We start from the raw sequence: 52,871 nt of genomic DNA, 5'->3' as shown, positions 1-52,871 counted from the left end.
ACGCAAAATGCGGGAGAACCGTTTTCGTGGAGTGATGATCAGCTTGCGATGGGTCGGTCAGCCTCTCGTTCTCGTGGCGCATGGGCGAGCGGTAACCGAGGGCGGAGTGGCGCCGAACCGGATTGGAGAAGCCGATGATGGTGAAGACGGCCATTCGGGCCTGAGCTTGTGTGGCGAAGCGCCGACGGTCGAGCCGTTCGCAGCCCAGGGTCGCGCAGAAACCCTTGGCCATGGCATTGTCGGAGGCAGCGCCACCTGAGCTCATCGAGGGCCGGACACCGGCCTCCCGGCAGCGGCGTGTGACAGGATATCCCGCTTCAGCCGCAGGTGGCGCACCTCGCGGCGCAGACGGGTAAGCTCTTCACGCTCGGCGGCCGTGAGGATCTCGGCCCTTGCCTCGCGGCGGCCCTCCGTCCGGTCCGCCTGAACAACCCGGTTCCGGATGGCCTGAGCCGCAGGCTCGAACTCACGGGCAAGATCCGTTGGATCGCGTCCGGCGCGGACCCGTTCGCCGATCTGACGACGGACCTCAGCCGGATAGGGCGGAGGGGTGTGGGGCATCGAAGGCACCTCGTGGCAAAGCCGGAGCGGCTCCACGAGACCGGGTCACCATCATGAAGTCGTCAGAGCCGGTGCTGTGAGCAAATCCGAATGGCCGGCTTCCATCCCAAACGGAACCTCGCGCCTGGGGACCAAGCGACAGACCTGATCCGCGGGTTCACCCGTGCTCGCCTCAGCGCCCGTCCGTCAGCCTCGCGTAGAAGGCGGCCGGGTCGCGGATTTGGCGCAGGGCCGCCACCAGCCCGGGGTCGCGCAGGCGGCGTGCCACGCAGGCGAGGGCGTTGAGCGGTTCGCTCGGCGTCTCCGCCGGGATCAGCAGGAGGAACACCAGGTCGACCGGCTTCTCGTCGATCGCCTCGTACGCGATCCCGGGCCGCAGCCGCAGCATCAGGCCGCTCGGCCGCCGGACCTGTGCCAGGCGGGCGTGCGGCAGCGCGATCCCCCCGCCGACCCCGGTCGAGCCCAGGGCCTCGCGGGCCTCCAGCGCGCCCCGGACGAGGCCGGCATCGAGGGCGAGCGTCGCGGCGGCGCGGCGCGCGAGGTCCTCCAGCAGGCGACGCTTGTCCGGGAGCCGCACGTCGAGGACGACGTGCTGCGGGGCGAGGAAATCCGTGATGGTCATGGCGCTTCGGGGGTCATGGCGCTTCGGGGGTCATGGCGCTGCGATGGTCACGGCGCGTCCGGCTCGGCGTCCGGGACGGGTCTGCGGGAGCGCTGCGCTGCCGCAGGGCGGGTCAGTCGGGCGCGCGCAGGCGGTAGCCGATCCCGGTCTCGGTCAGGATGTAGTGCGGCCGCTCCGGATCCGGCTCGATCTTCTGGCGCAGCTGGCGCACGTAGACGCGCAGGTACTGCGTGTCCGCCACCGCCCCCCAGATCTCGCGCAGCAGGTGCGCATGCGTGAGCACCTTGCCGGCGTGATGCACGAGCAGGCGCAGGAACTCGTACTCCTTGGGCGAGAGCTTCACCTCGCGCTCGCCGACCCGCACGATCCGGCGCACGAGATCGACCGACAGCTCGTCGACCCGGAAGACCGGCCGCTCGCCCTGCTGCGCGAGCTGGTGGCGCAGGGCGGTGCGCATCCGCGCGAGCAGTTCGTTCATGCCGAAGGGCTTGGTGACGTAGTCGTCGGCCCCGAGGTCGAGCGCCTCGACCTTGCCGGCCTCGTCGCCCCGGCTGGAGAGCACGATCACCGGGAGAGCCGGCCACGTCTCCCGGATCCGGCGCAGAAGCTCGTGGCCGGGGATGTCGGGCAGGCCGAGGTCGAGGATCACGAGGTCGATGCCGTCCTCGGCGAGCAGCCGCAGCGCGGCCTTGCCGCTCGGAGCTTCGCGGAACTCGTAGCCCTGGCTGGTCAGGCCCATGCGCAGGAGCTTGCGGATCGGCACTTCGTCGTCGATGGCCAGGATGCGGGGCGCGGCGCTCATGCGGCGGTGTCCAGGACGGGCTGCTTGGCGGGGACCGGGAAGCTGAGGGTGAAGACCGCGCCGGAGCGGTCCGTGCGGTTGCCGGCGGTGAGACGACCGCCCATCGCCTCGACGAAGCCGCGCGAAATGGCAAGCCCGAGCCCCGTCCCGGCCTGCACGTGGTCGCCTTTGCGCGCCCGGTAGAACTTGTCGAAGATCGCCTCCTGATCGCTCGGCGGAATCCCCTCGCCCTCGTCCAGCACCCGCAGGCAGACGTGGCCGCCCGCCCGCCAGCCCTCGATCCGCACGGTCGTGCCTTGCGGCGCGTACTTGGCGGCGTTGTCGAGCAGGTTGAACAGCACCTGCTCGAACAGCACCGCGTCGAGGGCGAGCGCCGGAAGGTCGGGGGCGAGCGCCATCGCGACGTGGTGCGCGGCCAGGATCTTGCTCGCCCGCTGCAGGGCCGATCCGACGATCTCGCCGAGGTCGCAGAGGGCGAGGTTCGGCGCGACGGCGCCCGATTCGAGCTTTGTCATGTCGAGCAGGTTGGCGATGAAGCGGTTGAGGCGCTCGGACTCGTCGATGATGGTCGCGACGAGTTCCGCCTCGGCCTCCTCGTCGAGGTCCGGGCGGAGATCGCGCAGCGTGGTGGCCGCCCCGAGCACCGCGGCCAGCGGCGTCTTGAGATCGTGGCTGATCGAGGTGAGCAGCGCCTGCCGCAGGCGGTCGGTCTCGGCGGAGAGCCGCGCCCGGTCGAGGTCCGCCACGAGGTGGACGCGCTCGATCGCCAGCGCGCCCTGATCCATCAGCGCGTCGAGCAGGCGGCGCTGGTCGGGCGTCAGCAGCGGCCCGGGCTTGTCGGTGTCGAGGCCGACCACGCCGATCACGCCCCGGCCGGTGCGCAGCGGCAGGAACAGGCGCTTGGCGCCCGGCAGCGTGTCGGCGCCGCGCCCGGCGGCGCGGCCGTTGTCGAAGGTCCACTTGGCCGCGGCGAGATCCGCCTCGTCGAGCCGGTCCTCCGGCGGATAGCCGACCATCACGGTGAGCCGTCCCGCCTCGGGCAGGAGCACCACCACGCGCAGCCTGAGCATCAACGCGACCTGATAGGCGGTGGCCCAGAGCACGTCGTCGAGGGTGCCGCAGCCCGCGAGCTTGCGCGAGAAGCCGTAGAGCGCCTCCGTGGCCCGCGCCTGCGCCCGCGACATCGTCGCGTCGATCTGCACCCGCGCGGCGAGGTTCGAGACCAGCACCGCCACCAGCGTGAAGAAGAACAGCGCCACGACGTTGGTGGGATCGGTGATGGTGAAGGTGTAGATCGGCGGCAGGAAGAAGAAGTTGTAGGCCAACGACGAGGCCACCACCGCCAGCAGCGACGGGTAGAGCCCGAAGCGCACCGCGACGGCGACGACGGCGGTGAGGAAGGTCAGGTCGGTGTTCTCGTGCCCGAGGAAGGGCTGCACCAGCAGGCCGACGCCGAGCGCGCACAGGACGGCCAGGAGGGAGACGGCGTAGGCGATCGCCTCCGGGCGGCGAGGCGGAGCGGTGGGGACGGTCTTGCGCGGCAGGGTCTCGCCGTCGACCTGCTCGCCCGCGATGACGTGGACGCTGATGGAGCCGGCGCGCCGCACGAGGTCGTGCACCACCGAGCCGTGCAGAAGCTCGAACCAGCGCGAGCGGTCCGACTTGCCGATCACCACGTGGGTGACGTTGCGCTCCTGGGCGAAGCCGATGATGTCGTCGGCGATGCGCCGCTCCTCGCCCGGGATGGTGACGGGATCGCCGCCCAGCCGCTCGGCGAGGCGGAGGGTGTCGGCGATGCGGTCGCGCTGCTCCTCGGAGAGCTGCGCGCTGCGTCGCCCCGCGACGGTGAGCGCCGTGAAGGGCGCCCGCAGCCGGTCGGCGAGGCGCTTGGCGTAGCGCACCAGCCCGGCCGAGCGCGGATCCTCGCTCACGCAGACCAGCACCCGCTCGCCGGCCGCCCAGGGGCCCGCAATGGCGTGCGCCTGCATGTGGGTGAGGAGCTGGTCGTCGACCCGTTGCGCCGTGCGGCGCAGCGCCAGCTCGCGCAGGGCCGTGAGGTTGCCGGGCGAGAAATAGTGCTTGAGCGCCCGCTCGGCGTTGCGCGGGACGTAGACCTTGCCCTCGCGCAGGCGCTGCATCAGGTCGTCGGGCGAGAGGTCGATCACCTCGATGTCGTCGGCCCGATCGAGGATCCCGTCCGGCACCGTCTCGCGCACCCGGATGCGGGTGATCTGGGCCACGACGTCGTTGAGGCTCTCGACGTGCTGGATGTTGAGGGTGGTGTAGACGTCGATCCCGGCTTCCAGCAACTCCACCACGTCGAGGTAGCGCTTGGGATGGCGGCTGCCGGGGGCGTTGGTGTGGGCGAGTTCGTCCACCAGGACGAGCTGCGGCCGGCGCGCGAGGAGCGCGTCGAGGTCCATCTCCTCCAGTACTGTGCCGTGATAGGGCACGCGCCGGCGCGGCAGCACTTCGAGGCCGGCGAGCAGGGCCTCCGTCTCGGCCCGGCCGTGGGTCTCGACCACGCCCACCGCCACGTCGATACCCTCCCGGCGCCGCGCATGCGCGGTGGTGAGCATCTCGTAGGTCTTCCCGACGCCCGGGGCCGCGCCGAGGAAGATCTTCAGGCGTCCGCGGCCGCCGCCTTCCCGGCGGAGTTCCGCCAGGAGGGCGTCCGGGGAAGGCCGCCGGTCAGGCTCGCTCCGCGCTCCCGCCATGGCCGGCCGTCACCGGCCTGTCTGGGCATCGAGGGCGAGGTTGAGCGCCATGACGTTCACGCGGGCCTCCCCCAGGATGCCGAGCAGCCTGCCGTCCGTGTGCGCCGCGATCAAGGCCCTGACCTGATCCTCCGTCAGGCCGCGGGCCTTGGCGACGCGGGGCACTTGGAACAGGGCGGCTTCGGGCGAGATGTCGGGGTCGAGCCCCGAGCCCGAGGTGGTGACGAGGTCGGCCGGGATCTCAGCCCGCGGGATCTCGGCCCCCGGGCGCTCGGCCCTGAGCGTGGCGAGATCCTCCTTCACGCGGTCGCGCAGCGCCGCGCTCGTGGGGCCGAGGTTCGAGCCCATCGAGTTCGCGGCGTTGTAGGGCGCCGGCACGGTCTTGGAGCTGTCGGCCGGGTCAGGCGCCGTCGTGGCCGAGGGCCGGTCGTGGAAGTAGCGGTCGCTGGTGAAGCTCTGGCCGATGAGGGCCGATCCGACCACCGTGCCGTTGCGCTCGATCAGGCTGCCGGCGGCCTTGGCCGGGAAGATCATCCCCGCAAGGCTGGTCATGGCGAGGGGGTAGGCGAGGCCCGTGATCAGCGTCAGGGCGACGCCGAGGACGAGGACGGGGCGGAGCTGGTTGAGCATGGGAGGGATCTCCGGGATCGTCAGGCGAGGTGCAGGGCGGCGACGGCGAGGTCGATGAGCTTGATGCCCGCGAAGGGCACCAGGAGGCCGCCCAGGCCGTAGATGAGGAGGTTGCGCCGCAGGAGCGCTGCGGCCCCCACCGCCCGGTAGCGCACGCCCTTCAGCGCCAGCGGGATCAGCGCCACGATGATCAGCGCATTGAAGATGATCGCCGACAGGATCGCGCTCTGGGGCGAGGCCAGACCCATCACGTTGAGGGCCTGCAATTGCGGGTACAGGCCGAGGAACATCGCCGGGATGATGGCGAAGTACTTCGCCACGTCGTTGGCGATCGAGAAGGTGGTGAGCGCGCCGCGGGTCATCAGCAGCTGCTTGCCGATCTCCACGATCTCGATGAGCTTGGTGGGATCGGAATCGAGGTCGACCATGTTGCCGGCCTCGCGTGCCGCCACCGTGCCGGTGTTCATGGCCACGCCGACGTCGGCCTGGGCGAGGGCGGGCGCGTCGTTGGTGCCGTCGCCGCACATGGCGACGAGCTTGCCCGCCGCCTGCTCGCGCCGGATCAGCGCGAGCTTGTCCTCCGGGGTGGCCTGGGCGAGGAAGTCGTCGACGCCCGCCTCCGCCGCGATGGCGGCCGCGGTCATCGGGTTGTCGCCGGTGATCATCACGGTGCGGATGCCCATCCGGCGCAGCTCCGCGAAGCGCTCGCGGATGCCGCCCTTCACGATGTCCTTCAGGTAGACCACGCCCAGCAGGCGGCCATCCTTCGCCACGGCGAGCGGCGTGCCCCCCGCCTTGGCGATCTCCTCGGCGATGGCGCGGATCTCGGCGGCGGCCTCCTCTCCCGCGGCGGGGTGGTAGGCGAGCGCGGCGCCCGTGCCGCGCGTCGCCATCGGCTGTCCGGAGACCGAGGCGATGACGGCGTCCACGGCCCCCTTGCGGATGCAGGCGCCCTCCAGATCGACGCCCGACATGCGCGACTGCGCCGTGAAGGGCACGAAGGTGGCGTTGAGCGCTACCATGTCGCGGGCGCGGATGCCGTAGCGCTCCTTGGCCAGCACCACGATGGAGCGGCCCTCCGGGGTCTCGTCGGCGAGCGAGGCGAGCTGGGCGGCATCCGCCAGCTCCTGCTCGGAGACGCCGCGGACGGGCCGCAGCTCCGTCGCCTGCCGGTTGCCGAGCGTGATGGTGCCGGTCTTGTCGAGGAGCAGGGTGTCGACGTCGCCCGCCGCCTCGACGGCCCGGCCCGACATCGCCAGCACGTTGAAGCGCACCAGCCGGTCCATGCCGGCGATGCCGATGGCCGAGAGCAGCGCGCCGATGGTGGTGGGGATGAGCGTCACGAACAGGGCGACCAGCACGATCACCGGGATCGCCCCGCCCGCGTAGGAGGCGAAGCTCGGGATCGAGGCCACCGCGAAGACGAACACGATGGTGAGCCCGGCCAGCAGGATGTTGAGGGCGATCTCGTTGGGCGTCTTCTGGCGCGCCGCACCTTCCACCAGCGCGATCATGCGGTCGACGAAGGTGGAGCCGGCGGCGGCGGTGATGCGCACCCGGATCCAGTCCGAGAGCACCTGCGTGCCGCCGGTCACCGCCGAGCGGTCGCCGCCGGATTCGCGGATGACGGGCGCGGATTCGCCCGTGATGGCGGCCTCGTTCACGGAGGCCACGCCCTCGATCACCTCGCCGTCGGACGGGATCAGGTCGCCGGCCTCGACCAGCACCACGTCGCCGACCTTCAGGCTCGTGCCGGGCACCACCGTGTGGGCCGCGCGCGATCCGCCGACCGCGGCCGCAGGCCCGGTCAGCAGCTTGGCGGTCGTCTCGGTGCGGGTGCGCCGCAGGGAGTCGGCCTGCGCCTTGCCGCGGCCTTCCGCGATCGCCTCGGCGAAGTTGGCAAACAGCAGGGTGAACCAGAGCCAGAGAATGATCTGACCGGAGAAGGCGAGGTTCTCGCCGCCGGTGAGGAGGTCGCGCAGGAACAGGACGGTGGTGAAGGCCGCCACCACCTCGACCACGAACATCACGGGGTTCTTGATCATCTGGCGCGGGTCGAGCTTGCGGACCGAGCCGGCGAGCGCGGGCCCGATCAGGGCGGCGCTGAACAGGGAGCTTCGGGAGGACTGAGCCATGAGAATGTGTCCGGATGGGCGGAAAGAGGCGGCTTGCGGATCTTCGCAGCCGCCTGGCTGGGAATCAGGGTGCGAGGGCGCGGCTCGCCAGGATGAGAGCGGCCCAGAGCGCGAAGGCCCCGAGCAAGGCCAGTCCGGCGAGGGCCAGGACGACGTCGGTCGGCCGCAGGTCGGCGTGCCGATGGGCGGGGGCCGGCCGGGGCCTGTGGCGCGCGAGGCCCCGGCGCAGGCGCGCCGGTTGCGTCGTGCGCATGCTCAGCCTCCCGTCGCGAAGGTCTGGCCGGCCGCCCCGGCCAAGTGCTCAACCACCGGGCCGAGGGCGAGCGAGGGGAAGAAGGTCAGGCCGCCGACGATCAGGATGACGCCGACGAGCAGGCCCACGAACAGGCCGCCATGGGTCGGGAAGGTGCCGGCGGAGGCCGGCACCGTCTTCTTGGCCGCGAGCGAGCCCGCGATGGCCAGCGCCGGGATGATGACGAAGAAGCGGCCCACCAGCATGCCGAGCGCCAGCGTGGTGTTGTAGAAGAGCGTGTTGCCCGTGAGCCCGCCGAAGGCCGAGCCGTTGTTCGCCGCCGCCGAGGTGTAGGCGTAGAGGATCTCCGAGAAGCCGTGCGGGCCGGCATTGGCGGGCCCCGCGAGGCCGGCGGGCAGCACCGTCGCGAGGGCGGTGAGCCCCAGCATCATCAGCGGCAGGCAGAGGATGGCGAGCATCGCCATCTTGACCTCCCGCGCCTCGATCTTCTTGCCGAGGTACTCGGGCGTGCGCCCGACCATCAGCCCGGCGACGAAGATCGCCACGATGACGAAGACCAGCATCCCGTAGAGGCCGGCGCCGACGCCGCCGACGATGATCTCGCCGAGCTGCATGTTGACGAGCGGGATCATCCCGCCCAGTGCCGTGAAGGAATCGTGCATGGCGTTGACGGCGCCGCAGGAGGCCGCCGTCGTCACCACCGCAAAGAGCGCTGAGGCCACGATGCCGAAGCGGACCTCCTTGCCCTCTAGGTTGCCGCCGGTGAGCCCGAGCCCGTTCAGCACGGAGCTTCCGGACGCTTCGCTGGCGTAGGTGACGGCGACCCCTGCCACGAACAGCACGCCCATGGCGCCGAGGATCGCCCAGCCCTGACGCTCGTCGCCCACCATGCGCCCGAAGACGTTGGTGAGCGCGGCGCCGAGGGCGAAGATCGAGACCATCTGCACGAGGTTCGACAGCGCGGTCGGGTTCTCGAACGGGTGGGCGGCGTTGGCGTTGAAGAAGCCGCCGCCGTTGGTGCCCAGCATCTTGATCGCGACCTGGCTGGCGACGGGGCCGACCGCGATGGTCTGCTTGGCGCCCTCCAGGGTGGTGGCCTCGACAGAGGCGCCGAGGGTCTGCGGCATGCCCTGCGAGACGAGGAACAGCGCGTACACGACGCAGAGCGGCAGCAGCACGTAGAGGGTGCAGCGGGTGAGATCGACGTAGAACGAGCCGACCGTCCGCGCCGAGGCGCGGGAGAAGCCGCGGATCAGCGCGATCGCCACGGCGATGCCGGAGGCCGCCGAGAGGAAGTTCTGGGTGGTGAGCCCCAGCATCTGCGACAGGTACGAGAGGGTGCTCTCGCCGCCGTAGTTCTGCCAGTTGGTGTTGGTGAGGAAGCTCACCGCCGTGTTGAAGGCGAGGTCCGGCGCCACCCCGGCCTGCTCGGCCGGGTTGAGCGGCAGCGCCGCCTGCAGCCGCAGCACCGCGTAAAGCACCAGGAAGCCGAAGACGTGGAAGGCGACGAAGGCGCTCGCGTAGCCGAGCCAGCTCTGCTCCTGGCGCGCGTCGAGGCCCGCGATGCGGTAGAGCCCGCGCTCGACCGGGCCGAGCACGGGCGAGAGGAGGGTGCGCTCGCCCGTGAAGACGCGGGTCATGTAGAGGCCGAGCGGCTTCACGAGCGCCAGCACGACCGCGCAGAACAGCGCGATCTGGATCCAGCCGTTGAGGGTCATGGGAAAAGTCCTTCAGAACCGCTCGGGACGCACGAGGGCGTAGGCGAGATAGGCGAGCAGCCCCAGGGTCATGAGCCCGCCCAGGAGATAATCGAGCGTCATCGCGGGCTCCTCACAGGCGTTCGCACAGGGCGACGTAGCCGAGCGACAGGGCGAAGAAGCCCAGGCCGGCCGCGAGCAGAAGAACGTCGAGCATCGAAATCCTCATCATCCCGGCACGCGGCGATGCCGGCGCGGCGCGCACGAGCAAATCATCCACCGGATGGCCGGACGCTGATCTGTAGCAAGCGCTCGCATAAAGGTTCGAGACGTCTCGGAGGGCGAAGATATAAAGACGGCATAAAGGAGTGGCCGATTGATCCGACAGCTCAGGACGTTGTGCCGCTCCGACCAGATGCGTTCAGCTTGCGGACGAGCCCCTGGAAGCCGGAGCAGGCTGGCGCCGTGTCGCGGCATGCGCCGCCGTGGCAGGCCGTCCGTCTTATCGATCTCGCCCCATTGGGCTCAGGGGAGACGTGGCATTCCGGGCATAAGGAAACGAGCCGTGGAGCTCCACTTGCCTCATATCGTGCTCGTGAGGAGGCCATATCCAATCACTCCCAACGAACCGATTGACACGATGCCTGGTGCTGCGTGACATCTCACACCTGCCAATCGGGTGAATATCTGCAGGGGGTTCCGATGCACCTTGCTCTTCGTGCCGGTCTCCTTGCGCTCGCCGGTACTCTGATGATGTTGAGTGGCAAGAGTAGCCGCGCGCAGGAAGATTACCGCTTAAGCTGCAAGCCTCCGTTGAAGTTCATGGCCGGAGCCTGTGTGGCAGCTTGCTACTCCGGATACGAGGATCGGGGCCGCTGGTGCGAGGCGCGACATGGCGGTGCGGCCGGCGGAGGCTGACGGTCGCCACCACCCTGCTCGGCCCCATCCGGCTGACCGACGCCCTCGCCGAGCATCTGAGCCGTCAGCCCGACGCGGCACTGGTCAACGTGACATCGGGCCTGGCTTTCGTCCCGCTCGTCGCCACGCCGACCTACTCGGCCGCGAAGGCTGCCCTGCACAGCTACACGGTCGCGCCTCGCGAGGCGCCGAAAGGCAAGGTCGAGATGATCGAGCTGGTGCCCCCCGCCGTTCAGACCGAGCTTACCGCCGGCCAGTCGACCCGCGCGGGCTACCTGCCGCTGTCCGAGTTCACCGACGAGGTGATGACGCTGTTCCAGCAGCAGCCGACGCCGCGCGAAATCCTGGTTCAGCGGGTGGGCTTCCAGCGCCATGCCGAGGCGGAGCACCGTTTTGACGATGCCGTGAGCACCCTTAACGAGACGGCGCGCAAGGCTCGCGAGGCACGCCCGTGAGGATCAGGCGGCCGGCCTTCAGACTGGACCATGCCGCCAGAGCTGCCGTCGACGCGTCCGCTTCCTGCCGTCCAGCTTCGAACGTCCGCCTCCCCAAGCCGGGGCCCCTGAGGCGGACGGGCCGGAACGGGCCATGCTCTGCCGCAGCCCAGCGTCCATGAACCTGCAGGAAGGATGACTCGCTGCATCAATCGTCGGCGTTCCGGGGTATGACGTGGAATTTGGGTCGCACGTCAAGACCGTCAGCCAGGCTCCCCACCATGCTCTTCCTCATCGCCGCAGTCTTCGGCCTTGCCGGCTTCGTGAAGGGTGTCATCGGCCTCGGGCTGCCGACAGTATCGATGGGTCTACTCGCTGTCGCCATGACGCCGCTGGAGGCCTTGACCATCGTCATCGTGCCCGCGATCGTCACCAACATCTGGCAAACCTTCGCCGGGCCGTATCTGGGCAGGATTCTGCGCAGGCTGTGGCCGCTGCTTCTCGGGACCGGCGTCGCGATCTGGGGTGCCGGTGCGTTGATGGCCGGCCCTTACGCGCGCTACGCCACGATCCTGCTCGGGCTTCTGCTGGTGATCTATGCCTGGCTCGGGCTGACGCGACTGCAGATCCGGACGGCACCCCGGAACGAGAAATGGGTCGGCGGCCTCGTCGGCCTCCTCACGGGTGTGATCTCGGCGGCCACCGGCATTCAGGTCATTCCGTCGATGCCGTACCTGCAGTCGATCGGCCTGGAGAAGGACGAGCTGGTGCAGGCGCTCGGCGTCTTCTTCACGGTGGCGACCCTCGCGCAGGCGTTCAATCTCACCAGCGTGGGCCTTCTCAACGCCTCGACCGCGCTGCCCGGGCTCGTCGCGATGGCAACGGCCTTCGCCGGCATGTTCATGGGCCAGGCGGTCCGCCAGCGGATGAACCCGGAGGGGTTCCGACGGTGGTTCCTGATCGCGATGCTGGTGCTCGGCCTCTATCTGGCCGCCAGCACGATCGTGTCGCTGTGACGCCGCCGCGGGACCGTCGCGCCGAGGAACCGGTGCCGACGCAGAGGGAGGCGACGGGGGCGTGATCAGAACACCGCGTGGTCGCCGCGCTCGGCCTCGGCCTCGCCCCGCAGAAGGCGCGCGTAGTAGTCAAACAGGGTCTCGGACCCGGTGCCGGGCGTCGCCGCCGCGTCGTAGCGGCCGGAGGCGGGGTCCAGGACGAGCATCGATTCCGTGGCGTAGTAGCGCCCGATCCGCGCGAGTTCGGCCTTGTCGGCCAGCGACGGGACCACGCGGCCGGACGCGGACAGCCCCCAGATCACGGCGTCCAGCAGGGCCACCGGCACGTGCCGGAAGCGCGGGGGGCGGCCGAGCAGGGCGAACAGCGCCTCTCCCTGCTGGCGGGGCGTGATCGCCTCGCCCGGTCCGCCGATCGGCAGCACGCGGTTGCGCCGCTCGGGCTCCTCGACGCACGCGGCGAGGTAGCGGGCGAGGTCGTCGTCGCTGATCGGCTTGCAGGCGGTGAGGCCGCCGTCGCCGAACAGCAGCCACGGCCTGCCCCGCCTGACGCGCGCGACCTGCCCGGAGAGCGATTTGAAGAAGGCCGTGGGCCTGACGATTGTGTAGTCGGTGCCCGAGGCGATCAGGGCGCGCTCGAAGGTGAGCTTCGCCTGCTGGAACGCGAGCAGCGGCTTCTGGACGCAGATCGCCGAGAGCAGGACCATGTGCCCGATGCCGGACGCCCGGGTCGCGGCCAGCAGCGCCAGATGGGCGTCGTGGTCGATCGCCCAGGCGTCGCGCGGGCGCCCGGTGCGCGAGGCGAGGCACGAGACCAGGGTGTCGAAGCGCTCGCCGCGCAGGCCGTCCTGTGCGAGCGAGGCGGGATCGGTCACGGTGCCGAAGCGGAGACGGGCGCACACGGGCAACCCGAGGCGCGCGGCGGCGTCCGTCCCGGGCGACGGGCCGGGGCGGGGCCTGACGAAGCAGACCACCTCGTGACCGCGCGCCACGAGGGCCCGCGCGGTGGCGCGACCGATCGTGCCCGTCGCGCCGACGAGAAAGACCCGTCGCCCGCGATGGCCGGAGGACGCGTGCGCCATGGTTCCCCCCAGGATGGTCTGCGCGACCATAACGCCCGGCACCGCCGTGGGCAGCCGCTCCCCGGGCTTCAGGCGGCGAGCAGCGGAAACGTGACCCCGAGGGCCCAGGCGAAGGCGATCGCGTTGGTGAGCCCGCCGACCGCGGGATGACCCGTGCGGCGGTAGGCCCAGGTGCCGAGCACCCCGTAGATCAGGAACAGGACCAGAACCGCCGGCACGATGACGACGAGGAAGAACAGACGTCCGGGATCGAGGGCGACCGCGAGCGCGAGCGACAGCAGGAAGGCCAGCTTCGAGGCCGGATAGGCCCAGCGCGCGCCGCCCGCCCCGCGCGTCAGCCACTCGTCGGCGAGGAAGTAGGGCAGCGTGCCCGCGAGCATGGCCAGGATGATCGGCACCCGCCCGGGAGATGGTGCCAGGGAGGCGACCCAGGCGTCGACGACGCCCCCGAGCCCGAGGACCGCGTAGAGGGTCGCAGCCAGCACCGCGCCGGCCAGGGCAGCCCGCCGCAGCGGCGCGGGCGCGGCGCCCGCCGGCCGCGCGCGGACGAGCAGCAACCCGCCGGCCGTCAGGAGCCCGTAGAGCGCGAAATGGGCCGCGACGTAGTCGGCGACCAGCACGGGCAGGACGTGGGTCGGCACGACGCGCAGGATCAGCGGCGTCAGCACCGCCGGGCCGACGAGCAACGGCCACAGCCGGCGTCCCGGCAATCCGGCGCCCGCAGGTGCGTCGGCGACCACCGGCAGGAGCCGCGACAGCGGCCAGGCCAGCAGCACGATCCCTGAGAGCAGGAGCACGATCCAAGGGCCGCGATGATCGAGGGCGCGCGCGGCGCGTGCCGGCCGAGCGAAGGCGGCATCGAGCCAGCCCTGGGCCTCGTCCATGGAATGCGGGCTGAACAGGACGCCGATATGCTCGACGCCCGGGCTGACGGCGGCGCGCCGGGCGGTGCCGAGAACCGGATCGCCGTAGGTCACGCCCGGCTGCGGCGGCTGCGGGGCGCTGGCGAGCCCCACCACGCGCAGCGCCTCCGCCTTCAGCCGCCCCTCCCATTCGCCGGCGATGACGAGGAGGTTGCGCGGACTCGTGGCCGTGGCTGTGCGCGAAAACATCGAGACGGCGATGGTGGCGCCGACATCGGGCGCCTGCTGCGCGGCCCGGATCACGATGTCGGAGGCCATGGAATGGCCGAGCAGGGCAACGCGCCCGTCGCCGAGGCCGCGCGCGACGGCGAGGACCCGCAGCGTCTCGTCCACCAGCGCCCGGGTCGCACCACCCTCGGGCGTAACGTCGCCCGGGAGCGGCCGCGGGTTGCGGCCGTGGCCGGGGAAGTCGAAGGTGATCGCGACGAGGCCGTTGCGAGCGAAGGTGGTGGCGAAAGGGGCCATGAGCGGCTGCGAGCCCGCGAAGCCGTGCGCCACGACGACGACGGGCGCCGGTCCGCCCCCCTCGGGGCGATACACCGTTGCGGGAATCGTGCCGATCACCACGCGCTCGATGCCGAGCCCCGCCTGCTGGCGCAGGAGCATGAGGAGACCAAGCCCGATCGCCGCAGCCGCGACGAGGGCGGATGCGGCACGAACGAGGCGTAAGGGCGGCCGGCTCATCGGTTCTCTCGACGGCCGCCGAGGACCGGGGCCGTCATCGCGGTGAAGCCAGCGGCCATCGCGGTCGCCCCCAGCGGGTGCAGGATCGGCCGGAAGCAGGCGCTGGCGCGCGTAACGAAGGGCGGGGCATCGCCGCGGATGGGCCCGGCGCCCTTCAGCGCATGCACCACGCCCGTCGGGTTCCCACAGGGGGCGCTCCCTGTCCCGAATGGAGCGCCTGCGCCCGGACAGGCCACACGGCACCGCGTGTGGCTTGCGTTCTCCATAGCCCAGAGCACGACCCGCCCACCGTTCATCCGTGGGTCCCGGGTTCGGGTCCCAGCGCGCTCACGATGCCTTAGCGCAATCCCACCGGTCCGGCAGGAACGGTTTCGGAACGGTGGACGCGCCGCGTTCCCGGATGGCAGGCGGCCGTTCCGCAGGGCTTCAGAGCAGGGCCACGGCGGCCGGATGGGCGTGAGGCCGGCCACCGAACGGGTTCAGGTCAGGCGAAGAAGGAGCTCACGGCCGGCAGTGCCTCGGTCGTTCGCGCAGGGCGATCGAGATTGAGGCGCACGCGCGGGATCGTGGCCATCGCATCAGCGTAGCGGGCCTGGACCTTGGGCGGCACCAACGGCGGGCTCGCCGGATCGGGAGAGGGGAGGCGGGCGGAAGAGCGCTTGTGCAGACTGGACATGCGCTGAATATGTTCAGCCCCGGCGATTGTTGCAGTGCGACGATGCGCCCTGTGCGCCGCAGCGCATGCACCTCCCAGCCGCCCGTGAGCCGAGCGGCCATGACGCGCGTGACCGGCTGCGTCTGCGGTGCTGGCGGCACATCGCTTACTGCGGGGCAGGGGGTCTGCAGCGGGTTGCCTCACGGGCTGAAGGCCGTGCCGCCGACGCCTGACCTGCGGCGGCGCGCTCCGGCCGTGTCAGCCACGGCTCTTACCCTCAGCAGGATCAGTAGCCTCGCCCGATATCCACGGCGTCGGGGATCCGTCCCGTCTCGCGATAGGTGCGCACGTTGTGCGCGACGATGGCGGCGGCGGTGCGCGGGTTCGTCGGGCCGGTCACGTGGGGCAGGACCGTCACGCCGGGGTGCCGCCACAGGGGCGAAGCGGGCGGCAGCGGCTCGCTGTCGAAGACGTCCAGCACCGCGTGCGAGAGGTGGCCGGCGTCGAGCGCCGCCAGGAGGTCGTCGGTCACGACGATCGGACCGCGCCCGAAGTTCATCAGGGCCGCGCCCGCCTTCATCGCGCCGAACTGCGTTGCGCCGAGGAGGCCGCGCGTCTGCGCCGTCAACGGGAGGAGGCAGACCACGATGTCGCTCAGCGCGAGCAGCCGCGGCAGACCGGCCGCTCCGGTGAAGGCCTCGACGGCGACCAAGGAGGCTGGCAACGGTTTGGGCGAGCGGCTCCAGGCGGCGACCCGGAAGCCTGCCTGGGCGAGCCGGTGCGCGGCAGCGGTTCCGAGCGCGCCCAGCCCGAGGAGACCGACCGCCGTCTCCGCGGGCGGGCGGTAGGGCAGGGGCCGCCAGAGGCCCGCCTCCTGCTGGCGGCGGTAGGCCGGCATGTCGCGCTGCAGGTAGTAGGTCCAGGCCAGGACGGCCTCGGCCATGGTCCGGGCGAGTTCCGGATCGACCAGACGGACGATGGGGATGCCCCGCGCGCCGAGATCCCGGACGAGGCGCTCGACGCCGGCCCACAGGCTCTGGATCCAGGCGAGGCGCGGCAGGAGCGCCACCTCGGCCGGATCGGGGTTGGCCACGATGGCGATCTCGACCTCGGCCCGTTGCGCGGCCGAGAGGCCGGCGAACGGACGAATGCGCGCCTCCGGCAGCGCGCCGGACAGCGCCGAGACGAAGGCGGCCTCCTCGTCGGCGTCCAGGGTGGCGAGGAAGGCGATCAGTTCGGGCATGACGATCCCGTCTCCGTCGGCGAGAGGCTGACTCCTATAGGTCCAAACGCACAGGGGTTGGAAAACACCTCGGACCGCATCGACCCCGAGCACCCGCCCCGCCGGCCGCCAAGGCGACGATTCCCTCGGGGACCAAACGGGGACGCGGTGAGGGCTTGAGGCCCGAGGCCGCGGCTGCCAGAACCCGGCCGGGTTCCCGGGCCCCGGGGCTCGCCGTCTACGGCGGCGTGGGCCCGACCTCGTTCTGAGCAAGCCGTTGCGCCGCGCCCTCGCCCTCTCGCTCCTGCTGACCCTCGCGCCTGCGGTGGCGCGCGCCGCCGGCACGGCCCAGGGGCCGACGCGCGTGGTCTCGATGAACCTCTGCGCGGACGAGCTGGTGCTCCGGCTCGCCGACCGCGGCCAGGTCGCGGCCGTGACCACTCTCGCCGGCGACCCGCGCGGCTCGACGGTGGCGGCCGAGGCCGCCGGCCTGCCGGTGACGCGCGGCCTTACCGAGGAGATCGTCGCGCTCAGGCCCGACCTCGTCATCGCCGGGGCCTTCACCACGCGCACGACCGTCGGCATGCTCACGCGCGTCGGCGTCCCGGTGCTCGAACTCGGCGTGCCGGCCGACTTGGACGGCGTGCGGGCGCAGATCCGGCAGGTGGCGGCGGCCCTGGGCCGATCCGAGCGGGGGGAGGCGATGGTCGCGGCGCTCGATGCGAGGCTCGCCGCCGTCACGCCCGCCACCCGGCCCCTGCGCGCCCTGGTCATGCGCCCGAACGCCTTCACGGTGGCTCCCGGAGGTCTCGGCGACGCGCTCGTCCGCGCCGCCGGCCTCGTCAACGTCGCCGCCGAGATCGGGCGCGACCGCTTCGGGCAGGTGCCGCTCGAAGCCGCCGCCCTGGCTGAGGTGGACCTGATCGTCGTCGACGAGAGCGAGCCCCGAGCGCCCTCTCTCGCCGACACGCTCCTTCAGCATCCTGTCTTCCGGGCTATGGGCCGCGCCGGGAGAACGGTCGCGATCCCGAACCGCTTCTGGACCTGCCCGGGCCCTCAGGTCGCCGAGGTCGTGGCGCGGCTCGCCACGGCCGCGAACGAGAGGGCGCCGGTCCGGTGAACGCGCCATTGTCGAGGCTCGCTCGCCCCGCATCGCGTCGGCGCGGGAGGCCGGCGGCGAACCGGGCCGTCAACCTGCTCCTCGCCGCCGCACTCGCCGCCCTGACCGTCGCCTCTGTCGGGATCGGCTATGCGCCCTTCGACGTCCCGGCGGCGGTCGCGGACCTGCTCGCGGGACGAACGACCCTTCCGGCCCTGGTGCTGTGGGAGTTGCGCATCCCGCGCGCCCTGCTCGGAGGTCTCGTCGGGTTCAGCCTCGGCCTCACGGGCGCGGCGATGCAGGGCTACCTGCGCAACCCGCTCGCCGATCCCGGCATCCTCGGCCTCTCCTCGGCCGCCGCGCTCGGCGCCGTGATCGTCTTCTACGGCGGCTTCGCCGCCTCGCTCGGTCTCGCCCTGCCGCTCGGCGGCATCGCGGGCGCGGCCGGTGCGGCGCTCCTGCTCAACCTGCTCGCCGCGGGCGGGGGCAGCACGCTCGGCCTGATCCTGGCCGGCGTCGGCCTGTCGAGCCTCGCCGGCGCCCTGACGGCGCTCGCGCTCAACCTGTCCCCGAACCCCTACGCGGCGCTCGAGATCGTATTCTGGCTGATGGGCTCGCTGGACGACCGCAGCCTGGACCACGTCCTGCTCTGCCTGCCGCTGATGGCCCTCGGCTGGGGGCTGATGCTCTCGACGGCCCCGGCCCTCGATGCCCTCACGCTCGGCGAGGACACCGCCGCGAGCCTCGGCGTCGGTCTCGTCTCGGTGCGTCTGCGCCTCGTCACCGGCGCGGCGCTCGCGGTCGGCAGCGGCGTCGCGGTCAGCGGCGCCGTCGGCTTCGTCGGCCTCGTGGTGCCCCATCTCGTGCGCCCGCTGGTCGGGGCGCGTCCCGGCGCGAGCCTGCTGCCGAGCGGGCTGGCGGGCGCCGCGCTGGTGCTCGGCGCCGATATCGGCGTGCGGCTCCTCGCCACCCGGCCCGAGCTCAAGCTCGGGGTCGTGACGGCGCTCGTCGGGGCGCCGTTCCTGATCGTCCTGCTGCTGCGCAACCGCGGGAGCCGGGCATGAGCCTGGCCGCACGGAACATCCGCGTGAGGCTCGGCGGCCGGACGGTGCTCTCGGACGTCAGCCTCGCGCTGGAGCCGGGCCGCTTCGTCGGGCTGGTCGGGCCGAACGGGGCCGGCAAGACCACGCTCCTGCGCGCCCTCTCAGCCCTCGTCGCGCCGACGGAGGGCCGCATCACCTTCGACGGGCGCAGCATTGCGGATATCAGCCGCGACGAGCGCGCCCGTCGCATCGCGGCCCTGTTCCAGGGCGCCGGGGTCGGGTGGCCGATGACGGTGCGGGAGATCGTGGCCCTGGGCCGTCTGCCGCATCGCCGCGCCTTCGCGTCCCTCTCCGAGGCCGACGAGGACGCCATCGCGCGCGCGATGGTGCGCACCGACATCGGGCCTCTCGCCGACCGGACCGAGCCGACCTTGTCCTCGGGCGAGCGCATGCGCGCGCTGCTCGCCCGGGCGCTGGCGGTCGAAGCCGAGTGGCTGCTGGTCGACGAGCCGGTCACGGCCCTCGACCCGGCGCACCAGCTCGACGCCATGGTCCTGCTGCGGCAGGTGTCTCGCGACGGGGCAGGCGTGGTCGCCGTCCTGCACGATCTCGGGCTCGCCGCCCGCTTTTGCGACCGGCTCGTCGTGCTTCACGGCGGCCGGCTCGTTGCGGACGGTCATCCGGACGAGGCCCTGACGGACGAGTTGCTCGCCGCGGTGTTCGGCGTGACCGCATGCCGTGGCCAAGCCCCGGACGGAACACGCTACATCCTGCCCTGGGCACGGTGCGGCATGGCCCAGGAGGAGAGCGATGGCGCCATCACCACGCCCTGAGGAGGTCACCGCGCTGCTGCGGGAGGCGCTGGCCGACCCGGAACCGCCTGGAGCCTCGGCAGCTTCGGCACCATCGCGGAGGTCATGCGGGATCCCGAAGAGCCCGTCCGCCGCCTGCCGGACGACCAAATGGGCATGAGCACGCCCCGCGGCGCATCGCCCTGGCGGAGCGTCCCGACCTGCGTCCGGTGGCCTAAGAGACCGCCGTCGCCTCGGGCTGGAATCACGCCATCGCCCTCTGCCTGCCGGACGCGCCGGAACACGGCATCCCATCCGACGTTGCGAGGCAGCCGCAACGACAGGGGACGGGCATGGTCGATCTCAACACCGCAACCGCCGCCGAACTGGACAGCGTGCCGGCCCTGAAGGGCCACGGGTTCGAGATCGTCCGCTATCGGGAGGAGCGGGGCCGGTTCACCAGCCTGCGCCAACTCGATGAGGTGCCGGGCCTCAGCGGTAAGACCGACGGCATCGCGGATCAGGTCACAGTCACCGACAGCTAGGCCGCGCGCGTCCGCGGCCCGCCTGCGCGATCGGGATCGGCCGCGGTTCCCGGAAATTTTGCGACTTCCCCCAGAAGAATCTTCGGACCCTGCTGCCGAGCGTGACGTTCCTACGCTGCTGGCTGCCGGCGAGATCAGGCCGGCAGCCTCATTCGTTCGACGACCAGGAAGCAGGATCTATGGCCACCAAGCAGAAGACCTTGCAGGACGCCTTCTACGAGACACTCAAGGACGTCTATTACGCCGAGAAGCAGTCCGTCCGGGCGCTGAAGAAGGCGGCCAAGGCCGCCGGGCACGAGGAGCTGCAGCACGCCTTCGAGACGCACGCCGAGGAGAGCGCCAACCAGGTCGAGCGCCTGCAGCAGGTGTTCGAGATCATCGGCAAACCGGCCCGCGCCAAGACCTGCGAGGCGATGCAGGGCCTGACCGCGGAGATGGAGGACGACCTGGAGGATTTCGGCGACAGCCCGGCCGCCGATGCCGTGCTGGCCGCCTGCGCCCAGGCCGTCGAGCATTACGAGATCGCGCGCTACGGCACCCTGAAGACGTGGGCGATCCAGCTCGGCTACAAGGAGGCCGCCAAACTGCTCGATGACACGCTGCAGGAAGAGAAGAAGACCGACCAGCTGCTCTCGCAGATCGCCGAACGGATCAACGTCGAGGGGTCCGAGGAGGATTCGGGAGAGGCCGCGGCCAAGGGCAAGGGTGGCGGCAAGGGCGGGCGTCAGGCGGCCTGAGCAGGATCCGAGCTCGGGGGCGCCATCGGGCGCCCCTTCGTCCCTGCGTCGCGTCTACGCTCTGGCGTGACCGAAATCGGATGTGCGACGTTCGGGACCCGTGCGTGCCCCTCGGCGCAGGGCCGCCTGGGCGCGATCGATAAGTTCGCTGCGGCGGTACGGTTTACCGAGCACGTCCATCGCATGCGGCCGCGGCGCATCGATCGCCATCTCATCATTGTAGCCCGTCGTCAGCAGGATCGGCACGCCCGGGTCCCGGCTGCGGATCTGTTCGGCCAGAACGATGCCGTTCGCGCCGCCCGGCATGATCACGTCCGAGAACACCAGCTTGAACGCGTCGCCGGATGCAGCGGCGTCCTCGAACCGCTGCAGCGCCTCCTCGGCGCTGTGGGCGATCACGACCCGGTAGCCGACCTCCTGCAACGCCTCGCCCGCCATGGCGGCGGCCTCGTGGCTGTCGTCCACGACGAGGACCAGCGGTGGGGCCGTCGAGGCGTCGAGCGGACGCGCCTGGTAGCCCGTGGCCTGGCCGTTCGGGCCGGCGTGCTCCTCCGCCGGCTCGTAGCGTGGAAACAGCATCCGGATCGTCGTACCCCGCCCGACCGCGCTCTCGATCTCCAGCCGGCCGCCGGATTGCTGGACGAAGCCGTGGGCCATGGCGAGGCCCAGGCCCGTGCCCTCGCCGCGCGGCTTGGTGGTGAAGAACGGCTCCGTCGCCCGCGCGACGACGTGCGGTGCCATCCCGGTGCCTTCGTCGGTGATGCACAGCAGGACGTAATCGCCCGGCTTGAGATGCCGTGCCGCGGCATGGCCATTCAGATGGATCTCCCGCGTCGTGATGGTGATCGCACCGCCGTTGGGTGAGGCGTCACGGGCATTCACCACGATGTTGAGCAGCGCCATCTCCAGGTGGGACGCGTCGATCTTCACCGGCGGCAACCGCCGCTGGAGGTTGAGATGCAACGTCGCCTTGCGGCCGACGGAGGTCTCCAGCAATTCGGCGATCGAGTTGACCAGCTCGCTCAGATCCGTGCCCTTCGGCTCGAGGCGGCCGCGCCGGGCGAAAGCCAGCAGTTGATGGGTCAGCTTGGAGCCGCGCTCGGCTGCGGCGGTCGCGGCGGCCATGTACCGCTCGAAGGCCCGATCGTCGTGGCGCTTGGTCCCCAGCCGCTCGAGGCTGCCGGTGATCACGTGCAGCAGGTTGTTGAAGTCGTGGGCCAGCCCGGCCGTGAGCTGACCGATGGCCTCCATCTTCTGGGCCTGCCGGAACTGCTGCTCCGCCTCGCGGCGCTGCGTGACGTCGAGTTGGCTGGCGAAGAAGTAGATGACCTCGTCGGCAGGATCGTGGACCGGGCCCATGAACACGGCGTTCCAGAACGGCGTCCCGTCCCGCCGGTAGTTCAGGATCTCGACCGCGACGGGCCTGCGCTCGCGGACGGCCTCGCGCAGCTTCCTGACGTGTTCCGGGTCGGTGTCCGCCCCTTGCAGGAAACGGCAGTTGCGCCCGAGCACCTCGGCTTCCTCGTAGCCCGTCAGGTCGAGGAAGGCGTTGTTGGCGAACACGATGGGGGTGTCGTCCTGGCGAGGATCGGCCAGGATCATCGGCATCCGCGTCATCTCGACGGCGGCAAAGAAGATGTTGCCGCGCTCGTCCAGGCTCGGATCCGTGATCGTGCTCTGGCGCCAGTGGTGCAGCCCCGGGCGACCGAGCGGCTCCAGGCCGCCCGTATCCATCGTCCCGCCCGACGGCTCACCGGTGCTCGTCTGCTGCTCGCCGGTCCGCTCCGGCGCGTGGTCGGGATCGATCATCGAGGCCATGAGCCTGAAATGCAGCGAGATGCCGCATCGTCCAGAGCAGCAGCGGCGCGCGCTCTTGTCGCCTCACCGGCCTCGGGGCCGTGCCGGAGCCCCGTTCGGCCGATCCCGTCGGGAAGGTCGTGCGCGCGGCCACCGGGCCTGCGATCAGGCCGCGCTCTGCCCGGACGGGGCGGACCACACCTGATCCCTTCGTGCTCCCCCGGGCTCTCCCGCGAGCCGTGCGCCCTGACGGACCTCCTCCGCCTCCTGGCACAAGGCCGCGGCGAGACGCTGCGCGCGCTCCGCCCAGAGGTCTCGCTCCGCACGCACGGCGCTGGCGTCGTCCTGGCTGACGGCCAGGGCGAGCCTCAGCGCGTCGATCTCATCCCGCAGCCCTGCCGCCGTCCGGCGCTCGTTCGCGAGGGCCGTCCTCAGCGCCGCGACGGCCGCCTCGGTCGCTCCCTTCAACTGCGGCCCCGCGCCTTGGTCCGGGCGTCCTGCCGGCGGCGGCTTCACCGGTGCTGCGTCGGCCGCGGATCCCGGGACCGGCAGGTCGGGTCGCAGCTGCGCGATCTCCGCCCTCACCTGGTCGACCGGGAGGGCAGGCGCGGGGGCGACGGACGTGGCCTCCTCCTCCAGGACGAGCCCGTGCAGCATCGCGAACACGGCGTCGCCGCTCATCCGGCTCGGATCGAACCCGCTCTCGGCCGCCAGCCCCTTCCAGAGCGCTTGCCCGCGTGCCGACTGTCCGACGAACGCCATCGACCAGTTGGCAAAGCCGCGCCGTTCGACCGGACCGCATTGCAGGACGGTGACGTCCCCATGCCGGTCGTCGCACTGGATGCGCTCGAAGGTCTCCTCGACACCCTTCCTGGGCCCCTCCAGCACCTGCGCGAAGGCGCCGTCGTTGAACATCAGGGCACCGGTCACGCCGGCGCGCGCGTTGTTGCGCTGCGACGCCTCCAGGATCTGGACGACGGACGCCGCCACCTCCTCCTCCGGCCGCTGCAGCAGGTTCTTGCTCGCATAGACCAAGCGGTACAGTTCGCTCATCAGGATCCTCGAATGACGGTGCGCGCGGTCAGCGTGGTGCCAGCAGGGTCATCAATTCGTCGGCGGGAAGGGGCTTGCTGATGAGGTAGCCTTGGACGTCGGTGCAGCCTTCGGCCCGGATGCGCTCGATCTGGTCCGGTGTCTCCACGCCTTCGGCGACGGTCGTCATGCCGAGACTCTTGCCGAGACCTGCGATCGCGCGGATGATCGCCTCGCCATCCGGCTTGTGCGACATGTCCTGCACGAAGGACCGGTCGATCTTGATCTTGTCGAACGGGAACGAGCGCAGGTAGCTCAGGGACGAGTAGCCCGTGCCGAAATCGTCCATCGACACGCGCACGCCGAGTTCGCGCAGGCGGTGAAGCGTCTGCAGGGTCCTGTCGTTCTCCTGCAGGAGAACCCCCTCGGTGATCTCGACCTCCAGGCGCCCGGCCGGCAGCCCGGAATTGGACAGGGCGGAGACGATGGTCTCGACCAGGCGATCGCTCTTGAACTGCGCCGGCGAGACGTTCACGGCGACCGACAGCGGCTGCGGCCATCGCATGGCATCGCGGCAGGTCTGCCGGATCACCCACTCGCCGATCGGCACGATGAGGCCGATCTCCTCGGCAAGAGGGATGAAGTCGAGCGGAGACACCGTCCCGCGCTCCGGATGCCGCCAGCGGATCAGGGCTTCGCACCCGACCAGGCGATTGGACGCGAGGCTCATCTGCGGCTGGTAATGAAGCTGGAACTCGCGGCGGGCGAGAGCGTGGCGCATGTCGAGTTCGAGTTGCCGGCGCGCCTGCATGCGCGCGTCCATGGCAGGCTCGAAGAACCGGAAGGTGCCGCGCCCGTCGAGCTTGGAGCGGTAGAGAGCCAGATCGGCGTTCTTGAGGAGCCGGTCCGCCTCGCTCCCGTCGGCCGGTGCGAGGGCGACGCCCACGCTGGCGCCGATGGTCACGAGGTTCCCTTCGACCATGTAGGCCCGACCGATCAGGTCGACGATGCGGCGCGCGAGCCCCTGCGTGTCGCCCGGGTCCCGAACGGCGGTCTGGAGGATCACGAACTCGTCCCCGCCGATGCGGGCGACCGTGTCGGTGGCGCGCACGGTCGAGCGCAGGCGGTCGGCAACCTTCTGCAGCAAAGCGTCGCCGATGGGATGGCCCAGGGTGTCGTTGACGGGCTTGAAGCGATCGAGGTCGACCAGCAGCAGCGCGCAGCCTTCCCCCGTGCGCTGCAGGCGGGCCAGCGCTGCATCGAGCCGCTCGCGCAGCTGAAGGCGATTGGGCAGCCCGGTGAGGGGATCGAGACGTGCCATCTCGGCAGCGCTCACCTCGGCCGCCCGTCGTGCGCTGACGTCCTCCAGCGTGATGGCCCAGCCTTGCCCGGCGACGGGGTAGAGTTCGACCTGGATCGTGAGGTCCTGCCGCGTCAGCTCGAAGGAGGTCGTACCGGCCTGATCGCGCGCGACGCGCAGGCGCCGGACGATCTCGGCCCGCGGCATGTGGGCGTGTTCGCCCAGGAGGCGCAGCAGCTGTCGCACGGAGGGACCGCGCTCGGTCCCGGCGCCGGCGTCGCCGAGCAGCTGTCGGGCCGGCGCGGTGCAAACCTCGACGTGGCCGCCTCCATTCACGAACAGGAAGCCATGCCGCATGGTATCGAGGTAGCGGACAAGCGTGGCGGGTGTCAGTCCGTCAGGCTCCGCCGCCGCACGGCTGGCCGCCTGCCCGAGCAGGTTGCGCGCGGCAAGGTGCAAACTGGCAGGCATGGCCGACAGGCTCCGCAGCAGCACTCGGACCGCGATCCGAGCGTGAAATACTGCCCCGGAGTGCCATCAAGCACTTAATGCCACGTCAACGCGGATCGCGCTCACCAACATTTTATCAGGATAATCCAGGTTAAGGATGAGCTGAGACCGCGATCTGTCCTGAGACGGATGCTTCGTGAAGTCGCTGAATTTTAGAATGATGGGCCCACACCTGCATCCGGCCGCGTCGCCTCGACGATGCGGCGCGGATCAAGCGGACCTGGGACTGCGCGCGGCCGCGCTCGATCCCGTTGAGGCGCGCAGGCCGCCTCACTGATGGGCCCGCCCGACGCCACAGGCTCGTGAGCTGTCTCAGGCCGCCATGTCCGCCAGTTCGGCCACCTCGCAGGTATCGGCACGCATCCGCCAATCGGCAATGCCCGCCGCCTTGCAGAACAAGGCCTTGGCCTCCCAGGCCGCCGTGACCTCCGAGCGCGAGCGGATCACGGCCCGACGCTGCACGACGTGACGGTCGCGACCAGCACCATCGAGGACGATCCTCGAGAAGGTGACGAGATAGTTGCGCATGATGCCGCTCCGGCCAAGGCTGTCGGAAGCAGTCTGCTCACGGCGCGCCAGGCGGCCTTGATCCAGCGCAAAGGCAGCCACGTCAGCCTCGGCCTTGAGCCGAGTGCGCGTGCCCCCGTCCGGGCCGCCCTCGCCCCGGACGGCGTCGCGGACGCGTCGGCAAAGCGGGCGCGCGGTGGTGATCGGCATCTGCCGCCGGATCGGAGGGTTGCGGACGTCAACGTCCGAAGAAATCCTGGCTCGCGAAGTAGATGCCTGCGATCCCGACCACGGCGCCCAGCACGATCAGCACGACCGAACCGCGCGACACGCTGCGCTTGGGTGCCGCCTGCCGCGAATGCGGGGAGCGACGCATGCTACTCGGCGGCTGCGCGTTCGGCGCGATTGTGACCGAGCCCCAGCGTTCTGGCGATGTCGGACCGTGCAGCCGACAGGCCCTCTGCCACCATCGGGTACGTCGCCGGCAGGCCGAATTTCATCCGGTACTGCTCTGGCGTGAGCCCATGTTTCGCCAGATGCCGCTTCAGGGTTCTGTAACGGCGGCCATCGATAAAGCTGATCAGGTAGTCGCGCGACATCGACTTCTTGATCTGATCAGCCGTCGCCTTCGATGGCGCATCTGCGGCCCGCGCTGGCGGGCTGACGACCTTTCCAAGAGCTGCGTGCACACTGTCGATCAGGTTCGGCAGTTGGGCCGCCGGCACAGGATTCTTCGAGACATAAGCCGAGACGATACCGGCTGTGAGTTCTGCTGTGTTGAATGAGGCCGGGTCTGACATTATGGCATCCTTTGTCCACATCTTGTATCTACAGTCATAGGACGCCACTGCGGTTCTGTCATTAGCCTTATAGAAGATAAGATACGGCCTAGCCTGACTGGGAGCGCCAGATTGAGCAAAAATGTGCCAATCCGGACGGCAAGAATTGATGGCGGTGCGGCCTTGTTCTTGAAACCAGAATTGCCTCGACCCTAGCGACGACTAGGGAAGCCCCGGCGGCGGAGAGCGCCGCCCGCGCGACCGCGGGTTCGCTCGTTTCCCACGACACTCCGCGATCCGCGGCCTTGCGAACAGGCGTGCGGATCGCGTCGGTGCGGCCGCCCGAGAGCAGGATCCGATCGCGCTGCACGCGGATCCTGCTCCATGTCTTTGATGTTACGCATTTTCTTCGACGAACCGGCAGCGACTTCGTCGGACCATGCTCTAGCGCGCGTGGGCTTCGACCCGCGATGGCTCGCCCTGGAGCGCCGATTCGAGCCGCGAGCGCGCGTCCCGGTCCATGAAGCTGATCGCGATGCCTGCGACCAGCGCGCTCACGAGAGCGCTCACAACGATGATCCGGAGGGTTTGCACGGGCGGCGTCCTGGTCCGAGCCGCCATAGCACCGGCGGCACAGCGCGGGTGCGGCACAGCTGCCACACTCGGTCCGGCTGGCTGCCGCCGCACGCGGAGTGCGCTCGGTCTCCACGGCCGGCGCGACGCGACGGGCGCCCGAACCGGGCTTGCAGGAGCGGCAGGATGAGAGCGCCCGTCTCGTCGGTCGCCGTGAGGTCATCCCGCTCCGCTCGGGCGGCCCGGATGCGGGCCACGCGAGCCTCGCCCTAGTCCGGCCAGCCCAGCGTGATGGACGAGACGACCGGCCTCACCGCCACCATGGCGCGATCCGACGACGCGAACTCCCTGTCACCCGAGACCTTGTTGAGATCCCGGTCCTTTGCCTTGGCGTTGAAGCCGAAGCGCACACCGAGGTAGCAGCCGCCCGGCATGGCGGCGAGCTTCCCGCTCTTCCATCCCGACACGAAGCCGCCCATGTCCCACTCGAAACCGTACAGGCTGAAGGGGCGCTCGTTGGCTTCCTCCACGTCGGCGAGGCTCGCGCCCAGGCCGAGGCTGGCGCGCCGACTGCCCGGAACCTGCACGAGCCATCCCGACTTGCCCTTCACGGCGATCGACGCCGGCCGCCGCCGCTTCTTCACGTCGTGCCAGGAGATCTCCAGGCGACGGGACGGGTCCTTCGGGTAGACGACGGTTCCGCGCTCGGTGGAGCCCTCGGCGCCCTCCAGATCGGCGCTGACGACGTTCTCCCGTCCGAAGCGCTTCACGAGAGCGGCCTCGTCCATGGTCTTGGGGAATTGGGCGCAGTCGAGTGGCTGAACCGCGGGTGCCGGCGCTTGCGCGAGTGCGGTTCCGGCCGCGACGCAGGCTCCCAGCCCGGCGGCTGCGATGACGACTCTCATGGACCTCCCCGGCGCTCCCAAGGGCAGGATGACGCAGCGACCGTCCGTCAGGCAAGCGTGCGCTCCCGTCCTGCCTGTTTTGGCCTCGTCAGGATACCGGACTACCGGGGCGCAGCGCGGCGCGGATGGCGTCGAGGCCGTCGGTCAGCGCCGCCGGCCCGGGCTGCAGGATCAGCGGCGACTTGATCTCGGTGATCCGCCCCCGCGCCACGGCCGGGATGTCCGTCCAGCCCGGACGGGCCGCGATGCGGCCCGGCACCACCTTCTTCCCGCACCAGGAGGCCAGGATCACCTCGGGCGCGGCCGCCACCACGGCCTCGGGCGGCACGATCCTATCCGTCGCCGCCGCTTGCCGCGCCAGTTCGGGAAAGACGTCCTGTCCGCCGGCGATGCCGATCAGCTCCGAGACCCAGCCGATGCCGGAGATCAGGGGGTCGTCCCACTCCTCGAAGTAGACGCGCGGCCGGGGCCGGCCTTCGGCTTCGGCCGCGACGGATGCGAGCCGGTCCGCATAGCCCTTGGCGAGCGCCTCGGCCCGGTTCGCCGCCCCCACGAGCGCGCCGAGCATGCGGATCATCGCCAGAATGCCGGCCACGTCGCGCTGGTTGAACAGGTGCACGGCGACCCCGGCGCGGGCGAGGTCGGCCGCGATGCCGGCCTGCAGGTCGGAGAAGGCCAGCACGAGGTCGGGCGCCAGCGCCAGGATCTTGGGCAGGTCGGCGCTGGTGAAGGCCGAGACGCGCGGCTTCTCGCGCCGCACCCGCGGCGGCCGCACCGCATAGCCCGAAACGCCGACGATCCGGTGCTCCTCGCCCAGCAGGTAGAGCGTCTCGACCGTCTCCTCCGTCAGGCAGACGATCCGCTCCGGCGGGAAACGCCGCATGATCCTCCTCTTACGCGCTCTTCGGCCGCTCGGGCGACGCAAGCGGCGCGGTCATCGCCCGGAGGGCGTCGGGACCGAGAGCGTTCATGGCGTCCCACTCACCCGTTCGCCCACGCTACGAGCGCTGCATCCCGTCGCGTCGCAATCGGATCCAGCCCCGATGCACCGGTTGCTTCCTTGGATCATCCTCAGGCCGTCCGGCAACCTTCAAGAGTCGCGGTCCCGGCGCCGTCGGCACGTCCGCCGCATCATCGTCGGGCGACCGTCGCGCTCATCGGAATGGTCGATGGGGAGGGGGATGTCCATGCGCCCGCCGATGCCGCGCGGCATGACCGGTTCGCGCATGACGCCCAGAGCAGGCTTCGACCGGATTGAACCGCGACGCCTGCTCTCGGTCTTTGGTTTTGCCGCATCGTCTGCGACAAACCGGCACCGCCTTGGTCGGACGATGCTCTACAGCGCGGCACTGGTGCTGCGGGTGACCGGGGGCGGGGCCCAGGAGCCGTTCAACAGGGCATTCTTCGGCCAGTAGGTCCGCAGCATCAGGATGAAGGGACCTTTCGGGGCCGGCAGCCAGTTCGATTCCCGCTGGCTGCCCGGGCTCTCCGCTTGGATGAACAGATCGACCGAGCCGTCCGGGTTGGTCTGCAGGTTGTTGCGGGGGCTGACCGTGTAGCGGTTGAGGGGGTTGTCGACGAAGAAATAATCCGCGTCGTACATCGTCAGCGACCAGAAGCCGTTCACGGGTGGCAGCTCGCCGGACGGAAAGCGCATCACGTACTTGGAGGCGCCGGTCAGTCGTCGCCCCGCAGCATCGACGGTGGTGGTTGGGTAGACCGCATCCTGCGGCAGGTTGCAGCCCAGGCCCACCGCGGCGATGAGGGCGCGCTGCAGGTAGTCCTTGCCGTAATCCCCGCCATTCGTCGTGAAGGTCCAGCCGTTCACGTGCTCGCCCGCCGTCTTGATGTGCTCCATGATGCGGGGCAGGGCCCGCTGCGGCGCCTGCTCGACCGCCTCGCGGATGGCCGGAGGCTGGCTTGCCGGATCGAAGGGCTGACCCGGCACGATGCCGAGCGAGGCCAACTTGGCCACCGGGACTCCATCGGCGAGCGCCGGCGGGTTATCCCTCATCAGGGCGGCGAGCAGGGTGAAGTAGCGTGCCGCGTCCATGCGGTTGACCTGCTCGCGCACCGCCGTCTTGGTGTCGATGCCCGGGTCCGCCCGGCCTGCCGGCGGCGTGTAGGGCCGTCCGGCCGCACTCAGGGGAACGAGCCGGTACTGGTCCTGGAGCGCATGCACGGCCCTGTAATCCTCGGGCGTGCCCGTGCAGTAGGTCCGGCCGAGGATCCAGACGAGGCTGGTGGGGGCGGGGATCAGCGTGGCACCGGACGGGACGCTGCCGCTCCAGCCGGGGCCGGCGATGAGGTAGGTCTGCGGCCCGGTTCCCGTCGTGCGCTTGCCCGGCACCGCGAACACGTTCGTCCAGGCGCTGAGCATCGGCATCAGGAAGTAGCGCCCGTCCATGTCCGGAAGGCTCAGCACATAGGGCTCCCGGCCGACATCCACGAAGGCGACGGAGTAGAGCGTGTCGGCGTTCGGAGCGGTGACGGCCCGGAATGTCGCGTCGGGGTATTCGCGGGCATGGGTGAACTGGCCCATGGGGGCGCCCTTGAGGCCTTCCGGGGCGGCGACGTTGGTCAGCACGCGCCGGGTCATTTCCATGGTGATCAGCGGGTAGCCGTAGATGTAGGCCTCCGTGGCCAGTTCGAGCGGATCGGCGACCGCGTGGTTGCCGATGACCGGCGCATCCCGGGCGACGGTGTGAGCGGCGGCACGGGACAGCCCCACCCCAACCAAGGGGATCGCGGCGGCGCCTGCGGCGAGAGCCCGTCTGGTCACCTGCATGGCCGTCTCCGATGAATGCCCGCCCCCTCTGGGCTCCGTCGAGGAGCCGGACGGGTGGGCGCCTCGCAGTCAACCTAAAGGGTGTTCGCGGCACTGCTTGACTGAACGGGTCAACCGGCTTGCGGATCGCCGCAGGTCCCGGCTCGGCCCCCGATCCGGCCGGCGCGTCTGCGGTCAGTCAACCGACAGCGCTCGAATGCGGCAGGTTGACCTGCTATCATCCGGAACGGTCCCTGTGGGTCGGCCCCGAACGAGGACGCGAGCGTGGCTCGCGGCTAAACGGGAGAGATGCCGATGTACCAGCACATCCTCGTCCCGACCGACGGGACGCCGCTGTCCGCCTCGGCCGTGACGAAAGCCGTGTCCCTCGCCAAGACCGTCGGGGCTAAGGTGACCGTGCTGACGGTCGTCCATCGGCTCCCGACCCTGGGTCTTGGAGCGTCCCAGCCCTACGCGGAGGAATTCTGGCGGCATGCCCAGGCCGATGCGGCGCGGAGGCTCGGCGAGGCCGCGCAGGAGGCCAGGGAGGCCGGTGTCGCGTGCGAGGTCGTGACGGTCGAGGATCGGCAGCCCTACGAGGCCATCATCGAAACCGCCGGGGCCCGCGGCTGCGATCTCATCGCCATGGCCTCGCACGGCCGTCGCGGCCTCTCCGCCCTCGTGATCGGCAGCGAGACCATGAAGGTCCTCACGCATTCCAAACTGCCGGTTCTGATCTTTCGCTGACCCTCCGCACCCCTCGCAGGCGGCCGGAGCTGTCCATCGTCGCGGAAGGCTCTAGTAGGCGTACAGCGCTCGCACGCGCCGCTGGGCGTAGGGATCGGACCATCCGTGGACACCGACCACCACGGGCCGGGGTGTGGTGTCGAACGGCAGGAGCGAGGCGCCGAAGGCGATGAAGCCGGCGGCCGCCCGCACGTCGTCCGGCTGGCGCGGATCGCGGGAGATCAGATCCGCTTCCCAGAGCAGGCGCAGATTGCATGAGCGGGACGGCAATCGGCCCGGATGCGTGCAGGCATCGTGGCGCGCGCAGGCGGCGTCGAGCGCATCGACCGGCGGCAGCGGCGCCCGGTTCCCCAAGCCGCAGTAGTTGCCGTGGACGAGAAGCGGCGGCTGCGCGGACCCGCCCGGCTGCGCCTGAACGGGGGACAGCCCCGCGGCGGCGAGGAGCAGGGCGGCGATCGGAAGACGCATGACGGGCGCTCCAGGGATCCCGGGACGATGGTGCCGCGGGAACGCCGTCCGGTCGCGAGACGAGGACGGGCTCCGCCGCGGCGGCGCTCAGTACGGGCGGCAGAGGCCGGCATAGGCATCCCAGTAGCGGTAGGGACCGCACCGGCCGTAGGTGGCTCGGTAGCCTGCCGCTGCCGCGGCGCCGACCCCGGCCGCCGCCAGCCCGTAGCCGTAAGGCCGGTAGCGGTAGCCGTAGCCGCCGTAGCGCCCGTATCGGCCATACCCGTACCGGCCGTACCGCCCGTATCCGCCCCGGTGCGCGTAACCGCCGCGATATCCACCGCGAATGCCCGCCACACGCCCGCCGCGGTAGCCGCCGCCACGGAACCCGGCGCCGCGGTAGCCGCCGCCGTGGAAGCCGCCACCCCGGAACCCGCCTCCGCCCCCGCGAAAGCCGCGGGCCTCGGCGGCGACGCTGGTCAGGATCAGGGTCGTGATGGCGAAGGCTGCGATGATGAAGCGCTTCATGAGGTCGTCTCCTTCGCCCCACGGGACCGCGCGGGTTGGACGACCCGCGCGCCCGCCCGGACGTGGCCGTTGCCGGCCACGCCCTGCTCAGATCGCACGATAGGGCGCGGTGCCCGGCGTCGCTTGACCCGACAGGACAACCGCTCCCGTCTCCGACGATGATCCCGAGCGCGTGCAAGGTCTTCCGAGGCTCCGATCTCCGACGGAGAGCGAATGCCGGGCTCGCCGCCGCTTCGCGGACGAACGGGCTGCCCCGCAGCGCCCGCGGTCCGGCGGCGCCCGCACGGGTCAAGGTTCCCGATCGAGGCCTGTGCGCCGCAGCCTGTCGACGCCAGCGGGGCCTCGGTCCACGAGCCCGCCATCGGTCCGCCCCGAGCCGGTGTCCCGATTCCCGTCCCGCCACGCTGGACTTCGGCCCGCTCCCTCTCACAATGCCGGCCAGGGAGCCTGGGAGGGCGACGATGGCCGCGTCCACTTCGACTGCTGCGTCGAGCGAGGCCGAAACGGGCCTCACGATGGTCACGCGGGCCGCGCTTGAAGCGGATCCGCATGCCGTGCTCGCGCGCCATCGCGAGATCACGCCCCTCATCCGGGTCGACGACGGCGTCGTCATGCTGCTGCGGGCCAGGGACGTGCAGGCGCTCGTCACCGATCCGCGCCTGCGGCAGGTCGAGACGGAGTTCGCCCGTCTGCGCGGCATCACGGCGGGGCCGCTGTTCGACTTCTTCCAGCAGACGGTGCTTCTCTCCAATGGCGAGGTTCACCGGCGCCGACGCACGCCGATCGCCCGCACCTTCGCGGTCCAGGTCGTCGCGGCCCTGCGCCCGCGCATCCGTGCGCTAGCCGAGGCGCTCGTGGCCGAGCAGGTCCCGCGCGGCCGGATGAACCTGCTGGCCGATTACGCCTCACCGCTTCCGGCGCGGGCGATCGGCCTCATCCTGGGCCTACCCGAGCGCGACGTGCCGGACTTCACGCGGTGGGTCTATGCCATGTCCCGCGCGCTCACCTCGACGTGGCAGCCCTCCGATCTGCCGGAGGCGGAGGAGGCGGCGCGCCGGTTGACCGATTACGTGGACGACCTCGTGAAACAGCGTCGCCGTGCGCCGCAGGACGACCTGATCTCGGCCATGGTGCCGCTGATCGAGGCGGGTGATCCGGACGAAGCCGCCGAGACGCGGATGCAGATCGTCTCGCTGATCCTGGCGGGCAGCGACACCACGCGGGCCGCGCTCGCGATCCAGACCGGTCTTCTCCTGACGCATCCGGCGCAGTGGGAGGCGGTTTGCCGCGACGAGGCGCTGATTCCCGGCGCCGTCGCCGAGGCGCTGCGCTTCGAGCCGGCGGTCGGCTCCTTCCCGCGCTTCACGCTGTCGGCGATCGCCCTGGACGGAGGCGTGCTGCCCGCGGGGGCTCTGGTGTCCTTCTCGACGCTGTCGGCCATGCGCGATCCGGCGCTCTACGTCGATCCTGACGTCTTCGATCTGCGCCGCAGCGATCATCCGCGCTGGCACATGGTGTTCGGCGGCGGCGCGCATCGCTGCCTCGGCGAGGCGCTGGCCCGCATCGAGCTGGAGGAGGGATTGCGGGCTCTCACCACCCGGCTTCCCGACCTGCGCCTCGACGCCCCGCTGACGGTGCGAGGCTCGGCTGCGATCCGGCGCGTCGACGAAGTGCCGGTGTCATGGCGCGCGCCGGGCGGCTAGCGCCGGATCCGCCAACCGCCCCTGCGGATCCAGCCGTTCAAAAACGGCCGATGCCCATGGCCGCCGGAACATTGCGCGGCCTTCCGCCGTCACCTGGGTCGGAGCCGCTCGTGCCGGTCGCTTCCTCGGCGCCGACAGGATGTGCGGATGCGACGGACCACGCGGGAGACCGGTCGATGCTGCGGGGTGGATGCCATTGCGGTGCAGTTCGCTACGAGGCGGAGGCCGAGCCGTTCCACGAGACCGTCTGCCATTGCGCCGATTGCCGCCGCAGCGTGGGGGCGGCCTCCGTGGCGTGGTTCAGCGTCCCGCGGGCGGCCCTGTGCTGGACGGCGGGCGAGCCGCGCAGCGTGCGGTCGAGCCCCCGCGTGACCCGGCGCTTCTGCGGAGCCTGCGGCACCTCGCTGACCTACGAGAGCGACGAGGCCCCCGGCGAGGTCGACGTCACGACGGCCAGCCTCGACGAGCCGGCGGGCGTGCCGCCGCGGGACCACACCTACATGGCCGAGCGGCTGGTCTGGGACGTCGTCGGCGACGGTCTGCCGGCCTTCCCCAGGACGCGCTCGACCGCGCCGCACCGGGAGGAACCTCCATGGGACGCGGCGCCGGACGGGCCCGGGTCGAGCTAGAACATTGTCCGACGCAGCGCGCAGCGTTCGCCTCGCCTAGGGCGATGCCTCGCTTTCGGCCGGAGCCCGAGCAGAGACGGCGAGGTTGGCGGCGGCTCCGTCCGCAGGCGCTCGGCTCAGCGACAGGGGCAGGGTGATGACGAACCGGGCGCCAGCTCCGACGTCGCTCGACAAGGCGATCTGTCCTTGCAGGCTCGCCGCGACGAGGTTGAACACGATGTGCAGGCCCAGACCCGTGCTGCCCTTGTCGCGCCGCGTGGTGAAGAACGGATCGAACACCTTCGGCAAATTCTCGGGCGCGACACCGATGCCGTCATCCGCGAAGACGATGCACAGGCGATCCTCTCCCGCGCGCGACACCGTGAGGTCGAGAACGCCCGACCGGCCGTCCGGATAGCCATGAATCACCGCGTTGAGCGCGAGGTTGCTGATCACCTGCGCCAGCGCACCCGGATAGGTGTCGAGCATGATCCCGCTCTCGCAGGCGACGCGGACCTCGTGCCCCTTGCGGCGCAGGAGCGGCCCGAGCGTGCTCATCACCTCCAGGAGCCAGCTGCGCACCTCGAAGCGGCGCCGCTCCTCGTTGGCCTGGTCGACTGCGACCTGCTTGAAGCTGTGGACGAGGTCGGCCGCCCGCGTGAGGTTGGCGAACAGCAGCCGCATCCCCTCGCTCAGCCGCGCAAGCCCATTCGTGAGCTCCGACCGGCGGACCTGTCCGGTTTCCACCGCTCGCAGCAGCTGCTTCAGGTCGCCCTCCGCGGCGGTCGAGGTGGTCAGCGCCAGTCCGATCGGCGTGTTGATCTCGTGGGCGACCCCGGCCACGAGCTGGCCGAGGGAGGCCAGCTTCTCGGCCTGGACGAGGTGGGCCTGCGCCCGGCGCAGGTCCGCGAAGGCCGCCTCGGAGCGCTCCTTCTCCCGCCGCAGCGCCGCCTCGGTACGGAACTGCCGCCGCGCCCGGACCTCCCGCGCCCCAACCGCGTAGAGCGAGAGCGCGTAGGCCATGCCGATCTCGAAATTGTTCACGAAGCGCATGCCCGCGCGCTCGTGGACCGCGAAGGACTCGCACAGGGCAAAGCAGGCCCAGGTCAGGCCGCAGAAGGCGGCGAGCGAGGGCAGGCGCAGCGGCAGGAGCGTCGAAACGAACAGGATCACGATGATCATGCCGGCGGCGGCATGGTCGAAGCCGGGCTTCAGGAGCAGGTAGATCAGGCTGAGCACGCAGCCGGGGACGACGCAGTAGACGAGGTAGATCGCCTCGGCCCGGCGGCGCGCCCCAGGCCAGCTCAAGGCCGCGGTCGCCGGCAGGAGCACCGCGACCGCGACCGCCAGCCGGAGGGCCAGCGTCGCGCGCCACTGCGCAGGATCGAGGATCCAGTCCCACACCGCGAAGGCGCAGTAGACGAAGGCGCCGAGCAGCATGGCCGCCTGGGTGCGGCCCAGATCATCGAGGGTGAAGCGCGCGACGAAGGCGCGCTCATCGGCGGGATCTTCGAAGGACAAGCCGAGCCTGTACAGGAGCTTGCGCACCGCAGAGGGCATCCTCGTTCTGGCCGGCCGCACCCGCCCGGCGCGCCATCGCGTCCACGGCGCCGGACCGAGGAGGGGCTGTAGGGCGGATCGTCGCGAAGGGGAAGCGCGGGCGCAGGATGCGGGCGAGCGACCCGGCGGGGCGCGCGACCGAGCCTCGTCCTGCCTGCCGACGACGCCGAGGGCGCCGGCATCGTCGTCGGGCCTCGTGCGCCGATCGGCCGGATCCAGCCACCCCGATGATCGTTCAGCATTCGCTCAGATGAGGGCGCGCAAAGTGCGCTTTAAGACATCAGACTTGCAGACCAGCAAGTCATGATCTGAAGAACGGAAACCAGACACTGCTCTGGTGGAGCGCAATACGCGCATTCTGCAATCCGTGCGGGAGTAAACACCGACGCCTGGGCCGGCTCAGGCCGGCATTCACCTGTCACGCTTCGCGCCATCGATGCTTTGGGAGACCATCATGACCAGACGATCACTACCTCTGCTGGCCGCGCTCGCCGTCCTGGGCGCGCTCCAGGTTGCGCCCACCCTGTCCTCCAGCGCGCAGGCGTCGCCGCTGGGCGCAGCCGCCGGCTTGGCGGCGCAGGCCGAGCCCGAGACCCTGCAGCACGTGCAGTACTGGGGACACCGCCACCACCATCACTGGGGCCATCGCCATCATTACCGGCCGTGGGGCTGGGGCCACCACCACCATCACCGGCATTGGGGCTGGGGCCACCGTCATCACTGGGGTCATCACCACCATCGCCGTCACTACTTCTGAGCGCCCTTGAATCGGGTGCGATGACGGCGCGCGGCCGTGCCGACGTCCTCGGTGCCGCCGCGCACGCGCCGGGCCGGTGAGGGGCCGGACGCAGACGCGATCGCGGCGGCGCGGGCCGCCGCGATCCGCCCAGGTCACGCCCCGGCAGCCTGGGGGGACCATCGTTCGTGTGCTTCTCAGCACGGCACGGCGGTCCGCACCGAGGCAAACGACCCGTGTCGAGGCCACAACCCGTGAGGTGCCCCATGCCTTCCTTCCGAAACGCTCCGATTCGGACTGGCGGCTCGCCCCAAGAGCCATCGGGCAGCAGGGCCGACGACGTGCGCAGGCACGTGAAGACCGTCGTCTCCAAGCTCATCCGATGGAAAGAGGCGTCGGCACGATCGCTGTCGTCCTGAGAGGGCCCTCATAGCACCGGCGCGCAGGAGCCTGTCGCCCTGCCCGTGCTGCACAGACCCGGGCTTGCGCCGCCCGGGTCCGCGGAGCAGCGACGCCAGGACGGCAGGAGGCTGTTTCCGCCCCGCGCGCCGCGCGGCCCCCTTCAGCGCCGTGACCGGCCCTGCACGGGATCGGGTGGCACGCGCCGGCCAGGATGCCTATATGACGGTCATGACAGACGAGAGCATTCCTCCCTATTCCATCGAAGTCGCCCCTCTCACCAAGCCGGCCGGCCAGTTCCAGTGGGCCATCCGCAAGCGCGGCAAGCTCGTCGAGCGGTCGGATCGGCCCCACGTCAGCCAAGCCAAGGCGCATGCCAGCGCCCTCGCCGCCGTCGAGCGGGACCTGCACGCCGGGGCATCCGGGCGGCGATAGCCCACAATCGCTCGCCGTGAGCCGGCGCGGCCATCCGCGTCGGCTCGTTCGGCGTCCGCGGCCGTCCGGACGGGATGGTGCACGACACGCGCCGACGCGCGCCGCCCTGCAGATGGATCCGGCCACTTCACGCGATGCCGCCCGAGACGAGTGAGCCCGTCCGCTTCGTGCCGCGCCCGCATCAGCGGGCGGCGCGTGAGGCGATCCTCGCCCATCGCGCGGAGGGCCGGCCCGGCTTCCTCCTCGGGGACATGACCGGGCTCGGCAAGACGCTCTCCGTGTGGTCGGCCCTGGCCGCCATGCCCGAGCGCGACATCCTCATCGTCTGCCCCAAGGGCGGCCTGCCGCAATGGCGGCGGACGATGGCGGGAAGCGGGCTGGCCGACAAGGCCGTGACGCTCATCAACTACGAGCGCACCAAGTCGCTGTTCACGCCGCCGCCGGCGAGCACCCGACGCTCGACCCGCGCGCGCAACAACGAGCTCGCCCGCGAGGGGCGCCCCAAGCGGACTTGGCCCGTCGTGGTGTTCGACGAGGCCCACCGCCTGCGCAATCCCTACGCCCAGCAGAGCATGGCCTGCCGCCAGCTCGCCGACCAGGCGGCCTTCGCGATCTACATGAGCGCGACGGCCGGGCAGGCGCCGCACGAGCTGTTCTATCTCGGCCGCCTGCTCGGCCATGCGGCGGGGCGGCCCGTGGAATCCCTGGCCGACTTCCGCACCCTGATGCGCACGCTCGGCATCGGCCGCGCGAAGGGACGCTGGACGAACTGGAGCTGGACGCCCAACGCGCGCGACCGCGCCGTGATGGCGGACCTGCTCTACAAGGGCCGCGGCGCGATCGGCCTGCGGCGTCGCCCGGCCGACATCGCCGGCTGGCCGGAGGTGCAGCGGGAACTCGCGCCGACCGCGCTCGGTGCCGAGGAGCGGCGCCTCTACGAGGCGTCCTGGCGCGAGTTCCGCCGCGAATTCGGGCTGCTCGGCGGCTCGACGCGGCGTCCGGCCGGCTGGGCGGCGGATCTGCGCTTCCGCCAGAAGGCGAGCCTGCTGCGCATCGCCGGCACCGCGGCCTTCGCCAACGATCTCCTCTCCGGCGGCGAGCAGGTCGCCATCTCGACGGCCTTCCTGGAGACCTCGGCCCTGCTCGCCGAGAGCCTGCGCGGGCAGCGCTGGCGCGTGGGCGAGATCAACGGGCAGCGCCCGGCCGACGCGAACGAGGCGACGCGGTGCGAGTTCCAGGAAGGCCTGCTCGACGCCGTGATCTTCACGGTCACGGAGTCGATCTCCCTGCACCGGCACGAGCGGCCGGGCGGCGAGCGGCCGCGCTCGCTCGTGATCCACGACATGCGCCACAGCGCGATCCAGCTGCAGCAGATCGAGGGCCGCTGCCACCGCGACGGGCAGCACGCGGTCATCTACTACGCCTACGCCGAGGACACGGTGGAGGAGCGGATCGCCGCCACCGCCGTCGCCCGGATGGCGGCGATGGACGGCATGGCGGGCGACGATACGGCCATGGCGGACGCCCTCGCGGCCGTGCTGTCGGAGGCGGTCATTCAAGGGGAGCCGTGAGGTCGGGGCTCGCGGGCGCGGCCGCGCCGGATTAAACCCGGCTCCCGCGCGTCTCTCCAGCGACGCCGGCGCACCGAGGAGGACCCGTGAGCATCGGACTGATTGCCCTGCTGGACGACATCGCGGCCCTCGCCAAGGTGGCGGCAGCCTCCCTCGACGACATCGCCGGACAGGCCGCCAAGGCCGGAACGAAGGCGGCCGGTGTCGTCATCGACGATGCCGCCGTCACGCCGCGCTACGTCGTGGGCTTCGCCGCCGACCGCGAGCTGCCGATCGTCGGCCGGATCGCGATCGGCTCGCTGCGCAATAAGCTCCTGTTCCTGTTGCCGGGCGCGCTCGCGCTCAGCGCGTTTGCCCCGTGGGCGATCACCCCGCTCCTGATGCTAGGCGGCGCCTACCTCTGCTACGAGGGCGCCGAGAAGGTCTACGAGGCCCTCTTCCCGCATCAGGCCCACGCGCACGAGGACCAGCTCGGCGCCGGTGCGGGGGATGCCCGGGCGGTGGAGGACCGGCGCGTGGCGAGTGCCATCAAGACCGACTTCATCCTCTCCGCGGAGATCATGGCGATCACCCTTGCGGCCATCCCGGAGGGGAGCTTCTGGATGCGCGCGGCCGTCCTGGCGGTCGTCGCCCTGGGCATCACCGTGGCGGTCTACGGCGCCGTCGCCCTGATCGTGAAGGCCGACGATGCGGGCGTGGCCCTGGCCGGCAGCACCGCGCCCCCGCCGCTCGGGAGCCTCGGGCGCGGCGTCGGACGCGCCATCGTCAAGGGCATGCCCGGACTGCTCAAGCTGCTCGGGATCGTCGGCACGGCCGCGATGATCTGGGTGGGTGGCGGCATCCTGGTCCACGGGCTGGAGACCTACGGCCTGTCGGGTCCGGCCCACGCGATCCACGATGTGGCGGCGCGCCTCGCGGCGCTGCTTCCGGCGGGCCGGAGTCTGGTCGAGTGGCTGGTCACGGCCGCGGCCTCGGGGCTCGTCGGCCTGATCGTCGGCGGCCTCCTGATCCCGCTCACGGGCTTCGTCCTGGCGCCGGCGTGGCAGAGCCTCTCGCGCCTGCGGCACCGCACAGCCTGAGGGGCCGCCGAAGCATTGGCCATTCGCATCGGCCGAGCCATCGCCTCCGGCGTCCGGGAAGGTGCCCGGCCGCTACGGGATGACCCGGTCGGCGCGCAGCCCCGCCATCTGGCGCAGCATCATCTCCTCGTCGTCCACGATGGCGTGGAAGCCGAAGCGGCGGATCTTGGTGGTCTCCACCAGGCTGTCGTAGTCGGCGTGCCACTGGAAATCGCCGAACCTCCACGACACGAGGTCGCGGTAGGCGAGGGGCTTGAGGCCGTGCGCCGCGGTCATGCGCGCCCAGAGCGGTGCCTTGTCGGCCATCACCTCGGCGAGGCGCAGGGTCTGCACCGGGCCGCAGGGGAGGCCGAACCACTCGGCGATGCGCGGCCAGAGGTGCTCCCAGCGGAAGAGGCCGCCATTGGTGACGTTGAAGATCTCGCCTGCGCAGGCCGGCTCCGTGGCGGCCCAGAGGGCGGCCTCGGCGAGGAGGTCGGTATCGACCGCCTGCTGGATCGCCCGGTAGCCGCCCGGCGTGCCGGGAAAGCGCAGCGGCAGGCCCAGCTCCTTCGAGATCGCCGCATAGACCCCGATCACCGCCGTCATGCTCATCGGGCTGCCGGCCGCGTAGCCGTAGACCGTGCGCGGGCGCAGGGCCGACCACGTCCAGCCCGCGGCGCGGCTCGCCGCGCGCAGGAAATCCTCCTGGTCGTAGTAGAAGTTCGGCGGCATGTGGCGCGGGTCGGTCTCCCGCGCCGGGGTCTTGAACGGCCCGAGATGGGTGCCGTAGGCCTTGGTGCCCTGCATCAGGCTGACATGTGCGAGGCTGGCACTCGTCCGCTCGATCCGGCGCACCACCGTCTCCAGCATCGCGAGGTTGGGCGCGACCTCCTCGGCCGGGCTCGGCCGCTCGGCGTAGGCGGCGAAGAACACGTGGCTGACGTCAGAGAGGTCGGCGAGCTTCACCTCCGCGTCGGCCGGGTCGAGGAGGTCGACCGGGATGAAGCGGGCGGGCGAGGGCGCGGGCGGCGCCCGCCGCGACAGCGCGGTGACGCGCCAGCCCGGCCGGCCGGCGATGTGGCGGACGAGGCCCTGACCGACGACCCCGAGGCCGCCGACGACGAGCGCGTGCGGCATCTTTAGCCCCGCGGGTTCAGGTGGTGGAGGGGCAGGCCGGGGCGCTCCCACGGCATCGTGGCGAGCCGTCCGGTGGACGACAGGGTGATGAAGGCGGTGGCGAGGTCCGGCCCGCCGAAGCAGATGTTGGTGGGCCAGCGCTCGGGCATCGGCACGTGGCGCACCGACGCGCCGTCCGGCGACACGATGGTGATGCTGCCGCTCACCAGCGTCGCGACGCAGATCCGGCCGTCGGCCTGGACGGCGAGCGAGTCGAAGCGGTGGTAGCCCGGCAGCCCGACCACGAGGCGTCCGCCGTGCGGGGAGGGGAAGGGCTGGCGCCGGATCTCCCCCGGGCCGTCGAGGTCGAAGGCCCACAGCCGCGCCGTCTCGGTCTCCGCGACGTAGAGGGTGCGCCCGTCCGGCGAGAGGCCGATGCCGTTCGGGGTGAGGATCGGAAACACGATCTCCCGGATCAGGCTCCCGTCGGCGCGGGCGTAGTGGACCGCGCCGCGGTCCTGCTCGCGGGCCCTAACCTTGCCGAGATCGGTGAAGTAGAACCCGCCGAGCCCGTCGAACACGAGGTCGTTCGGGCCTTTCAGCGGTCCGTTCGTGCTCTCGGTGTACAGAACCTCGACGGCACCGGTGGCGAGATCCACGCGCTCGATGCGCCCGCCCGAATAATCCTCCGCCTGCCCGATCGGGCGGTAGCCGCTCGGATCCCCGGGCTCGGTCCAGCGGAAGCCGCCGTTGTTGCACAGGTAGCAGCGGCCGTCCGGGCCGATCGCGGCGCCGTTCGGCCCGCCGCCGGGTGCGGCGACGATGCTCCTGCTGCCGTCGGGCGCGATCCGGGTGAGCGTGCCGCGGCCGATCTCGACCACCAGCACCGCGCCGTCCGGCATCGCCACCGGGCCTTCGGGAAACAGCAGCCCCGAGGCGATCTCGCGCAGGGTCTCCGGAACGGCGCTCATGCCGGGGTCTCCTCGGGCGCGGGGTGGTAGTTGCGCAGGCGGTTGGCGAGGCGGTCGGGGATGTCGAGCATGAAGCCGAGCACCGCCGCCGAGAGCGCCTTGCCGTAATTGTCCAGGCAGAGCGAGCGCGAGACGCCGCCGCCGAGCGCCCCTTCGGCCACGAAGTTCAGGACGCCGAGATGATCGACCGCGTAGCGGGTCACCGGTCCGGTCACCATCCCGGCGTAGAAGGCCCGGAACGCCTCCGCGGTGAGCTGGTCCTTGAGGTAGGGGTAGAGGTCCGGCTCGTAGGCGATCACCGTAACGTTCGAGGTGTTGCCCTTGTCGCCGGAGCGCACGTGGGCGACGTGCTGGAGGGGCAGGCGCATCGGCTCAGGCCTCGTAGTAGGTGATGACCGGCGTCACCGCCTCGCGCGGCACCAGCGAGGACCACACGCCGATGATCTCGCGGGTGCGGTCCTGGTGGGGCACGCGCTTGCCGGTCATGCCGACGCCCGACACCGCCATGCCGTCGACCTCGCGGCCGACTTTGAGGGCCTCCTCGCGGGTCCGGGTGCGCGCCGCCACCCGCACGGCGACCTCGTAGGGCTCGGCGCCGGCCGGCGAGAGGCCGCCGTGGATGGCGTTGACGCCCACGAAGTCGATGCGGACCTCCTCCGCGTCGAGCCCGACGATGCGGAAGCGCTCCTCCAGGATCCGCTTGGCGAGTTCGGCCCGCCGCAGCGCCCCCGGCCCGGCGTAGAAGAACATGTCCTCGCCGATATGGCCCTCCTGGCAGGCGATCGAGACCTTGAGGGTGGGCGTGCGCGGCTGGCCGGAGATGCCGCTCACCCGGAGGCGGTCCGGGCCGACCTCCTCCAGCTGCGTCGTGGTGAAGTCCACCACCACGTCAGGCGTGATGTAGCGTCCGGGGTCGTGCACCTCGTAGAACAGCTGCTCCTTGAGGGTGCGCAGGGTCACGGCGCCGCCGCTGCCGACGACCTTGGTGATGACCGCGCTGCCGTCGCTCTCCACCTCGGCGATCGGGAAGGCGAGGTCCCAGGGCTCGGGCACGTCCTTGAAGCCGGGATCGCAGAAGTAGCCGCCGGTGACCTGCGCGCCGCATTCGAGCACGTGGCCGATGCCGTTGCCGGGGCCGAGGCGTCCGTGGTCGAGCGGGTCCCAGCCGAACTCGTGCATCATCGGCGCCATGAACAGCGACGGGTCGGCGACCCGGCCGGTGACGACGATCGCCGCCCCCTCCCGCAGCGCCCGCACGATCGGCTCGGCGCCCATGTAGGCCTCCGCCGAGACGATCGAGCCGGCGAGCGAGGCGGCGGGCCGCCCGTCCTCCATCAGCGGACCGGCGATGTCGAGCACGCGGTCGGTGATCAGGCTCCCCGACACCGCCGCCACCACCGTGCCCTTCGGGGCGCCGCAGGCCCGCAGCCAGTGCACCATCCGCTCGGCGGCGCCCTCCGGATTGATCCAGCCCTGGTTGGAGATGATCTTCGTGCCCCGGCGCAGGCAGCCGGGCAGCACGCGCTGCATCCGGTCGTCCAGGTAGGTGTCGTAGCCGGGGAAGGACGGGTCGCGGCGCTTGCGCACCTGGGCCGCCGAGACGGTCGCCTCCGCCATCGTCTCGAAGCAGAGGTAGTCGAGGTCGCCCTCCTCGGCGTTGCGGCGGGCCGGCTCCAGCCGGTCACCCCACCACGCCGAGCCCGAGCCGATGCGCAATCCCGTCATGTCTCCTCCCCGAGACGACGCCGCCGACAGTTATTCCGTCTGGCGAAACGATGATGCCGCACTCTGTGCTGCATCCGCGAAGAAGCCGGCAAATCCGTTCCTTCGGACGGAACGATCTTGACAGGTCTTCCACCAGACGCAACCATCTTCCGCAACGGGCCGACACGACGCCCGACCCCCGGAGGAAACGTCAGATGCGGTCACCGGCATGGATGCGCGCGCTCGGCCTCTGCGCGCTGGTTCTCGGGGCCGGCGCGGCGCAGGCCCAGGATCGGCCCCAGGACCCGATCAAGATCGGCTGGCTCTCCTCGCTCACCGGGCCGCTCTCCTCGGCGGCGATCGCCGAGAACCAGGGCGTCCAGTTCGCGGTGGACGAGATCAACCGGGCCGGCGGCATCAACGGCCGCAAGCTCGAACTGCTCACCCGCGACACCGCGGGCGAGCCCACCAAGGCGGTGAACCTCGCCCAGCAACTGCTGTTCAGCGACAAGGTGCAGTTCATCATCGGTCCGGTGAACTCGGGCGAGTCGCTCGCCACGGTGCCGATCGTGGCGCGGGCCGGCATCCCCAACATTGTCATCGGCTCGATCGACGAGCTGATCGACGCCAAGAAGTACCCGCTCGCCTTCCGGGCCATCAACACCAACACGCAGTGGATCTCCGGCGGCAACGCCTACGCCCTCGACGTGCTCAAGCGCCGCAAGGTCGCGGTGATCGGCGACACCTCGGGCTACGGCACGTCGAGCGCCAAGACGGCGGCGGCGCTCCTGGAGCAGGCGGGGGTCAAGCCGGTCTACTCGGTGCTGATCGACCCCAACAAGACCGATCTCACCGACGAGATGACCAAGGCCAGGGCCGCGGGCGCCGACGTGGTGATGCCCTGGACCGCGGCCACCGGCCTGATGGCGCGCATCCTGAACACCCGCGGCGACATGGGCTGGGACGTGCCGGTGGTGGGCCACCCCGCGGTGATGGCCCTGCCGATCAAGGGCCTGCTCAACAAGCCCGAATACTGGCAGAACGCCTTCGCGGCCGGCTACCAGAGCACCACCTACGTCGACGGCAAGCTGCCGCCGCGCACCCAGGCCCTCATCGACACCGTCAAGCCCGCCCTCGGCGGCAGGATCGACTTCACCTTCTGGTGGGTCGCGCTCGGCTACGACACCGTCAAGATCATCGAGCACGCGGTGAAGTCCGCCGGGTCCACCGATCCGCAGAAGGTCAAGACGGTGCTGGAGGGCACGAAGGACTTTCCGGGGGTCTACGCCACCTACACGTGGAGCCCGGAGAACCACAACGGCTTCCCCGACCGGAACATCGTGGCCAACATCGCCAACACCTTCCGCGACGGCTGCTACGACGCGGCGCCGCGGTGAACCGACAGGTCTTTGCCCCGAGCCGGGCCTTTGCCCCGGGCCGGGGAGGGGGCCGCCGCGCTTCGCAGGGAGACGCCCCATGCTCGCCGTGATCGTCTCGGGGCTCGCCATCGGCGCCGTCTACGCGGCGACGGCGCTCGCCTACAACGTGATGTACTCGACCTCGAAGGTGCTCAGCGTCACCACTGGCCACCTCTGCATGCTCGGCGGCGTATTCGGCGCATGGTTCATCGCCGGGCTCGGGCTGCCGGTCCCGGCGGGCCTCGTCGGCGCGGTGCTGGTGGGGGCGCTGTTCGGCGGGTTCACCGAGATCGTCGGCGTGCGCCGGGTGCTGGCGCGGTCCGACGAGCACCTGTGGCTGCTCTCCACGCTGGCGCTCGCCACCATGCTGCAGCAGGCGGTCGGCCTGTGGTGGGGCACCGAGCCGAAGCCTTTCCCCCGGCTGATCCCGCAGGATTTCTCCTCGGGCCTGCTCGACCAGAAGTACTGGCTGCCGATCCTCACCGTGCTGGTGATGACGGCCGGGCTCGAAGCCTTCTACCGCCTGACCCTGTGGGGCAAGCTGTTCCAGGCCACCTCCGAGGACGCCTTCGCGGCGCGCGCCCGCGGCATCCCGACCGACCGGGTGCGTCTCGCCTCCTACCTGCTCGCGGGGGCGCTCGGGGGGCTCGCGGGCTTCGCGGCCGGGCAGCTCACCTTCGCGTTCTTCGCGCTCGGCCTGACGCTGACCCTCAACGGCTTCATCGCGCTCGCGGTGGGCGGGCTCGGCAGCAACCTCGGCGCGCTGCTGGGCGGGGCGGGCCTGGGCCTGCTCTCGGCCTTCGCCACCTACTGGTTCGGGGGCGAGTACCAGCAGACGATCGCGGTCGGCCTGCTGATGCTGGTGCTCCTCGTGCGGCCCGAGGGGCTGCTCGGCGCGCGGCGGGTGAGGCCGGTCTGATGCGCGGCTCCGCCTCCGGCCTCTCGCTGGCGCTGGCCGGCCTCGCGCTCGTGACGCTGCCCTGGTGGTCGGGCGACCTCTACCAGCTGCACCTCGTCTCGCTGATCGGCGCCTACTGGGTGCTGGTGGCGGGCCTCAACCTCGTGGTCGGCTTCGCCGGCCAGCTCTCGATCGGGCATGTCGGCCTGCTCGCGGTCGGCGCCTACGGCTTCGCGGTGCTGGCCGGCACGCTCGGGCTCGATCCGCTCCTCGTCCTGCCGCTCTGCGGCGCGCTCGGGGGCGCGGCGGGGCTGCTGCTCGGCCTGCCCTCGCTGCGCCTGCCGGGCTTCTACTTCGCCATGGCGACGATGGCCTTCGCGCTCATCGTCACCGAACTCTCGCTGGCCTGGGGCGGGCTCACGGGCGGCGGCACCGGGCTGTCGGTGCCGGGCTTCCCGGCCCCGTTCCACACGCCGTGGGGCCAGTACTGGCTGATCCTCGCCATCGGCGCGGCCGTGACGGCGATGACCTGGGGCATCGCCCGGCGGATGTGGGGCCGCGCCCTGATCGCGGTGCGCGACAGCGAAGTCGCGGCGGCCTCGGTCGGCATCAACGTCTTCCGGGTCAAGCTCACGGTGTTCGTGTTCTCGGGCGTCACCGCCGGCCTCGGCGGCGCCCTGTTCGCGGCGCTCCAGACCTACATCACGCCCGACACCTTCGTGTTCGAGATCGGGCTGTTCTTCTTCGTCTGCATCATCATCGGCGGGCGCGGCAGCATCCTGGGGCCGCTGATCGGCACGGCGGTGCTCACCGCGCTGCCCGAGCTGGTGGCGCCGCTGGCCAAGCTCGGGACGTTCTTCTACGGGCTGACCCTCCTCATCGTCGTGCTGCTGGTGCCGGAGGGTATCGGCCGCCTCGTGGAGGTGCTGGCCGCCCGCCTGCGGGCCGAGCCGCACCGCAGCCACGAGGTCCGCCCCGACCTCGCCCGCCTGCGCCGCGCGCTCACCTCGCAGGCGGGCGCGAGCCCGCCGGTGGGTGAGCCCCCGCCGGTGGGTGAAACCCGGCCGCCCGAGGCGCCCGCGCTCGCCCGGGAGGCCCTGCCGTGAGCGCCGCCTCCCTGCCCGCCGCCCTGCCCGAGGCCGGGGGCCTCGCGGCCGAGTCCGTCGCCAAGCGCTTCGGCGGCGTCACCGCCCTCGACGCGGTCTCCCTCGACCTGCGGCCCGGCGAGATCCACGGGCTGATCGGCCCCAACGGCTCGGGCAAGACCACGCTCCTCAACCTGCTCTCGGGCTATTACCGCCCGGATGCGGGCGAGGTGCGCCTCGACGGGGAGGCGCTGTCGCGCCGCTCGGTGCAGCGCCGGCCGCGGCTCGGCATCGCCCGCACCTTCCAGAAGCCGCGCCTCCTCGGCCACCTCACGGTGCTCGACAACGCCATGCTGGGCGCGTGGCGCGACGTGCGCGCGGGCTTCCTCGCCACCGCGCTCGGCCTGCCGTCCGTGCTGCGCGAGGAGACGGACCTGCGCGAGCGGGCGGCCGACCTCGTCCACGGGGTCGGGCTCGGCCATGCGATCCACCGGCGGGCGAACCTGCTGGAGCATGCCGAGCAGCGCTTCCTGGAGATCGCCCGGGCGCTGGCGCTGCGCCCGCGCTTCCTGCTCCTCGACGAGCCGGCCGGCGGGCTCACCGGCGCGGAGATCGCCCACCTCGCCGACATCGTGCGCACCATCCGCGACGGCGGCATCGGCGTGCTGCTCGTCGAGCACCACACCGACTTCGTCTTCCGGGTCTGCGGCCGGGTCACCACCCTCGACCGCGGGCGGCTGATCAAGCACGGCACCCCCGATGAGGTGCGCACCGACGCGGAGGTGGTCCGCGTCTATCTCGGAGCCTGACGATGTCCCGGCCCGGCCCCGTCCTCCTCGATGTCGCGGACCTCCACGTCGCCTACGGCAAGGCCCATGTCGTGCACGGCGTCGGCCTCACGGTCCATGCGGGCGAGTTCGTGGTGGTGCTCGGGCGCAACGGCGCGGGCAAGAGCACCATCCTGCACGCGCTCTCGGGGCTGATCCCCAAGCAGCGCGGACGCGTCACCTTCGCGGGCGCCGACATCACCCACGCGAGCCCGGGCGACATCGTGCGGGCGGGCCTCGTGCAGGTGCTCGAAGGCCACCGGGTCTTCACCAGCCTCAGCGTCGAGGACAATCTCCTGATCGGCACCTATGCGGGCCGCGGGTCCGATCCGCGCCGGGGCCTGGAGCGGGTCTACGCCGACTTCCCCGAACTCGCCGAGAAGCGCCACCAGCAGGCCTCGCGCCTGAGCGGCGGCCAGCAGCAGATCCTGGCGGTGGCGCAGGGGCTGATCGCCGAGCCGCGCCTGCTGATCCTCGACGAGCCGTCGGGCGGGCTCGCCCCCGTGGTGGTCGACCGCATCCTCGACGTGGCGAGCCGGCTCGCCCGCGGCGGGACGGCGGTTCTGCTGGTCGAGCAGCTGGTGGAGAAGGCGCTGCGGCACGCAGGCTACGGCTACCTGCTCGAGACCGGGGCAGTGGCGGGGGAGGGCACCGCCGCGGCGCTGCAGGACAGCGCCCTCCTGCGCCGAATCTATCTCGGCGGGGCGGAGGCGGCCTGAGCGCATGGCGCGACGCAAGGCCGCCGAGGGACCGCAGGCCGTCCCGCCCTCCGAGCCCGCGGCCGAGCCCAACGCGGTGCAGAAGGTCTGCGCCCTGCTGCGGGCGCTCGCGGGGCCCGGCCCGCGCCGCCTCACCGACCTCGCGGCCGAGACCGGGCTCAACAAGGTCACGGCCCTGCGCATCCTCGACACCCTGGCTCAGGAGGGCTTCGTGGCGCGGGGGCCCGACGGGCGCGGCTGGCGGCCCGGGACGGAGTTCCTGGCGCTCGCGGCGCGCGCCGGGCGGCCCGACGACCTGCGGGCGCTGGCGCGCCCGAGCCTCGTGCGGCTCGCCGAACTCTCGGGCGACACCGTGCTGCTCTCGGTGCGCAGCGGCGTCGAGGCGGTCTGCGTCGAGCGCGAGATCGGCTCCTACCCGATCCGGGCCAACTACCTCGACATCGGCAGCCGGCGCCCGCTGGGTGTCGGGGCGGGCGCGCTGGCGCTCCTGGCGTGGCTGCCGGACCGGGAGGTGGAGGCGATCCTCGGCATCGTCGCGCACCGCCTCGACGCCTATCCGCGCCTCGGCGTGGCGGAGATCCGCGAGGCGATCGCGGCCGCGCGGGCGCGCGGCTACGTCATCCTGCTCGACCGGGTGGTCGACACGATGGGGGCCATCGGCGTGCCGGTGCGCGACGAGACCGGCCGCACGGTGGCGGCCCTCAGCATCGCGGCCCTCTCGGCGCGCCTGCGCGAGCGCGAGACGCTGCTCGCCGAGGCGCTGGGACGGGAGGCGAACCTGATGGAGCGCGAGCGCGTGCCTGCGCGGCGGCAGGAGCCCGCATGAGGGAGGACCCGGCATGAGTTGGATCACCGGGGTCGGGCTGACCCCGTTCGGGCGCCTGGAGGGCCGCTCCACCCTCGACCTGATGAGCGAGGCCGCGACCGAGGCGCTGGCGAGCGCCGGGCTGGAGCGGCGCGCGATCGACGGCGTGATCTGCGGCTACTCCACCACGCTGCCGCACCTGATGCTCTCGACGGTGTTCTGCGAGCATTTCGGGCTCGCGCCGGCCTACGCCCACGCGGTGCAGCTCGGGGGCGCGACGGGCTTCGCCATGGTGATGCTGGCCCATCTCCTGGTCGGGGCGGGCGCGGCCGAGCGCATCCTCGTGGTGGCGGGCGAGAACCGCCTCACCGGCCAGAGCCGGGACAGCGCGGTGCAGACCCTCGCCCAGGTCGGGCACCCGGTCTACGAGGTGCCGCTCGGGCCGACCATCCCGGCCTATTACGGCCTCGTCGCGAGCCGCTACGTCCACGAGCACGGCGCGCCCCCGGAGGATCTGGCCGAACTCGCGGTGCTGATGCGCGCGAACGCCGCCCGGCATCCGGGCGCGCATCTGCGCGAGCCCGTCACGGCCGCGGAGGTGCTCGCCTCCAAGCCGATCGCCACGCCGCTGCGCCTCCTCGATTGCTGCCCGGTCTCGGACGGGGGTGCCGCCGTGGTGGTGGCCCGCGACCCCGGGCGCGGCGGCGTGCGCATCACCGGGGCGGCCCAGGCCCACACCCACCAGCACGTCAGCGCCGCGCCCTCGCTCACCCGCTTCGGCGCGGGCGACAGCAGCGCCCGGGCGCTCGCGCAGGCCGGGCGCACCCTCGGGGAGATCGGCTACGCGGGCATCTACGACAGCTTCACCATCACGCTGGCGATCCTGCTGGAGGAGATCGGACTTGCGCCCCGGGGCGGGGCCGGACGCCTCGCCCGCGAGGGCCATTTCGCGCCGGGCGGGCCGATGCCCCTCAACACCCACGGCGGCCTTCTCTCCTACGGCCATTGCGGCGTCGGCGGCGCGATGGCGCATCTCGCCGAGGCGTGGCGACAGATGCGCGGGGAAGCCGGCGACCGCCAGGGGCGGGTGCCCGCCGTCGCCCTGCTGCACGGCGACGGCGGCGTGCTCTCCTCCCACGTCAGCCTCGTTCTGGAGCAGGCCGCATGAGCCACGCCGCCGCCGACTGGACGCGGGGCGAACCCGGCCTCGCCTATCAGGAGTGCCGCGCCTGCGGGCAGCGCTGGACCTTCGCCCGCCGCTTCTGCCCGGCCTGCGGCGCGACCGAGGTCGAGACGCGCGCGGCCTCGGGGCGGGGCACGGTCCACGCGCTCACCACGGTCGCCCGCGCGCCCTCCGCGGCTTTGCGCCCGCACGCGCCCTACACGATCCTCCTCGTCGATGCGGCGGAAGGATACCGCCTGATGGCCCACGGCGAGGGCGACCTCGCCATCGGCGATCCCGTCACGGCCCACTTCGCGCCCTTCGGCGAAGGGCTGATCCCCGTCTTCCGCAAGGACGTCCCATGACCGCGTCCCTTAAAGCCGCTCTCGATCCCTGCTCCATCGCGGTCATCGGGGCGTCGGAGAACCCCAACAAGATCGGCGGGCGCCCGCTCCTCTACCTGTCGCGCTTCGGCTTCCGCGGCGCCGTGCATCCGATCAACCCGAACCGCGGCGAGGTGCAGGGCCTCAGGGCGGTGCCGCGGCTCTCGGACCTCGACGAGGCCCCCGACCTCGCCGTCATCGCGGTGCCCGGCGAGGCGGCGGTGGCGGCCCTCGACGAGTGCGCGGCCGTCGGCGTCAAGGTCGCGGTGATGATGGCGTCCGGCTTCGGCGAGACCGCAGGCGGCAAGGCGCGCGAGGCCGAGATGGCAGCCCGGGCCCGCGCGCGCGGCCTGCGCGTCGTCGGGCCGAACTCGCAGGGGCTCGCCAATTTCGGCACCGGCGCGGTGGCGAGTTTCTCGACCATGTTCATCGAGGCGCCCCCCGCGGACGGGCCGGTCGGCATCGTCAGCCAGAGCGGCGCCATGAGCGTGGTGCCCTACGGGCTGCTGCGCGGGCGCGGCATCGGCGTGCGCCACGCCCACGCCACCGGCAACGACGCTGACGTGACCGTGTGCGAACTCGCCGCCAGCGTGGCGGAGGATCCCGGCCTGCGCCTGCTCCTCCTCTACCTCGAGAGCATCCCGGACCCGCACCACCTCGCCCAGGCCGCGGCGGTCGCCCGCGCGCGCGACCTGCCGATCGTCGCGCTCAAGTCCGGCCGCACGCCCGCGGGCCAGGCGGCCGCGCTCTCGCATACGGGAGCCCTCGCCAACGAGGACCGGGTGGTGGACGCCTTCCTGGAGCAGCACGGCATCTGGCGCGCCCGCGACACCGGCGACCTCGTGGCGGCGGCCGAACTCTACCTGAAGGGCTGGCGGCCGGCGGGGCGGCGCCTCGTGGCGATCAGCAACTCGGGCGCGACCTGCGTGCTGGCGGCCGATGCGGCGAGCGCGGTCGGCATGCCGCTCGAACCGCTCGCGGCGGACACCCAGGCGCGCCTGCGCACCATCCTGCCGAGCTTCGCGGCCACCGCCAACCCGGTCGACATCACGGCGGCCCTGCTGACGAACAGCCGCCTGTTCGGCGAGATCCTGCCGGTGATCGCCGCCGACCCGTCCGCCGACGCCTTCCTGATCGGCGTGCCGGTGGCGGGCCAGGGCTACGACGTGCCGGCCTTCGCGCGCGACGCCGCCGCCTTCGCGGCCGAGACCGGCAAGCCCGTGGTGGTGAACGCGCCCCAGCCCGGCGTGGCCGC

52 protein-coding genes and 3 pseudogenes (1 of these 55 only partly in view) are annotated in these 52,871 nt (G+C 71.5%); 24 read left to right on the top strand and 31 right to left on the bottom strand.

Annotated features, from left to right (window positions below):
- Nucleotides 1-64 precede the first annotated feature (64 nt).
- From MFF61_RS23950 to MFF61_RS33920, 11 genes and pseudogenes are all read right to left on the bottom strand, one after another.
- A pseudogene (locus tag MFF61_RS23950) lies at nt 65-295 on the bottom strand (integrase core domain-containing protein); the annotation flags it as partial.
- Nucleotides 262-561, bottom strand: a complete 300-nt coding sequence (locus MFF61_RS23945; protein WP_238240016.1) for a hypothetical protein — start codon at nt 559-561, stop codon at nt 262-264. The gene MFF61_RS23945 and the pseudogene MFF61_RS23950, both read right to left, overlap by 34 nt.
- Before the next feature lie 172 nt (nt 562-733).
- Nucleotides 734-1,183, bottom strand: coding sequence for a PTS sugar transporter subunit IIA (locus MFF61_RS23940; RefSeq protein WP_238240015.1), 450 nt, complete (start codon nt 1,181-1,183; stop codon nt 734-736).
- A gap of 112 nt (nt 1,184-1,295) precedes the next feature.
- Complete coding sequence (locus MFF61_RS23935; RefSeq protein ID WP_238240013.1) at nt 1,296-1,985, bottom strand: response regulator; 690 nt, start codon at nt 1,983-1,985, stop codon at nt 1,296-1,298.
- A complete protein-coding gene (locus tag MFF61_RS23930; protein ID WP_238240007.1) occupies nt 1,982-4,702 on the bottom strand; it encodes a DUF4118 domain-containing protein in 2,721 nt (906 codons plus the stop codon). Before MFF61_RS23930 ends, MFF61_RS23935 begins: the two co-directional genes overlap by 4 nt.
- A 9-nt stretch (nt 4,703-4,711) precedes the next feature.
- A complete protein-coding gene (locus MFF61_RS23925) occupies nt 4,712-5,332 on the bottom strand; it encodes a K(+)-transporting ATPase subunit C (RefSeq protein WP_238240005.1) in 621 nt (206 codons plus the stop codon).
- A 20-nt stretch (nt 5,333-5,352) separates the two neighbouring features.
- Entirely contained in the window at nt 5,353-7,467 is a 2,115-nt protein-coding gene (gene kdpB, locus MFF61_RS23920; RefSeq protein WP_238240003.1) for a potassium-transporting ATPase subunit KdpB, read from the bottom strand.
- 64 nt (nt 7,468-7,531) lie between these two features.
- Entirely contained in the window at nt 7,532-7,720 is a 189-nt protein-coding gene (locus tag MFF61_RS23915) for a hypothetical protein (RefSeq protein WP_238240002.1), read from the bottom strand.
- A 2-nt stretch (nt 7,721-7,722) separates the two neighbouring features.
- Complete coding sequence (gene kdpA, locus MFF61_RS23910; protein ID WP_238240001.1) at nt 7,723-9,438, bottom strand: potassium-transporting ATPase subunit KdpA; 1,716 nt, start codon at nt 9,436-9,438, stop codon at nt 7,723-7,725.
- Nucleotides 9,439-9,450: 12 nt separating this feature from the next.
- A complete protein-coding gene (locus MFF61_RS23905) occupies nt 9,451-9,540 on the bottom strand; it encodes a K(+)-transporting ATPase subunit F (RefSeq protein ID WP_238239998.1) in 90 nt (29 codons plus the stop codon).
- A 10-nt stretch (nt 9,541-9,550) separates the two neighbouring features.
- A complete protein-coding gene (locus tag MFF61_RS33920) occupies nt 9,551-9,682 on the bottom strand; it encodes a hypothetical protein (protein ID WP_283206031.1) in 132 nt (43 codons plus the stop codon).
- Between the two features lie 652 nt (nt 9,683-10,334).
- On the opposite strand from MFF61_RS33920, the pseudogene MFF61_RS23900 reads away from it, so the two are divergent.
- Together MFF61_RS23900 and MFF61_RS23895 are read left to right on the top strand one after the other, a co-directional pair.
- Nucleotides 10,335-10,790: pseudogene (locus tag MFF61_RS23900) on the top strand (SDR family NAD(P)-dependent oxidoreductase); the annotation flags it as partial.
- 260 nt (nt 10,791-11,050) lie between these two features.
- The gene (locus tag MFF61_RS23895) at nt 11,051-11,785 is read left to right on the top strand and encodes a sulfite exporter TauE/SafE family protein (RefSeq protein ID WP_238239993.1); all 735 of its coding nucleotides are present in this window, start codon (nt 11,051-11,053) and stop codon (nt 11,783-11,785) included.
- Between the two features lie 65 nt (nt 11,786-11,850).
- Here the strand turns inward: MFF61_RS23895 and MFF61_RS23890 are convergent, their stop codons facing one another.
- From MFF61_RS23890 to MFF61_RS23880, 3 genes are all read right to left on the bottom strand, one after another.
- Complete coding sequence (locus MFF61_RS23890; protein WP_238239992.1) at nt 11,851-12,864, bottom strand: NAD(P)H-binding protein; 1,014 nt, start codon at nt 12,862-12,864, stop codon at nt 11,851-11,853.
- 68 nt (nt 12,865-12,932) lie between these two features.
- The gene (locus MFF61_RS23885; protein WP_238239991.1) at nt 12,933-14,471 is read right to left on the bottom strand and encodes an alpha/beta hydrolase; all 1,539 of its coding nucleotides are present in this window, start codon (nt 14,469-14,471) and stop codon (nt 12,933-12,935) included.
- Between the two features lie 941 nt (nt 14,472-15,412).
- Entirely contained in the window at nt 15,413-16,369 is a 957-nt protein-coding gene (locus tag MFF61_RS23880; protein ID WP_238239990.1) for a 2-hydroxyacid dehydrogenase, read from the bottom strand.
- A gap of 256 nt (nt 16,370-16,625) precedes the next feature.
- Here MFF61_RS23880 and MFF61_RS23875 point away from each other — a divergent pair, with 256 nt between their 5' ends.
- From MFF61_RS23875 to MFF61_RS23850, 6 genes and pseudogenes are all read left to right on the top strand, one after another.
- Nucleotides 16,626-17,468, top strand: a complete 843-nt coding sequence (locus MFF61_RS23875) for an ABC transporter substrate-binding protein (protein WP_238239988.1) — start codon at nt 16,626-16,628, stop codon at nt 17,466-17,468.
- Nucleotides 17,465-18,511: a FecCD family ABC transporter permease gene (locus MFF61_RS23870; RefSeq protein WP_238239986.1), complete on the top strand. Its 1,047-nt coding sequence runs from the start codon at nt 17,465-17,467 to the stop codon at nt 18,509-18,511. The genes MFF61_RS23875 and MFF61_RS23870 overlap by 4 nt, the downstream gene beginning before the upstream one ends.
- Nucleotides 18,508-19,323 carry an ABC transporter ATP-binding protein gene (locus MFF61_RS23865; RefSeq protein WP_238239982.1) on the top strand — a complete coding sequence of 272 codons (816 nt, stop codon included), beginning with the start codon at nt 18,508-18,510 and terminating at the stop codon, nt 19,321-19,323. The genes MFF61_RS23870 and MFF61_RS23865 overlap by 4 nt, the downstream gene beginning before the upstream one ends.
- Nucleotides 19,301-19,517: pseudogene (locus tag MFF61_RS23860) on the top strand (DUF6925 family protein); the annotation flags it as partial. The gene MFF61_RS23865 and the pseudogene MFF61_RS23860, both read left to right, overlap by 23 nt.
- 117 nt (nt 19,518-19,634) lie before the next feature.
- Nucleotides 19,635-19,826: a ComEA family DNA-binding protein gene (locus MFF61_RS23855; protein ID WP_238239981.1), complete on the top strand. Its 192-nt coding sequence runs from the start codon at nt 19,635-19,637 to the stop codon at nt 19,824-19,826.
- A gap of 179 nt (nt 19,827-20,005) precedes the next feature.
- Nucleotides 20,006-20,563, top strand: coding sequence for a YciE/YciF ferroxidase family protein (locus MFF61_RS23850; protein WP_238239980.1), 558 nt, complete (start codon nt 20,006-20,008; stop codon nt 20,561-20,563).
- Nucleotides 20,564-20,617: 54 nt separating this feature from the next.
- Here MFF61_RS23850 and MFF61_RS23845 read toward each other — a convergent pair whose 3' ends face one another.
- The 10 genes from MFF61_RS23845 to MFF61_RS23805 all read right to left on the bottom strand — a co-directional run bounded on the left by MFF61_RS23845 (nt 20,618) and on the right by MFF61_RS23805 (nt 30,754).
- The gene (locus MFF61_RS23845) at nt 20,618-22,372 is read right to left on the bottom strand and encodes a PAS domain-containing protein (protein ID WP_238239979.1); all 1,755 of its coding nucleotides are present in this window, start codon (nt 22,370-22,372) and stop codon (nt 20,618-20,620) included.
- A gap of 153 nt (nt 22,373-22,525) precedes the next feature.
- Complete coding sequence (locus MFF61_RS23840) at nt 22,526-23,413, bottom strand: BLUF domain-containing protein (RefSeq protein WP_238239976.1); 888 nt, start codon at nt 23,411-23,413, stop codon at nt 22,526-22,528.
- 28 nt (nt 23,414-23,441) lie between these two features.
- Nucleotides 23,442-25,163, bottom strand: a complete 1,722-nt coding sequence (locus tag MFF61_RS23835; RefSeq protein WP_373324789.1) for a putative bifunctional diguanylate cyclase/phosphodiesterase — start codon at nt 25,161-25,163, stop codon at nt 23,442-23,444.
- 351 nt (nt 25,164-25,514) lie between these two features.
- Complete coding sequence (locus tag MFF61_RS33985; protein WP_306423413.1) at nt 25,515-25,919, bottom strand: hypothetical protein; 405 nt, start codon at nt 25,917-25,919, stop codon at nt 25,515-25,517.
- A 28-nt stretch (nt 25,920-25,947) separates the two neighbouring features.
- Nucleotides 25,948-26,085, bottom strand: a complete 138-nt coding sequence (locus MFF61_RS23825; RefSeq protein ID WP_238239975.1) for a hypothetical protein — start codon at nt 26,083-26,085, stop codon at nt 25,948-25,950.
- A gap of 1 nt (nt 26,086) precedes the next feature.
- On the bottom strand, nt 26,087-26,509 hold the full coding sequence (locus MFF61_RS23820; RefSeq protein ID WP_238239974.1) for a Ros/MucR family transcriptional regulator: 423 nt from the start codon (nt 26,507-26,509) through the stop codon (nt 26,087-26,089).
- A 423-nt stretch (nt 26,510-26,932) separates the two neighbouring features.
- Nucleotides 26,933-27,058: a hypothetical protein gene (locus tag MFF61_RS33915; protein ID WP_283206030.1), complete on the bottom strand. Its 126-nt coding sequence runs from the start codon at nt 27,056-27,058 to the stop codon at nt 26,933-26,935.
- 272 nt (nt 27,059-27,330) lie between these two features.
- Nucleotides 27,331-27,966, bottom strand: a complete 636-nt coding sequence (locus MFF61_RS23815; protein ID WP_238239973.1) for a hypothetical protein — start codon at nt 27,964-27,966, stop codon at nt 27,331-27,333.
- An 88-nt stretch (nt 27,967-28,054) separates the two neighbouring features.
- Entirely contained in the window at nt 28,055-28,849 is a 795-nt protein-coding gene (locus tag MFF61_RS23810; RefSeq protein WP_238239971.1) for a cobalamin-binding protein, read from the bottom strand.
- A gap of 453 nt (nt 28,850-29,302) precedes the next feature.
- The gene (locus MFF61_RS23805; protein ID WP_238239966.1) at nt 29,303-30,754 is read right to left on the bottom strand and encodes a DUF1254 domain-containing protein; all 1,452 of its coding nucleotides are present in this window, start codon (nt 30,752-30,754) and stop codon (nt 29,303-29,305) included.
- Nucleotides 30,755-31,048: 294 nt separating this feature from the next.
- On the opposite strand from MFF61_RS23805, the gene MFF61_RS23800 reads away from it, so the two are divergent.
- Nucleotides 31,049-31,480, top strand: a complete 432-nt coding sequence (locus MFF61_RS23800; protein WP_238239964.1) for a universal stress protein — start codon at nt 31,049-31,051, stop codon at nt 31,478-31,480.
- A gap of 51 nt (nt 31,481-31,531) precedes the next feature.
- Here MFF61_RS23800 and MFF61_RS23795 read toward each other — a convergent pair whose 3' ends face one another.
- Nucleotides 31,532-31,948, bottom strand: coding sequence for a phospholipase A2 family protein (locus tag MFF61_RS23795; RefSeq protein ID WP_238239963.1), 417 nt, complete (start codon nt 31,946-31,948; stop codon nt 31,532-31,534).
- Nucleotides 31,949-32,035: 87 nt separating this feature from the next.
- Nucleotides 32,036-32,455: a hypothetical protein gene (locus tag MFF61_RS23790; RefSeq protein WP_238239962.1), complete on the bottom strand. Its 420-nt coding sequence runs from the start codon at nt 32,453-32,455 to the stop codon at nt 32,036-32,038.
- Between the two features lie 461 nt (nt 32,456-32,916).
- Between MFF61_RS23790 and MFF61_RS23785 the strand changes: the two genes are divergently transcribed.
- Nucleotides 32,917-34,158, top strand: coding sequence for a cytochrome P450 (locus MFF61_RS23785; RefSeq protein ID WP_238239961.1), 1,242 nt, complete (start codon nt 32,917-32,919; stop codon nt 34,156-34,158).
- Between the two features lie 176 nt (nt 34,159-34,334).
- Nucleotides 34,335-34,787 carry a GFA family protein gene (locus MFF61_RS23780; protein WP_238239959.1) on the top strand — a complete coding sequence of 151 codons (453 nt, stop codon included), beginning with the start codon at nt 34,335-34,337 and terminating at the stop codon, nt 34,785-34,787.
- A gap of 36 nt (nt 34,788-34,823) precedes the next feature.
- Here the strand turns inward: MFF61_RS23780 and MFF61_RS23775 are convergent, their stop codons facing one another.
- The gene (locus MFF61_RS23775) at nt 34,824-36,314 is read right to left on the bottom strand and encodes a sensor histidine kinase (protein ID WP_238239958.1); all 1,491 of its coding nucleotides are present in this window, start codon (nt 36,312-36,314) and stop codon (nt 34,824-34,826) included.
- A 466-nt stretch (nt 36,315-36,780) separates the two neighbouring features.
- On the opposite strand from MFF61_RS23775, the gene MFF61_RS23770 reads away from it, so the two are divergent.
- From MFF61_RS23770 to MFF61_RS23755, 4 genes are all read left to right on the top strand, one after another.
- Nucleotides 36,781-37,083 carry a hypothetical protein gene (locus MFF61_RS23770; protein ID WP_238239957.1) on the top strand — a complete coding sequence of 101 codons (303 nt, stop codon included), beginning with the start codon at nt 36,781-36,783 and terminating at the stop codon, nt 37,081-37,083.
- 600 nt (nt 37,084-37,683) lie between these two features.
- Nucleotides 37,684-37,896, top strand: coding sequence for a hypothetical protein (locus MFF61_RS23765; RefSeq protein WP_373324788.1), 213 nt, complete (start codon nt 37,684-37,686; stop codon nt 37,894-37,896).
- A 167-nt stretch (nt 37,897-38,063) separates the two neighbouring features.
- On the top strand, nt 38,064-39,467 hold the full coding sequence (locus MFF61_RS23760; RefSeq protein ID WP_238239956.1) for a DEAD/DEAH box helicase family protein: 1,404 nt from the start codon (nt 38,064-38,066) through the stop codon (nt 39,465-39,467).
- Between the two features lie 86 nt (nt 39,468-39,553).
- Complete coding sequence (locus MFF61_RS23755) at nt 39,554-40,546, top strand: DUF808 domain-containing protein (protein WP_238239951.1); 993 nt, start codon at nt 39,554-39,556, stop codon at nt 40,544-40,546.
- A gap of 72 nt (nt 40,547-40,618) precedes the next feature.
- Here the strand turns inward: MFF61_RS23755 and MFF61_RS23750 are convergent, their stop codons facing one another.
- Genes MFF61_RS23750 through MFF61_RS23735 form a run of 4 tightly spaced genes read right to left on the bottom strand, consistent with a single transcriptional unit; the run spans nt 40,619 to nt 44,340 of the window.
- The gene (locus MFF61_RS23750; RefSeq protein ID WP_238239950.1) at nt 40,619-41,665 is read right to left on the bottom strand and encodes an SDR family oxidoreductase; all 1,047 of its coding nucleotides are present in this window, start codon (nt 41,663-41,665) and stop codon (nt 40,619-40,621) included.
- A 2-nt stretch (nt 41,666-41,667) separates the two neighbouring features.
- A complete protein-coding gene (locus MFF61_RS23745; RefSeq protein ID WP_238239949.1) occupies nt 41,668-42,615 on the bottom strand; it encodes an SMP-30/gluconolactonase/LRE family protein in 948 nt (315 codons plus the stop codon).
- Entirely contained in the window at nt 42,612-42,983 is a 372-nt protein-coding gene (locus MFF61_RS23740; RefSeq protein WP_238239948.1) for an AtuA-related protein, read from the bottom strand. The genes MFF61_RS23745 and MFF61_RS23740 overlap by 4 nt, the downstream gene beginning before the upstream one ends.
- A gap of 4 nt (nt 42,984-42,987) precedes the next feature.
- Entirely contained in the window at nt 42,988-44,340 is a 1,353-nt protein-coding gene (locus MFF61_RS23735) for an acyclic terpene utilization AtuA family protein (protein WP_238239947.1), read from the bottom strand.
- Nucleotides 44,341-44,534: 194 nt separating this feature from the next.
- On the opposite strand from MFF61_RS23735, the gene MFF61_RS23730 reads away from it, so the two are divergent.
- The 9 genes from MFF61_RS23730 to MFF61_RS23690 form a co-directional block, all read left to right on the top strand.
- Nucleotides 44,535-45,716, top strand: a complete 1,182-nt coding sequence (locus MFF61_RS23730; protein ID WP_238239946.1) for an ABC transporter substrate-binding protein — start codon at nt 44,535-44,537, stop codon at nt 45,714-45,716.
- A 79-nt stretch (nt 45,717-45,795) separates the two neighbouring features.
- Nucleotides 45,796-46,656: a branched-chain amino acid ABC transporter permease gene (locus tag MFF61_RS23725; RefSeq protein WP_238239943.1), complete on the top strand. Its 861-nt coding sequence runs from the start codon at nt 45,796-45,798 to the stop codon at nt 46,654-46,656.
- On the top strand, nt 46,656-47,741 hold the full coding sequence (locus MFF61_RS23720; RefSeq protein ID WP_238239942.1) for a branched-chain amino acid ABC transporter permease: 1,086 nt from the start codon (nt 46,656-46,658) through the stop codon (nt 47,739-47,741). The genes MFF61_RS23725 and MFF61_RS23720 overlap by 1 nt, the downstream gene beginning before the upstream one ends.
- Complete coding sequence (locus MFF61_RS23715; protein ID WP_238239941.1) at nt 47,738-48,529, top strand: ABC transporter ATP-binding protein; 792 nt, start codon at nt 47,738-47,740, stop codon at nt 48,527-48,529. Before MFF61_RS23720 ends, MFF61_RS23715 begins: the two co-directional genes overlap by 4 nt.
- A gap of 2 nt (nt 48,530-48,531) precedes the next feature.
- Nucleotides 48,532-49,266: an ABC transporter ATP-binding protein gene (locus tag MFF61_RS23710; RefSeq protein WP_238239939.1), complete on the top strand. Its 735-nt coding sequence runs from the start codon at nt 48,532-48,534 to the stop codon at nt 49,264-49,266.
- Nucleotides 49,267-49,270: 4 nt separating this feature from the next.
- Nucleotides 49,271-50,092: an IclR family transcriptional regulator gene (locus MFF61_RS23705; RefSeq protein WP_238239938.1), complete on the top strand. Its 822-nt coding sequence runs from the start codon at nt 49,271-49,273 to the stop codon at nt 50,090-50,092.
- A gap of 13 nt (nt 50,093-50,105) precedes the next feature.
- Nucleotides 50,106-51,239 carry a thiolase family protein gene (locus MFF61_RS23700; protein ID WP_238239937.1) on the top strand — a complete coding sequence of 378 codons (1,134 nt, stop codon included), beginning with the start codon at nt 50,106-50,108 and terminating at the stop codon, nt 51,237-51,239.
- Nucleotides 51,236-51,598: a Zn-ribbon domain-containing OB-fold protein gene (locus MFF61_RS23695; protein ID WP_238239936.1), complete on the top strand. Its 363-nt coding sequence runs from the start codon at nt 51,236-51,238 to the stop codon at nt 51,596-51,598. The genes MFF61_RS23700 and MFF61_RS23695 overlap by 4 nt, the downstream gene beginning before the upstream one ends.
- Nucleotides 51,595-52,871, top strand: partial view of an acetate--CoA ligase family protein gene (locus tag MFF61_RS23690; protein ID WP_238239935.1) — the 5' portion only. Its footprint extends 805 nt past the window's final position; the window shows 1,277 of its 2,082 coding nt (coding positions 1-1,277); it begins with the start codon at nt 51,595-51,597; its stop codon lies off the right edge, out of view. The genes MFF61_RS23695 and MFF61_RS23690 overlap by 4 nt, the downstream gene beginning before the upstream one ends.

The organism is Methylobacterium isbiliense, assembly GCF_022179325.1.
In the GTDB taxonomy this organism is placed as follows: Bacteria; Pseudomonadota; Alphaproteobacteria; order Rhizobiales; family Beijerinckiaceae; genus Methylobacterium; species Methylobacterium isbiliense.
This window is presented reverse-complemented; position numbering and strand designations above follow the sequence as displayed.

Bases quoted from the DNA above. Each gene is read 5' to 3' on its own strand.
- MFF61_RS23890 (WP_238239992.1), bottom strand. From the start codon at position 12,864: ATGGCGCACGCGTCCTCCGGCCATCGCGGGCGACGGGTCTTTCTCGTC.
- MFF61_RS23765 (WP_373324788.1), top strand. From the start codon at position 37,684: ATGACGGTCATGACAGACGAGAGCATTCCTCCCTATTCCATCGAAGTC.
- MFF61_RS23930 (WP_238240007.1), bottom strand. From the start codon at position 4,702: ATGGCGGGAGCGCGGAGCGAGCCTGACCGGCGGCCTTCCCCGGACGCC.
- MFF61_RS23720 (WP_238239942.1), top strand. From the start codon at position 46,656: ATGCGCGGCTCCGCCTCCGGCCTCTCGCTGGCGCTGGCCGGCCTCGCG.
- MFF61_RS23815 (WP_238239973.1), bottom strand. From the start codon at position 27,966: ATGAGAGTCGTCATCGCAGCCGCCGGGCTGGGAGCCTGCGTCGCGGCC.
- MFF61_RS23770 (WP_238239957.1), top strand. From the start codon at position 36,781: ATGACCAGACGATCACTACCTCTGCTGGCCGCGCTCGCCGTCCTGGGC.
- MFF61_RS23905 (WP_238239998.1), bottom strand. From the start codon at position 9,540: ATGACGCTCGATTATCTCCTGGGCGGGCTCATGACCCTGGGGCTGCTC.
- MFF61_RS23935 (WP_238240013.1), bottom strand. From the start codon at position 1,985: ATGAGCGCCGCGCCCCGCATCCTGGCCATCGACGACGAAGTGCCGATC.
- MFF61_RS23855 (WP_238239981.1), top strand. From the start codon at position 19,635: ATGGTCGATCTCAACACCGCAACCGCCGCCGAACTGGACAGCGTGCCG.
- MFF61_RS23730 (WP_238239946.1), top strand. From the start codon at position 44,535: ATGCGGTCACCGGCATGGATGCGCGCGCTCGGCCTCTGCGCGCTGGTT.
- MFF61_RS23850 (WP_238239980.1), top strand. From the start codon at position 20,006: ATGGCCACCAAGCAGAAGACCTTGCAGGACGCCTTCTACGAGACACTC.
- MFF61_RS23810 (WP_238239971.1), bottom strand. From the start codon at position 28,849: ATGCGGCGTTTCCCGCCGGAGCGGATCGTCTGCCTGACGGAGGAGACG.
- MFF61_RS23840 (WP_238239976.1), bottom strand. From the start codon at position 23,413: ATGAGCGAACTGTACCGCTTGGTCTATGCGAGCAAGAACCTGCTGCAG.
- MFF61_RS23805 (WP_238239966.1), bottom strand. From the start codon at position 30,754: ATGCAGGTGACCAGACGGGCTCTCGCCGCAGGCGCCGCCGCGATCCCC.
- MFF61_RS23800 (WP_238239964.1), top strand. From the start codon at position 31,049: ATGTACCAGCACATCCTCGTCCCGACCGACGGGACGCCGCTGTCCGCC.
- MFF61_RS23735 (WP_238239947.1), bottom strand. From the start codon at position 44,340: ATGACGGGATTGCGCATCGGCTCGGGCTCGGCGTGGTGGGGTGACCGG.
- MFF61_RS23700 (WP_238239937.1), top strand. From the start codon at position 50,106: ATGAGTTGGATCACCGGGGTCGGGCTGACCCCGTTCGGGCGCCTGGAG.
- MFF61_RS23845 (WP_238239979.1), bottom strand. From the start codon at position 22,372: ATGATCGATCCCGACCACGCGCCGGAGCGGACCGGCGAGCAGCAGACG.
- MFF61_RS23750 (WP_238239950.1), bottom strand. From the start codon at position 41,665: ATGCCGCACGCGCTCGTCGTCGGCGGCCTCGGGGTCGTCGGTCAGGGC.
- MFF61_RS23835 (WP_373324789.1), bottom strand. From the start codon at position 25,163: ATGCCTGCCAGTTTGCACCTTGCCGCGCGCAACCTGCTCGGGCAGGCG.
- MFF61_RS23925 (WP_238240005.1), bottom strand. From the start codon at position 5,332: ATGCTCAACCAGCTCCGCCCCGTCCTCGTCCTCGGCGTCGCCCTGACG.
- MFF61_RS33985 (WP_306423413.1), bottom strand. From the start codon at position 25,919: ATGCCGATCACCACCGCGCGCCCGCTTTGCCGACGCGTCCGCGACGCC.
- MFF61_RS23745 (WP_238239949.1), bottom strand. From the start codon at position 42,615: ATGAGCGCCGTTCCGGAGACCCTGCGCGAGATCGCCTCGGGGCTGCTG.
- MFF61_RS23705 (WP_238239938.1), top strand. From the start codon at position 49,271: ATGGCGCGACGCAAGGCCGCCGAGGGACCGCAGGCCGTCCCGCCCTCC.
- MFF61_RS23880 (WP_238239990.1), bottom strand. From the start codon at position 16,369: ATGCCCGAACTGATCGCCTTCCTCGCCACCCTGGACGCCGACGAGGAG.
- MFF61_RS23695 (WP_238239936.1), top strand. From the start codon at position 51,236: ATGAGCCACGCCGCCGCCGACTGGACGCGGGGCGAACCCGGCCTCGCC.
- MFF61_RS23915 (WP_238240002.1), bottom strand. From the start codon at position 7,720: ATGCGCACGACGCAACCGGCGCGCCTGCGCCGGGGCCTCGCGCGCCAC.
- MFF61_RS23825 (WP_238239975.1), bottom strand. From the start codon at position 26,085: ATGCGTCGCTCCCCGCATTCGCGGCAGGCGGCACCCAAGCGCAGCGTG.
- MFF61_RS23895 (WP_238239993.1), top strand. From the start codon at position 11,051: ATGCTCTTCCTCATCGCCGCAGTCTTCGGCCTTGCCGGCTTCGTGAAG.
- kdpB (WP_238240003.1), bottom strand. From the start codon at position 7,467: ATGGCTCAGTCCTCCCGAAGCTCCCTGTTCAGCGCCGCCCTGATCGGG.
- MFF61_RS23785 (WP_238239961.1), top strand. From the start codon at position 32,917: ATGGCCGCGTCCACTTCGACTGCTGCGTCGAGCGAGGCCGAAACGGGC.
- kdpA (WP_238240001.1), bottom strand. From the start codon at position 9,438: ATGACCCTCAACGGCTGGATCCAGATCGCGCTGTTCTGCGCGGTCGTG.
- MFF61_RS23945 (WP_238240016.1), bottom strand. From the start codon at position 561: ATGCCCCACACCCCTCCGCCCTATCCGGCTGAGGTCCGTCGTCAGATC.
- MFF61_RS23795 (WP_238239963.1), bottom strand. From the start codon at position 31,948: ATGCGTCTTCCGATCGCCGCCCTGCTCCTCGCCGCCGCGGGGCTGTCC.
- MFF61_RS23940 (WP_238240015.1), bottom strand. From the start codon at position 1,183: ATGACCATCACGGATTTCCTCGCCCCGCAGCACGTCGTCCTCGACGTG.
- MFF61_RS23740 (WP_238239948.1), bottom strand. From the start codon at position 42,983: ATGCGCCTGCCCCTCCAGCACGTCGCCCACGTGCGCTCCGGCGACAAG.
- MFF61_RS23725 (WP_238239943.1), top strand. From the start codon at position 45,796: ATGCTCGCCGTGATCGTCTCGGGGCTCGCCATCGGCGCCGTCTACGCG.
- MFF61_RS23780 (WP_238239959.1), top strand. From the start codon at position 34,335: ATGCTGCGGGGTGGATGCCATTGCGGTGCAGTTCGCTACGAGGCGGAG.
- MFF61_RS23865 (WP_238239982.1), top strand. From the start codon at position 18,508: ATGAGCCTGGCCGCACGGAACATCCGCGTGAGGCTCGGCGGCCGGACG.
- MFF61_RS23885 (WP_238239991.1), bottom strand. From the start codon at position 14,471: ATGAGCCGGCCGCCCTTACGCCTCGTTCGTGCCGCATCCGCCCTCGTC.
- MFF61_RS23710 (WP_238239939.1), top strand. From the start codon at position 48,532: ATGTCCCGGCCCGGCCCCGTCCTCCTCGATGTCGCGGACCTCCACGTC.
- MFF61_RS23790 (WP_238239962.1), bottom strand. From the start codon at position 32,455: ATGAAGCGCTTCATCATCGCAGCCTTCGCCATCACGACCCTGATCCTG.
- MFF61_RS23820 (WP_238239974.1), bottom strand. From the start codon at position 26,509: ATGTCAGACCCGGCCTCATTCAACACAGCAGAACTCACAGCCGGTATC.